Origin of the sequence: Ruminococcus sp. RTP21358st1_G6_RTP21358_211008 (assembly GCF_040908885.1) — a bacterium.
GTDB lineage: Bacteria > Bacillota > Clostridia > Lachnospirales > Lachnospiraceae > Blautia_A > Blautia_A faecis.
In genome coordinates this window covers 57,672-115,342 of the sequence record NZ_JBDGDM010000005.1, presented here as the reverse complement: position 1 = coordinate 115,342, position 57,671 = coordinate 57,672, and the positions used below count along the sequence as shown (strand labels likewise).

General features: G+C 43.0%; 48 protein-coding genes and 1 pseudogene (2 of these 49 cut by a window edge). 42 read left to right on the top strand and 7 right to left on the bottom strand.

Annotated elements, in window-relative coordinates; translation table 11 throughout:
* The 6 genes and pseudogenes from AB5Z12_RS03350 to AB5Z12_RS03325 all read left to right on the top strand — a co-directional run.
* Positions 1 to 743: the 3' portion of an SIS domain-containing protein gene (locus AB5Z12_RS03350; RefSeq protein WP_368356899.1), read on the top strand. The gene continues 250 nt to the left of window position 1, outside the view; only the last 743 of its 993 coding nucleotides appear in the window; the start codon falls outside the window, past its left edge; its stop codon occupies positions 741 to 743.
* Between the two features lie 38 nt (positions 744 to 781).
* Entirely contained in the window at positions 782 to 1,762 is a 981-nt protein-coding gene (locus AB5Z12_RS03345) for an SIS domain-containing protein (RefSeq protein WP_118577618.1), read from the top strand.
* Positions 1,763 to 1,941: 179 nt separating this feature from the next.
* A complete protein-coding gene (locus tag AB5Z12_RS03340; protein ID WP_368356898.1) occupies positions 1,942 to 2,694 on the top strand; it encodes a GntR family transcriptional regulator in 753 nt (250 codons plus the stop codon).
* A 61-nt stretch (positions 2,695 to 2,755) separates the two neighbouring features.
* Entirely contained in the window at positions 2,756 to 3,628 is an 873-nt protein-coding gene (locus tag AB5Z12_RS03335) for a YitT family protein (protein WP_227198683.1), read from the top strand.
* A gap of 175 nt (positions 3,629 to 3,803) precedes the next feature.
* A pseudogene (locus tag AB5Z12_RS03330) lies at positions 3,804 to 4,610 on the top strand (IS256 family transposase); the annotation flags it as partial.
* 53 nt (positions 4,611 to 4,663) lie between these two features.
* Positions 4,664 to 4,774 (top strand): HAD family hydrolase, encoded by a 111-nt coding sequence (locus AB5Z12_RS03325; RefSeq protein ID WP_368368556.1) that lies wholly within the window; start codon positions 4,664 to 4,666, stop codon positions 4,772 to 4,774.
* 6 nt (positions 4,775 to 4,780) lie between these two features.
* Here AB5Z12_RS03325 and AB5Z12_RS03320 read toward each other — a convergent pair whose 3' ends face one another.
* Both AB5Z12_RS03320 and AB5Z12_RS03315 read right to left on the bottom strand, forming a co-directional pair.
* Positions 4,781 to 4,864, bottom strand: a complete 84-nt coding sequence (locus tag AB5Z12_RS03320; protein ID WP_368072524.1) for a DUF6783 domain-containing protein — start codon at positions 4,862 to 4,864, stop codon at positions 4,781 to 4,783.
* Between the two features lie 21 nt (positions 4,865 to 4,885).
* The gene (locus AB5Z12_RS03315; protein WP_195380075.1) at positions 4,886 to 5,575 is read right to left on the bottom strand and encodes a FadR/GntR family transcriptional regulator; all 690 of its coding nucleotides are present in this window, start codon (positions 5,573 to 5,575) and stop codon (positions 4,886 to 4,888) included.
* Positions 5,576 to 5,854: 279 nt separating this feature from the next.
* Here AB5Z12_RS03315 and AB5Z12_RS03310 point away from each other — a divergent pair, with 279 nt between their 5' ends.
* The 11 genes from AB5Z12_RS03310 to AB5Z12_RS03260 all read left to right on the top strand — a co-directional run bounded on the left by AB5Z12_RS03310 (position 5,855) and on the right by AB5Z12_RS03260 (position 19,145).
* Positions 5,855 to 7,210 (top strand): GntP family permease, encoded by a 1,356-nt coding sequence (locus AB5Z12_RS03310; RefSeq protein WP_237963596.1) that lies wholly within the window; start codon positions 5,855 to 5,857, stop codon positions 7,208 to 7,210.
* A 13-nt stretch (positions 7,211 to 7,223) separates the two neighbouring features.
* Entirely contained in the window at positions 7,224 to 7,460 is a 237-nt protein-coding gene (locus AB5Z12_RS03305) for an HPr family phosphocarrier protein (protein WP_118577612.1), read from the top strand.
* An 18-nt stretch (positions 7,461 to 7,478) separates the two neighbouring features.
* Entirely contained in the window at positions 7,479 to 9,224 is a 1,746-nt protein-coding gene (gene ilvD / locus AB5Z12_RS03300) for a dihydroxy-acid dehydratase (RefSeq protein ID WP_187565239.1), read from the top strand.
* A gap of 2 nt (positions 9,225 to 9,226) precedes the next feature.
* Positions 9,227 to 10,279, top strand: a complete 1,053-nt coding sequence (locus tag AB5Z12_RS03295) for a sugar kinase (protein WP_368356897.1) — start codon at positions 9,227 to 9,229, stop codon at positions 10,277 to 10,279.
* Positions 10,280 to 10,294: 15 nt separating this feature from the next.
* On the top strand, positions 10,295 to 10,933 hold the full coding sequence (locus AB5Z12_RS03290) for a bifunctional 4-hydroxy-2-oxoglutarate aldolase/2-dehydro-3-deoxy-phosphogluconate aldolase (protein ID WP_173718054.1): 639 nt from the start codon (positions 10,295 to 10,297) through the stop codon (positions 10,931 to 10,933).
* Positions 10,934 to 11,134: 201 nt separating this feature from the next.
* Positions 11,135 to 12,667: a sugar ABC transporter ATP-binding protein gene (locus AB5Z12_RS03285; protein ID WP_148461522.1), complete on the top strand. Its 1,533-nt coding sequence runs from the start codon at positions 11,135 to 11,137 to the stop codon at positions 12,665 to 12,667.
* Complete coding sequence (locus AB5Z12_RS03280; protein WP_148461523.1) at positions 12,660 to 13,676, top strand: ABC transporter permease; 1,017 nt, start codon at positions 12,660 to 12,662, stop codon at positions 13,674 to 13,676. The genes AB5Z12_RS03285 and AB5Z12_RS03280 overlap by 8 nt, the downstream gene beginning before the upstream one ends.
* 138 nt (positions 13,677 to 13,814) lie before the next feature.
* On the top strand, positions 13,815 to 14,747 hold the full coding sequence (locus tag AB5Z12_RS03275) for an ABC transporter substrate-binding protein (RefSeq protein WP_148461524.1): 933 nt from the start codon (positions 13,815 to 13,817) through the stop codon (positions 14,745 to 14,747).
* Positions 14,748 to 14,960: 213 nt separating this feature from the next.
* Positions 14,961 to 16,607 (top strand): response regulator, encoded by a 1,647-nt coding sequence (locus AB5Z12_RS03270; protein ID WP_173715745.1) that lies wholly within the window; start codon positions 14,961 to 14,963, stop codon positions 16,605 to 16,607.
* A gap of 7 nt (positions 16,608 to 16,614) precedes the next feature.
* Positions 16,615 to 17,664 (top strand): sensor histidine kinase, encoded by a 1,050-nt coding sequence (locus AB5Z12_RS03265; protein ID WP_148461526.1) that lies wholly within the window; start codon positions 16,615 to 16,617, stop codon positions 17,662 to 17,664.
* Positions 17,661 to 19,145 carry an ATP-binding cassette domain-containing protein gene (locus AB5Z12_RS03260; protein ID WP_173769877.1) on the top strand — a complete coding sequence of 495 codons (1,485 nt, stop codon included), beginning with the start codon at positions 17,661 to 17,663 and terminating at the stop codon, positions 19,143 to 19,145. The genes AB5Z12_RS03265 and AB5Z12_RS03260 overlap by 4 nt, the downstream gene beginning before the upstream one ends.
* A 243-nt stretch (positions 19,146 to 19,388) precedes the next feature.
* Here AB5Z12_RS03260 and AB5Z12_RS03255 read toward each other — a convergent pair whose 3' ends face one another.
* Positions 19,389 to 21,800: a glycoside hydrolase family 3 N-terminal domain-containing protein gene (locus AB5Z12_RS03255; RefSeq protein ID WP_368356896.1), complete on the bottom strand. Its 2,412-nt coding sequence runs from the start codon at positions 21,798 to 21,800 to the stop codon at positions 19,389 to 19,391.
* A 306-nt stretch (positions 21,801 to 22,106) separates the two neighbouring features.
* On the opposite strand from AB5Z12_RS03255, the gene AB5Z12_RS03250 reads away from it, so the two are divergent.
* A complete protein-coding gene (locus AB5Z12_RS03250; protein WP_368356895.1) occupies positions 22,107 to 23,030 on the top strand; it encodes a helix-turn-helix domain-containing protein in 924 nt (307 codons plus the stop codon).
* Between the two features lie 103 nt (positions 23,031 to 23,133).
* On the opposite strand, the gene AB5Z12_RS03245 is transcribed toward AB5Z12_RS03250, so the two are convergent.
* Complete coding sequence (locus tag AB5Z12_RS03245; RefSeq protein ID WP_118577600.1) at positions 23,134 to 23,874, bottom strand: 1-acyl-sn-glycerol-3-phosphate acyltransferase; 741 nt, start codon at positions 23,872 to 23,874, stop codon at positions 23,134 to 23,136.
* A 202-nt stretch (positions 23,875 to 24,076) separates the two neighbouring features.
* Here AB5Z12_RS03245 and AB5Z12_RS03240 point away from each other — a divergent pair, with 202 nt between their 5' ends.
* The 13 genes from AB5Z12_RS03240 to AB5Z12_RS03180 all read left to right on the top strand — a co-directional run bounded on the left by AB5Z12_RS03240 (position 24,077) and on the right by AB5Z12_RS03180 (position 35,804).
* Positions 24,077 to 24,523 carry a protease complex subunit PrcB family protein gene (locus tag AB5Z12_RS03240; RefSeq protein ID WP_368356894.1) on the top strand — a complete coding sequence of 149 codons (447 nt, stop codon included), beginning with the start codon at positions 24,077 to 24,079 and terminating at the stop codon, positions 24,521 to 24,523.
* A 29-nt stretch (positions 24,524 to 24,552) separates the two neighbouring features.
* Positions 24,553 to 26,109, top strand: a complete 1,557-nt coding sequence (locus AB5Z12_RS03235) for an SPOCS domain-containing protein (RefSeq protein WP_368356893.1) — start codon at positions 24,553 to 24,555, stop codon at positions 26,107 to 26,109.
* A gap of 241 nt (positions 26,110 to 26,350) precedes the next feature.
* The gene (ispE, locus tag AB5Z12_RS03230; protein WP_368356892.1) at positions 26,351 to 27,205 is read left to right on the top strand and encodes a 4-(cytidine 5'-diphospho)-2-C-methyl-D-erythritol kinase; all 855 of its coding nucleotides are present in this window, start codon (positions 26,351 to 26,353) and stop codon (positions 27,203 to 27,205) included.
* Between the two features lie 15 nt (positions 27,206 to 27,220).
* Entirely contained in the window at positions 27,221 to 27,895 is a 675-nt protein-coding gene (locus tag AB5Z12_RS03225; RefSeq protein ID WP_148461534.1) for a GntR family transcriptional regulator, read from the top strand.
* Positions 27,896 to 28,189: 294 nt separating this feature from the next.
* Positions 28,190 to 29,704, top strand: coding sequence for a spore germination protein (locus tag AB5Z12_RS03220; RefSeq protein WP_368356891.1), 1,515 nt, complete (start codon positions 28,190 to 28,192; stop codon positions 29,702 to 29,704).
* Positions 29,705 to 29,713: 9 nt separating this feature from the next.
* Complete coding sequence (locus AB5Z12_RS03215) at positions 29,714 to 31,378, top strand: GerAB/ArcD/ProY family transporter (RefSeq protein WP_368356890.1); 1,665 nt, start codon at positions 29,714 to 29,716, stop codon at positions 31,376 to 31,378.
* Between the two features lie 17 nt (positions 31,379 to 31,395).
* The gene (locus AB5Z12_RS03210) at positions 31,396 to 31,509 is read left to right on the top strand and encodes a DUF6783 domain-containing protein (RefSeq protein WP_368356889.1); all 114 of its coding nucleotides are present in this window, start codon (positions 31,396 to 31,398) and stop codon (positions 31,507 to 31,509) included.
* Positions 31,510 to 31,571: 62 nt separating this feature from the next.
* Positions 31,572 to 31,829 (top strand): hypothetical protein, encoded by a 258-nt coding sequence (locus AB5Z12_RS03205; RefSeq protein WP_256144099.1) that lies wholly within the window; start codon positions 31,572 to 31,574, stop codon positions 31,827 to 31,829.
* 121 nt (positions 31,830 to 31,950) lie between these two features.
* Entirely contained in the window at positions 31,951 to 32,766 is an 816-nt protein-coding gene (gene murI / locus AB5Z12_RS03200; protein WP_368356903.1) for a glutamate racemase, read from the top strand.
* Between the two features lie 24 nt (positions 32,767 to 32,790).
* The gene (locus tag AB5Z12_RS03195; protein WP_215660657.1) at positions 32,791 to 33,237 is read left to right on the top strand and encodes a DUF1934 domain-containing protein; all 447 of its coding nucleotides are present in this window, start codon (positions 32,791 to 32,793) and stop codon (positions 33,235 to 33,237) included.
* A gap of 301 nt (positions 33,238 to 33,538) precedes the next feature.
* Positions 33,539 to 35,296, top strand: a complete 1,758-nt coding sequence (locus AB5Z12_RS03190; protein ID WP_368356888.1) for an amylo-alpha-1,6-glucosidase — start codon at positions 33,539 to 33,541, stop codon at positions 35,294 to 35,296.
* Positions 35,256 to 35,579 (top strand): hypothetical protein, encoded by a 324-nt coding sequence (locus tag AB5Z12_RS03185; protein WP_368356887.1) that lies wholly within the window; start codon positions 35,256 to 35,258, stop codon positions 35,577 to 35,579. Before AB5Z12_RS03190 ends, AB5Z12_RS03185 begins: the two co-directional genes overlap by 41 nt.
* Before the next feature lie 75 nt (positions 35,580 to 35,654).
* Positions 35,655 to 35,804, top strand: coding sequence for a hypothetical protein (locus tag AB5Z12_RS03180; RefSeq protein WP_173773201.1), 150 nt, complete (start codon positions 35,655 to 35,657; stop codon positions 35,802 to 35,804).
* A 24-nt stretch (positions 35,805 to 35,828) separates the two neighbouring features.
* Here AB5Z12_RS03180 and AB5Z12_RS03175 read toward each other — a convergent pair whose 3' ends face one another.
* On the bottom strand, positions 35,829 to 37,169 hold the full coding sequence (locus AB5Z12_RS03175; protein ID WP_173773200.1) for a sensor histidine kinase: 1,341 nt from the start codon (positions 37,167 to 37,169) through the stop codon (positions 35,829 to 35,831).
* Positions 37,162 to 37,875: a LytTR family DNA-binding domain-containing protein gene (locus AB5Z12_RS03170; protein WP_173770772.1), complete on the bottom strand. Its 714-nt coding sequence runs from the start codon at positions 37,873 to 37,875 to the stop codon at positions 37,162 to 37,164. Before AB5Z12_RS03170 ends, AB5Z12_RS03175 begins: the two co-directional genes overlap by 8 nt.
* Before the next feature lie 149 nt (positions 37,876 to 38,024).
* On the opposite strand from AB5Z12_RS03170, the gene AB5Z12_RS03165 reads away from it, so the two are divergent.
* The 6 genes from AB5Z12_RS03165 to AB5Z12_RS03140 all read left to right on the top strand — a co-directional run bounded on the left by AB5Z12_RS03165 (position 38,025) and on the right by AB5Z12_RS03140 (position 49,539).
* Positions 38,025 to 40,880, top strand: coding sequence for a glycoside hydrolase family 3 N-terminal domain-containing protein (locus AB5Z12_RS03165; RefSeq protein WP_368356886.1), 2,856 nt, complete (start codon positions 38,025 to 38,027; stop codon positions 40,878 to 40,880).
* A 272-nt stretch (positions 40,881 to 41,152) separates the two neighbouring features.
* On the top strand, positions 41,153 to 43,777 hold the full coding sequence (locus AB5Z12_RS03160; protein ID WP_243881911.1) for a glycoside hydrolase family 2 TIM barrel-domain containing protein: 2,625 nt from the start codon (positions 41,153 to 41,155) through the stop codon (positions 43,775 to 43,777).
* Positions 43,778 to 43,819: 42 nt separating this feature from the next.
* Entirely contained in the window at positions 43,820 to 44,860 is a 1,041-nt protein-coding gene (locus AB5Z12_RS03155) for an alpha/beta hydrolase (protein WP_173770770.1), read from the top strand.
* A gap of 328 nt (positions 44,861 to 45,188) precedes the next feature.
* Positions 45,189 to 48,566 (top strand): EAL domain-containing protein, encoded by a 3,378-nt coding sequence (locus tag AB5Z12_RS03150; RefSeq protein WP_368356885.1) that lies wholly within the window; start codon positions 45,189 to 45,191, stop codon positions 48,564 to 48,566.
* 288 nt (positions 48,567 to 48,854) lie between these two features.
* Positions 48,855 to 49,163 carry a nucleotidyltransferase family protein gene (locus tag AB5Z12_RS03145; protein ID WP_226814871.1) on the top strand — a complete coding sequence of 103 codons (309 nt, stop codon included), beginning with the start codon at positions 48,855 to 48,857 and terminating at the stop codon, positions 49,161 to 49,163.
* Positions 49,135 to 49,539, top strand: coding sequence for an HI0074 family nucleotidyltransferase substrate-binding subunit (locus AB5Z12_RS03140; RefSeq protein WP_118577587.1), 405 nt, complete (start codon positions 49,135 to 49,137; stop codon positions 49,537 to 49,539). The genes AB5Z12_RS03145 and AB5Z12_RS03140 overlap by 29 nt, the downstream gene beginning before the upstream one ends.
* Here AB5Z12_RS03140 and AB5Z12_RS03135 read toward each other — a convergent pair.
* A complete protein-coding gene (locus AB5Z12_RS03135; protein WP_319017793.1) occupies positions 49,505 to 49,726 on the bottom strand; it encodes a DUF6783 domain-containing protein in 222 nt (73 codons plus the stop codon). The genes AB5Z12_RS03140 and AB5Z12_RS03135 overlap by 35 nt on opposite strands.
* On the opposite strand from AB5Z12_RS03135, the gene AB5Z12_RS03130 reads away from it, so the two are divergent.
* The 5 genes from AB5Z12_RS03130 to AB5Z12_RS03110 all read left to right on the top strand — a co-directional run.
* Positions 49,625 to 50,092: a DUF6783 domain-containing protein gene (locus AB5Z12_RS03130; RefSeq protein ID WP_320054981.1), complete on the top strand. Its 468-nt coding sequence runs from the start codon at positions 49,625 to 49,627 to the stop codon at positions 50,090 to 50,092. The two genes, AB5Z12_RS03135 and AB5Z12_RS03130, sit on opposite strands and share 102 nt — an antisense overlap.
* Positions 50,044 to 50,361: a hypothetical protein gene (locus AB5Z12_RS03125; RefSeq protein WP_227198701.1), complete on the top strand. Its 318-nt coding sequence runs from the start codon at positions 50,044 to 50,046 to the stop codon at positions 50,359 to 50,361. The genes AB5Z12_RS03130 and AB5Z12_RS03125 overlap by 49 nt, the downstream gene beginning before the upstream one ends.
* A 559-nt stretch (positions 50,362 to 50,920) precedes the next feature.
* On the top strand, positions 50,921 to 52,222 hold the full coding sequence (locus tag AB5Z12_RS03120) for a hypothetical protein (RefSeq protein WP_368356884.1): 1,302 nt from the start codon (positions 50,921 to 50,923) through the stop codon (positions 52,220 to 52,222).
* 195 nt (positions 52,223 to 52,417) lie between these two features.
* Positions 52,418 to 54,913, top strand: coding sequence for a glycoside hydrolase family 2 TIM barrel-domain containing protein (locus AB5Z12_RS03115; protein ID WP_368356883.1), 2,496 nt, complete (start codon positions 52,418 to 52,420; stop codon positions 54,911 to 54,913).
* A 182-nt stretch (positions 54,914 to 55,095) separates the two neighbouring features.
* Positions 55,096 to 57,671: the 5' portion of a glycoside hydrolase family 3 C-terminal domain-containing protein gene (locus AB5Z12_RS03110; RefSeq protein WP_368356882.1), read on the top strand. Its footprint extends 553 nt past the window's final position; 2,576 of the gene's 3,129 nt are visible here — the first part of the coding sequence; its start codon is at positions 55,096 to 55,098; the stop codon falls past the right edge of the window.

The following is a 57,671-nucleotide window of genomic DNA, read 5'->3' as shown; positions in this document are numbered from 1 at the left end:
AGTCTGTTATGGTGATCACATCGGCTACAGGAAATACTCCGGAAATGACAGATGCTGTGCGTTATGGCAAGGAAAAAGGAGCTACGATTTTTGGATTTGTGGATGAAAAAGATTCTCCTCTGGCAAAAGAAACTGAAATTTTGTTTTCATGCAAAGGTGGAGCTTATCTGAAGCTGCTTGTGACTATGCTGGCGTTCATGAAAGAAAAGGGAGAATTCGAATTGTATGATCTCTTTTATCAGCAGGCAGAATCATTAGGGGATGCATTAATTAATGTGCAGAAAGAAGCGGATAAAAAAACAGAAGAATTTGCAGAAAAACATGGTGAGGACAGTATGCACTATGTTGTTGGCGGAGGAATGTTAAAAGGTGCAGCTTATAGCTATGCGATGTGCTACATGGAAGAGATGCTGTGGATGCGTACAAAATCTATTTCCTGTGCAGACTTTTTCCATGGTACACTTGAAATTATTGAAAAAGATACGAATGTAACTCTGTTTAAAGGGGAAGATCATGGCAGAGCTCAAGCAGAACGTGTAGAACGTTTCTTACCTAGAATCTGCGATAATATTACAGTATTTGATACAAAAGAATATCATACACCTGGAATAGATGACACATTCAGAGAAATTTTGACACCAATGATAATGGCTGCTATTTATGCACGTATTAATGTGCACCTGGAAAATGTAAGAAAGCATCCAATGGAAATCAGAAGATATTATCACAAACTGGATTATTGATGTGAAAGATAAAACAATAAAATTGAGGAGGTCATATTATGAAAATCGATTATAAAGCAGTCGTAAAAGAAATTCTGGATTCAAGAAAGGAAAATGGAGGTATTCATGCGATTTACTTCGCTGCCTGCGGTGGTTCTAAAGCAGGATTAACAACTGCTGACTTTTTCTTAAAGTGTGAGTCAGCAACAATAGATAGTCATGTGTATACTGCAAAAGAGTTTGTACTTTGTCCACCTAAGGCTTTTGACGAAAATTGTATTGTAGTTACCTTGTCTGCAAGCGGAACTACACCAGAGGCTGTTGCAGCTGCAAAAGCAGCAAAAGAAAAGGGAGCAGTGTCTATTACAATTGTAGGTAAGAAGGATTCTCCACTTGCAGAGCAGGGAGACTATGTATTCTTTAATGGTGATGAGCCGAAGTATCAGTACTCCACATGTTCTATGGCAGTAGCTCTGCGTTTTGCAGTAGAACTTTTACAGCAGGCGGAAGGATATGAGCACTATGATGACATGCAGCATGGTTTTGATATACTGGATGATGTGATCAAAAAAGCACGTGAATATGCAGAGCCAGGTGCTATCCGATTTGCAGAAGAACATAAAGATGATAAAGTGCTTCATGTTATGGCCACAGGCGCAAATTATAACGTAGCGTATACAACAACTACATGTATTTTAATGGAGTGCCAGTGGATTCACTCAAATCCAATTCATAGTGGAGAGTTCTTCCATGGACCATTTGAAGTTGTAGATAAGGAAGTTCCATTTCTTGTACTTGTGGGGGTAGGAAGAGAAAGAGAAATGGATGAAAGAGCTGTTGATTTCTTGAAAAAATATGGAAAACGCATCACAGTGTTGGATGGTAAAGAGTTTGGTATTGATATACTCGGCCCAACAGTTGCAGAGTATTTAAGCCCGCTGGTGTTTACCGGAGTACTGAGCAGATACAGCCACCGTCTTGCAGATGCTCGTAATCATTCCGTATATGTACGCCGATATATGTGGCATGTTCCTTATTGATTGGGAAAATGGCATAGAACTGGCTTGAAATACGATAGCCTAGATGAAGGTGAAATATCTAACGCTGGTAACTTTTAGAGGAATATACTTAGAAAGCTTGCTGGATCGGAAAAAAGATTATATAATATAAAATAAAAACGTATATGTTTAGAGACATATACAGATGAATGAGGTGCATTATGAACGAATTAGATCCGCAGAGTATTGTTCCGCTATATAAACAGTTGAAGGACTTGCTTCTTCAGGAAATTAAAGAGGGAATTTATAAAGCAAATCAGAAAATTCCGACAGAATTGGAATTAAGTGAAAAATATCAAATTAGTCGAATGACTGTTCGGAAAGCACTTGCTGAACTGGTGGAAGAGGGCGCTCTGGCGAAAAAGCAGGGAAAAGGAACATTTGTGCAGGAAGAAAAGATGACAGAGGATCTTTCAAGCCCAAATAGTTTTACCAATCTCTGTAAACGTAATGGCAAAGTTCCAGGAGGCAAGACGTTAAAATGCACACTTCAGGAGGCAAAAGACAGAGATCGGCAGCAGTTAAAATTAGAAAATGGTGAAATGGTTATTTTGGTAGAGCGTGTGCGAACAGCAGATGATGTACCTGTTATGCTGGAAAAGCTTTATTTTCCAGGACATTTGAAAAATATACTTGTAGAAGATTTGAATAATGCATCTTTGTATCAGATCCTTCTTGAAAAGTATGGACTGCAGTCTGGAAACTCAGTGATGGAAATTAGTGTGTGCGAGGCTACGCCAGAAGAAGCAGCGGAGTTGAAAGTAAAAACAGGGACACCTTGTTTATTGATGGAAGAAATTGTGTATGATCAATATGATAAGCCCTTCCATCGAACCAAGTCAGTGCTGCGAGGTGATAAATTTAAATATATCAGTCCGCGAATGAATGTGGTAAAGCATGTGAACAGTAATTAAACAAAAAGCCGGAAGCCTTGAATGTGGTTTCCGGCTCTTTTAGAATACGTGGAGGCTTGTAATGAAATTAGAGAAAAAGGTTAAAAAAAAATTAGAGGATCTGGGGATTTTTTTACTTTCTGGTTTTCTGATTGGTATTGCAACATATAATTTTGCATCGGCATTTTCTTTTCCTATGGTTGGGTTTACTGGGATAGGGTTGATAGGTTATCATTTATTTGGGATTCCTATAGGTATGACTGTGGTTTGCTTAAATATACCGATGGCTCTTATTTCATGGAAAATACTAGGACGGGAATTTTTGGAAAAGTCTATACTGTGTATTGCAAGTGTTGCTTTTTTTACAGATTATATTGCACCATTGTTTCCGAGATATACTGGAGAAACGCTTCTGGCAGTTTTGTGTACAGCGACTTTATCAGGAATTGGTTATGCTCTAATGTATACAAGAAATGCATCAAGCGGTGGGACTGATTTTATGATTATGCTTGTGCGAAAAAAATTTCCCCATCTTTCTTTAGGTTCATTAACATTGATTCTTGATTCGTCAGTTATTATTTTGGGAGTATGCCTAGTGTCAAAAAGTGCAGACAGTCTTTTGCTTGGAATTTTAATTACTTTCTTAATATCGGTAGTTATAGATAAAGTAATGAATGGATTTTCAGCAGGAAAAATGACGATGATTATTTCGCATTATCCAGAGCAAATTGCTCAGATGATTGCACAAAAAGTAGGAAGAGGGGCAACATTTCTTTGGGCGGAAGGCAGTTATACACATAATCATAAGAAAATAGTGCTTTGTGCTTGTAATAATAAAGAATTGTATATTATTCGAAAAAATGTATTGTTGATAGATCCTGAAGCTTTTGTTGTCATTATGGATTCAAATGAGGTACTGGGGGAGGGGTTTATTGAACCTGGTGTTGTTAATTAAGAATACAGTGTTATTTGGCAATGTTATGTCAGGAAAAGAATAATGTGAAGCTTCCAGAATGAGGAACTCTGAATAAAATGATGGATAATTCAGAAGCGATGTTGGAATATGATTTTAAAAAAGAGCTGTCGCACTAATCAAAGTCTCAGGTAGTGTAAAATAGTTTGTATTTTTTATGGCAGTTGCAAAAGAACAAATTCGACAGATCATCTCAGAAAACAACATTAATAGCGTTGCAGATATATACACGCTTCTGAAAGACCGTTTCAAGGATATCCTGCAGGAGCTGATGGAGGCAGAAATGGATGCAACTCTTGGCTACGAGAAAAACCATAAGGGAGATCTACAGACAGACAATAAAAGAAATGGTCATTCTACAAAAAACTTAAAGAGTCAATATGGTGAATTTCAAATCGACGTACCAAGATACCGTAATGGTGAGTTTGAACCAAAACTCATCCCTAAATACCAGAGAGATATTTCCAGGATTGAGGAAAAAGTGATATCTTTATATGCCCGTGGTATGAGTACACGTGACATCCACGACCAGCTCCAGGATCTTTATGGAATTGAGCTATTAGCTGAAATGGTCAGCAAGATCACAGACAAAATACTTCCTCAGGTTAAGGAATGGCAGTCCCGTCCTCTGAACCCGGTTTATCCGTTTGTCTTTATGGACTGTATTCATTATAAAGTACGTGAGGATGGCAGGATTCTGAGTCGTGCTGCGTATGTAGTTCTTGGCGTTACAGTGGAGGGATACAAAGATATCCTCGGCATCACAGTAGGCGCAAATGAAACCAGCAAGTTCTGGCTTGGGATGCTTAATGATCTTAAGAACCGCGGAGTAAAAGATGTCCTTTTCTTCTGCGTGGATGGTCTTCCGGGTTTTAAAGAAGCTATTCAGGCAGTTTATCCGCAGGCAGAGATTCAGAGATGTGTGATCCATATGCTACGCAATTCTTTCAAATATGTAAATTATAATGATCTGAGAACAATCTGGAAATGTTCGAACAGGTTCATATGGCAGTTGCAATGGGAAATGCGAAAGAAAGTGTAAAGCGTGCAGCAGATGAGATAACATCAGACTGCGATGAAGATGGTGCAGCTGTGTTTTTAGAGAGATATTGCCAGGTAGCCTTGTAATAAAGGCTACCTGGCAATATAAACGTGTAATCGCATCCGGGCGAATCGCCCACAAATTGTGACGCACATCTTGCAGAAAGCCTTTTTCAAACACGCTCTGGCTCTCTGGTTTCACTTTCCAATCATCTGAATTCTCTTACGGTTATAAACCAGATGCAGATACATGGCATCCTGTGCGCGGAGCGGGTCATGTGCGGCAATGGCATCCGCAATCTCACGGTGGGTCTCGATGGTTTCTTCCAGCAGTGTACCTCTGGTGGTCTCTACAAACAGAGGGATTGAGCTGTTAATCACAGGAACCAGTCTTGGAACCACAACGTTTTTGCTGCTCAAAGCAATGGCTGCATGAAAATCTATATCCTTTTGTGTATGGTCTTCATGTTTTTTTAATAAGTCTTCTACTTCATCGCAAAGCGCGGTGATTTTTTTTATGTCTTTTTTATCGGCGCGTGTGGCTGCCATTGCAGCAATAGGGGGTTCAAGGAGAAAGCGCACTTCCAGAAGGTCATTGATCAGCTTTTGCTTATTGCCGATAAAGGTAAAGCCTAGTGGGTCATCCACCATTCCGGGGGAAGAAGCAATATAGGTACCAGAGCCCTGTCGGATTGTAACAATATTTCGGGATGCGAGAAGCTTCATGGCTTCCCGGACAGAACTTCTTCCTGCATTCAGACGTTCTGAGAGAATGGTTTCATTCGGTAATTTATCTCCTGGTTGTAAGTTTTCTTCTAAAATAAGTGCAATAATGTCCTCTGATATTTTTTGAGGAAGACTTTTTTCTTCTGATAACAAATTCGTCATATGATTTACTCCATTTCTGATGTGATAATTCCTGTATCTTATGATAATGTTTTTTGAAATCAATGTCAAAATGCTAAATTGCACAAAAATAAATACAAAAATTTAGATAAAATTCCGTATTGCGTTTTTGGAGAATAGAATATATTATAAATACATCAGATGAATTCGAATAAAAAGACAGCAACTAAAGGAAAAATGACGTAAAAGCCACCTAAAAGGTCAGATGAATTCATAGGAAGATTGTAAAACATCAGATGAATCAAGGAGGTAAAAGGAAAAATGGAAGAAACAACTTTTGCGGCGGATCCAATGCGGCTGATGATCGCGGCGGCGGTGGGAATTGTGATTCTGCTGGTACTGATCATCAAATTTAAGCTTCATCCGGTTCTGTCAATGATGATTTCCGCAATCATCATTGGAGCGGGAGCAGGAATGCCGCTTACGATGATCTCGGACACGGTAGAAAAAGGTGTTGGAAAGACACTACAGGGAATTGCGCTTCTGGTAGGCCTGGGTTCCATGTTTGGCGGAATCCTGGAGGTAAGCGGAGGAGCCCAGAGAATCGCAGAGACATTGATCAGTAAATTTGGCCAGAAAAAAGCCGGCTGGGCACTTGGACTTACAGGACTTGTAATTGGTACCACCGTATTTTTTGAAGCTGGTGTTGTGGTATTGATCCCATTGGTGTTCAGCGTTGCGAAACAGACCAGAAAATCCACCCTGTATTATGCGATTCCCCTTCTTTCCGGTCTGGCAAGTGGCTATGCTTTTGTTCCGCCGTCTGCTGGCTCGGTACTTGTGGCAAATGCACTTGGCGTGAATCTGGGAACCATGATCATGGTAGGAGTTCCGACAGCGCTGATCTGTATGATGGTTTCCGGAATTTTCTGGGGAAGCTTTGTTGGCAATAAGATTTACACAGAGCTTCCGGCAAATGTGGAAGAGATTAAAGACGATGGAAAAGACCTTCCGCCCTTTGGACTGGTCTTAGGGGTGATACTGATTCCACTGGTTCTGATTCTTCTAAGCACGTTATCCAAGTATATGCCGCTTCCGGAAGGAGTAAAGGATGTTCTGGGATTCATAGGAAAACCATTCCTTGCATTAACCATTGCAACGCTGGCATCTATGTACTTCCTTGGAATCAAACGAGGATTTACAGGAGCCCAGTTAAAGAAAATCCTGGATCATTCACTCAGACCGGTAGGTATGATTCTTCTGGTCATTGCCAGCGGTGGAGTGATCCGATGGATGCTTCAGGATTCCGGCCTTGGAAATATTATCGGACCGGTGCTGGAGAAGAGTGGGCTTCCATTGATCTTGATCGCATTTCTCATTGCACTTCTGGTCAGAGCTTCTGTAGGAAGTTCAATTGTAGCGATGACAATGGCATCCGGAATTATGGCAACCATGCCGGCTGTAATGGGTACCAGCATGCTTTACAGAGCTGCTATGTGCTGTGCAATCTGTGGCGGCGCAACTGCACTGAGCCATGTGAATGATGCAGGCTTCTGGCTGGTAACCTCATTCCTTGAGATCGACGAAAAGACAACCCTGAAATCTTGGACGATCATGGAGACACTGATCGGTGTTACGGCACTTATTGTAAGCTTTATTGTTTCAATCTTTGCATAGGAGGCAGGACGCAATGATAAAGATACCGGTTTATTTAAGAGATATGTGTGATGCCAAGCATCTGGTGCAGGCTGCATCAGGATGTGAGAAAAATGTAGATCTGATCTGTGGAAGATATATTGTAGATGCGAAATCAATGCTGGGGGTGTTCAGTCTTCCCACATTTGATGATGTAGAACTTGGAGCAGAAGAAGAGGACGAAGAGAAACTCAGGAAAACACTGGAAAGTTTAAAGCTTATCAGAGAATAAAAAATGGAGGAAAAAATCATGCAGTTAAAAAGTCAGGAAATGAGAAAACTTGCACCGGAGCTTGATCCGCTGCGCATTGGAACAGGCTGGACAAAAGAAGATCTTGGAAAAGTCCAGGTTATGGTTGAAAGCACCTATGGTGACAGCCATCCGGGAAGCGGACATTTGAATATCCTTGTAGAAGAAGTCCGCAAAGGAATCGCAGAAGAAGGCGGTTTCGGAGCACGTTATAACTGTACCGATATCTGCGACGGTGAAAGCCAGGGAACAGATGGAATCAACTACAGTCTGGCCAGCCGTGAGATGATCGCCAATATGATCGAGATCCATGCAAATGCTACTCCTTTTGACGCAGGTGTATACCTTTCAAGCTGTGATAAAGGTGTTCCGGGAAATCTGATGGGACTTGCCAGAGTAAACATTCCTTCCGTATTTGTTCCAGGTGGAACCATGAATGCCGGACCAGAAATGCTGACACTGGAGCAGCTTGGAATGTACAGCGCAAAATTTGAGCGTGGTGAAATTGATGAAGAGAAGCTTGACTGGGCAAAATGCAATGCATGCCCAAGCTGTGGAGCATGTTCCTTTATCGGAACTGCCTCTACCATGCAGATCATGGCAGAGGCACTTGGACTTGCACTTCCAGGCACAGCCCTGATGCCAGCAACCAGCCCTGACCTTCTTGATTTTGCAAGAGAAGCTGGAAGACAGGCAGTGAGAATTGCTCAGATGGAAAACATGCGTCCTTCTGACATTGTGACTATGGACAGCTTTGAGAATGCAATCCTTGTCCATGCTGCAATTTCAGGAAGTACAAACTGCCTGCTTCATATTCCGGCAATCGCTCATGAATTTGGCATTGAGATCACTGGTGATACATTTGACAAGCTGCACAGAAATGCAAGATATCTTCTGGATGTACGTCCGGCAGGTCGCTGGCCTGCAGAGTGCTTCTATTATGCAGGTGGTGTACCGGCAATCATGGAAGAAATCAAAGAGCATCTTCACCTAGATGTCATGACTGTTACAGGAAAGACATTAGGAGAAAACCTGGAAGAACTGAAGAACAACGGATTCTATGAAAAATGTGATAAATGGCTTCAGGAGTTTAACAAACGTTACCATGTAAATGTTACGAAGGAAGACATCATCCGTCCATATGACAAAGCAATCGGAACAGATGGAAGCATTGCAGTCCTTCGTGGAAACCTTGCTCCGGAAGGTGCCGTGATCAAACACACTGCATGCCCGAAGGAAATGTTTAAATCTGTTCTCCGCGCAAGACCATTTGACAGCGAAGAAGAATGTCTGGATGCAGTCCTGAAGCATAAGGTTCAGAAGGGTGATGCAGTCTTCATCCGTTACGAGGGACCAAAGGGAAGCGGAATGCCGGAAATGTTCTACACTTCTGAGGCAATCAGCAGTGATAAGGAACTTGGAAAGAGCATTGCCCTGATCACAGACGGACGTTTCTCAGGAGCATCTACCGGCCCGGTTATTGGACACTGCAGCCCGGAGGCTGTTGACGGAGGTCCGATCGCTCTTGTGGAAGAGGGAGACCTTATCGAAATTGATGTTATGGAAAGGAAACTGAATATCATCGGAATCGCAGGAGAACGCAAGTCTATGGAGGAAATCGACCAGATTCTTGCAGAAAGACGTAAAAACTGGAAAACACGTGAAATGAAATACAAAAAAGGTGTCCTGAGACTTTTCAGCCAGCATGCTGCAAGTCCAATGAAGGGAGCTTATCTGGAGTATTGATTATGAAGCATAAATTTATTACCATCGGCGAGATCATGCTTCGGCTGACTCCGCCGGATTATGAAAAAATCAGAACAGCAACATCTTTTGAAGCGAGATATGGGGGAAGTGAGGCCAACGTGGCCCTTTCCCTTGCAAATCTTGGCGTAGATGCATCATTCTTTACAGTAGTTCCGGGAAACAGCCTTGGAAAAAGCGCTGTACGTATGCTGCGAAGCAATGACGTAAATTGTGACAGCGTAGTTTATTCAACAGAAGAAGAGACACCGACACATCGCCTTGGAACCTATTATCTGGAGACAGGTTACGGAATCCGTCCGAGTAAAGTGGTTTATGACAGAAAACACAGTGCTTTTTCAGAGTATGACTTCAGTAAAACAGATGTGAAGAAGCTTCTGGAAGGTTACACCTGGCTTCATCTGAGCGGAATCACTCCGGCACTTGGAAAAAGCTGCAGTGAACTAATCCTGACCTGCCTGAAAACAGCAAAGGAAAATGGCATGACCGTCAGCTTTGACGGAAATTTCAGAAGTACATTGTGGAGCTGGGAGGAAGCAAGAGATTTCTGTACCCTCTGTCTTCCATACGTAGATGTTCTCTTTGGAATCGAGCCTTACCACATCTGGAAAAATGAAGAAGATCATACAGCTGGTGATGTAAAGGATGGTGTTCCCTTCCAGCCGGACCGTGAACAGCAGGAAAAAGTCTTCAGGGCCTTTGTAGAGAGATATCCGAATATCAAATGCATTGCAAGACATGTGCGTTTTGCACACAGCTGCAGTGAGAACAGTCTTATGGCTTATCTCTGGTTAAACGGAAAGATTTATGAAAGCAAACGGCTTACCTTCCATATTCTTGATCGTGTTGGAGGTGGAGATGCATTCGTAAGCGGTATTATTTATGCCCTGATGAATGAATATACACCGGAGGATATTGTGAACTTTGGTGTTGCAGCCAGTGCAGTGAAGCATACCATTCATGGTGACGGAAATATTACAGATGATGTTTCTCTGATCAGACATGTAATGGAAATGAATTTTGATATAAAAAGATAACGAAAGGAAATTCAAATGATGGATATAGCAGAAAAGTTTCAGAAGCTTGGTGTTGTTCCGGTAGTTGTACTGGAAGATACAAAAGATGCAGTACCCCTTGCCAAGGCACTTGTTGAAGGTGGACTTCCATGTGCAGAGGTAACTTTCCGTACAGAGGCAGCAGAAGAATCAATCCGTCTGATGACAGAACAATTTCCGGAGATGCTTGTAGGAGCAGGAACTGTTCTTACCAGAGAGCAGGTGGATGCAGCTGTAGCAGCTGGTGCGAAGTTTATTGTAAGCCCTGGATTTGATCCGGAGATTGTAGATTACTGTCTGGAAAAAGAAATTCCTGTTTTCCCAGGCTGCATCACACCGTCTGAGGTTGCACAGGCAGTAAAAAGAGGCCTTAAGGTGGTAAAATTCTTCCCGGCAGAACCAGCAGGCGGAGTTTCCATGATCAAGGCTATGGCTGCACCTTATGTGGGAATTAAGTTTATGCCCACTGGCGGTATCAATGCAAAAAATCTGGAAGACTATCTTTCCTTTGACAAAATTATATGCTGCGGCGGAAGCTGGATGGTAAAAGGAGAGCTTGTAAATAACGGAGAATTTGACAAGATCAGAGAACTGACAGCAGAAGCACGAAAACTGGTTGATTCCATCCGAAAATAATCGGAGGTATTACACATATTCATATTCACAAAAAACAGGATCCTGCATGAAAACAGGGTCCTGTTTTTTACACACATACCCTTCATACAATAAAAAAACCCCTATAAACCCAAACTCTCCCCCTCTATCCCAACCCCATCGTATGAGTTAAGATAATATCAACAAAGGAAAACAAAAACAAATAAATAAGGAGGGAATGGAATGAATGAGGTCATTGTCTCCATGAACAATATCAGCAAAAGTTTCCCGGGTGTTAAGGCTCTGGATCATGTAAAATTTGAGCTGCGTTCTGGAGAAGTCATGGCGCTGCTGGGAGAAAATGGAGCCGGAAAATCGACCCTGATGAAAATCCTCAGCGGTGTATATACCAGAGACGAAGGAACGATGGAAATCTTCGGAAAATCCTATGACGACCTAACACCAAAGCAGGCCCAGGAAGCAGGAGTAGCCATTATCCATCAGGAATTGAACATGTGCAGGCACTTAACAGTAACGGAGAACATGTTCCTTGGAAGAGAAGTAAAAGGTGGTTTATCCTTAAATAATGCGAAGATGCGGAAAGAAGCCAAGAGGGTTCTGGACGATCTTCGAATCGACATCAGTCCGGATCAGATCGTAGGAGATCTGCCAGTATCCAAACAGCAGATGGTTGAAATTGCAAAAGCACTTTCCATCGATGCAAGGATCCTGATCATGGACGAGCCTACATCCTCTCTGACAGCAAAAGAAATTGATGATCTTTTCCGTATCATCCGAAAGCTGAGGGACGAAGGAAGAGGAATCGTATACATTTCACACAGACTGGAAGAACTGTCCCATATCGTGGACAGAGTTACCATCATGCGAGATGGACAATACATAACAGACGGTAATTTCAAAGACATGGACATGGACTACATTATCAAAAATATGGTAGGCCGTGAAATCAAAGAAAAATTCCCGAGAGTGGAATGCAGGAAAGGCAAGAAGATTTTTGAAGTGAAAAATCTCAATGCCGGAAAAATGGTCCGAGATATCAACTTCTCTTTATATGAAGGCGAGATCGTAGGATTTGCGGGACTGATGGGAGCCGGAAGAACGGAGACTACAAGAGCCATCTTCGGTGTTGATCCGAAAGACAGCGGAGAGTTTTATGTGGATGGTAAAAAAATCGAAGTCAACTGTCCAATGGATGCCATTCGAAACGGTGTTGTGCTTGCTCCTGAGGATCGTAAAAAAGACGGTCTCTGTACGAAACTGAGCATCCGTCAGAACCTGGCACTGCCAAATCTTGACCTTGTATGCAATAAGATGGGTGTGATAAACTCAGGAAAAGAAGATGCTCTTTGCGAAAAAGCAGTGAAGGATCTCCAGATTAAAACACCGAATGTGGAAATTGATTCCGGCAATCTTTCTGGTGGAAACCAGCAGAAAGTAGTTGTTGGAAAATGGCTCGCAAGAGATTCAAGGGTTGTTATCTTTGATGAGCCCACAAGAGGAATTGATGTTGGCGCAAAGGTAGAAATTTACAATCTGATGAATGAGCTGAAAAAACAGGGAATTGCAGTTATGTTTGTATCCTCTGAAATGCCGGAGGTCATGGGAATTGCAGACCGTATCATCGTAATGTGTGACGGACGTATCACCGGTGAGGTTTCAGCAAGGGAAGCCACCCAGGACGAGATCCTTACAATGGCAACATCCTTTGAAAACAAGAGTATTAAGGAAACTGAGGGAGGAAGTAAAAATGAATAGTAAACAGCAACGCCCTTTAAAGAAATTATTGGGAATCAGGGGAATGGGGGCAGCACTTACCGCATTCGTGGGGCTGATCATTATTTATATCGCATTTGGTATCATTAACCCGGCGGTTTTTTCAGGACAGAATATGTTGAACCTGCTGCGTTCCATGTCCAAGTACCTGTTGATCGGTATTGCACAAAGTTACGTACTGATCACTGGAAACATTGACCTGTCAATCGGATCCATGGTCGGAATGAGCGCCATGATCGCAGCTACCTTAATGACAACAGGAATGGTACCATTCCTTGCAATTGTGATCGCACTTATTGCCTGTCTGGTAGTTGGTGTGGTAAATGGATATCTGGTTGGAAAATTTAAACTCCCTCCATTTATTGCAACTCTGGGAACCATGTTCGTAGCACGAGGAATTGCCTACATGGTAAACGGAAACAGAAATACAGATGCCATTGCAACAGGTGTTGGAAAAGAAACGGCTGATGCATTCCAAAATTGTTTTTATTACGGTAAAACGCTTGGCATTTATAACACATTCTGGATCGCACTTGTTATTTTTGTTATATTTTTCTTTATCTTATCCAAGACACGTACAGGCCGTCATATTTACGCAATCGGTTCTAACGTGGACGCGGCAAAGCTTTCTGGTGTAAACGTAGTTTCCACCACAGTAAAGACTTATCTGGTAAGCTCCGTATGCTCCTGTGTAGTTGGTCTTATCCTTTGCGCACAGGCTGGTATGGGAAATATGGAAGCTGGAAACATGTACGAGATGTATGGCGTAGCAGCCGGCGTAATCGGTGGCGTTTCCCCACTTGGAGGAACTGGAATCCTTCTTGGAACCTTCGCAGGTGCAGCTGTCTGGCAGACTCTGGAAAATGGTCTGAACATGATCGGTGCACAAGTTGGTATCCAGCGAGTTGTAATCGGCGTGATCGTAGTTGCAGCCGTATTGCTGGATGTAGTTGTAAGAAACGGACAGTTTGGCAAACACAGAAAAAAATAACCGCAAGAAAACAGTATTTTTCACAGGAAAATGAAATCGACAACTGAATATGGGAGATGTAAAATAATTTCATGAAACTAAACCGCAAATGGAGAAGGCGGGTAGTTATAAAAAATAATTTTTAGGAGGATTTTTACAATGAAAAGAAAACTTTTAGCTATGGTATGTGCAGTATCTATGATCGCTTCCCTTGGAGCAGCTACTGTTTATGCATCAGATGATGTTAAGGCTACAGGCGATGAGAAAATTGCGCTGATCACAATGGACTCTATCGACCAGCACTGGATCACCCTGAACGAAGGCGCTCAGGAAGAAGCAAAAGAGCTTGGTGTAACAGTTGACTTCATGTCCCCGAATACAAAAGATGACGCTCAGCAGATCGAGTGTGTAAACAATGCAGTAGCAGGCGGTTATGATGCAATCATGGTTGCTGCAAACGGACCAGACGCTATTTCTTCCGCACTTCAGGAAGCAAAAGATCAGGGAATTAAGATCGTATATGTTGATTCCCCTGCAAATGTAGAGGCAGAAGCTACTTTCTCCACAGACAATGAGGCAGCTGGAACAACAGCAGGAGAAGAGATGAAGAAGGCGCTTGAGGATGCTGGTATTACATCTGGTAAAATCGGTATCATTAATGTAAACGCAGCTACTGATTCCTGCGTAAACCGTGAGGAAGGCTTCCGCGCAGCATTTGACGGCACAGACTTCGAGATCATGGAAACCCAGTACGGCGAAGGTGATGCTGCAAAATCCCAGAGTATCGCAGAGAACTACATTACACAGGGTGTTGTTGGTATCTTCGGATGTAATGAAGGCTCCACAACTGGTGCCGGAAATGCCATCAAAGCAGCTGGAAACGCTGACATCATCGGTGTTGGTTTTGATAAATCTGACGCGATTCTGAACCTGATCGACGACGGATATCTTCTTTGCACAATGGCTCAGAACCCAGATGTTATGGGATCTGAAGGCGTAAAAGCAGCTGTAAAAGCAATCAACGGCGAGGAACTCGGCGGAGAAGTTACAGATACAGGTGTATCTGTGATCACAAAGGATTCTGATAAATAATCTGAAATAAAAGGAATATTGTTCATGGAACGTCATGGATATGATGACGGCTGGGGCAGTAATTATAAGGAGCAAGAAACCGTCGGTTTTTCCGGCGGTTTTCTTGCTTAAAATGCTGAAATGGATTATTATTAGAAGTAAGAAAAAGTGGAGAGAGTTTCTAAAAAAATGGGGAAATTTCTTCACAGTAATCATGTAATGGGGACGGAGAACATGGAGATTTTAAAGGTAGTAATTGCAGATGATGAGGTGCGGATCTGCCAGCTGATCCAGGCACTGATCGACTGGGATTCTATGGGAATGAAGGTGGTGGGAATCGCCCACAACGGAGAGGAAGCCTGCGAAATGGTACGGCAGACACAGCCGGATATTCTGATCACAGATATCCGCATGCCAGGCTGCAGTGGCCTGGAGCTGGTAAAAAGGGTGAAGGAGCTGGATTCCGCTCTGGAAGTAATCATAATCAGCGGTTACGCCCATTTCGAGTATGCACAGCAGGCTATCAGTTACGGTGTGGGACATTATCTTCTGAAGCCGGTAAACAAGGGGGAACTGACTGCTACCCTGCAGAAATTGCAGAAAAAGATCGGGGAGCGCAAGGAGTCGGAACTGAATCATCAGGAGCTTGTAAATAAGGCGAAAAGGGATGATGACCATTTACGGGCAAATCTGATCGACCGGCTGCTGGATCAGCCGGATATGCCGGTTTCACAGGACACATTGACGAGCATTTATCATCTGAAAGCAAGACAGGGAGTGTACCAGGCGTTTTGTGTAAAAGTGGATTATGGAAGAAAGATCATTTCTGGCGGCAGAATGGATGGAACAACAGGTCTGGCTGGCGCACGAGAGATCAGCTCCACTTCCAGTGAAATCCTTATGGAAAAAGTACGTGAGGTCCTGGAACGAAATCTGAAAAAAGACAGCCGCGAATTAGTTCTTCTGATTCGTGATGACTATTGCTACGGTATTCTTAACTATCCGGAAAGTGAGAAGGAATCCATCCGCCGGAGCATGAAGAGCAGCCTTACCCAGATGGAAATCCAGAAAAATATGTTTCAGCATGTAAGCTTTTCCATGGCAGTTGGAGCTGCATACAAAGAGGCAGAGCATTTGGCTGACTCTATGCAGGAAGCCCGAAAACTGATCCAGGAAAGGCTGGTAAAAGGGGACGGACGGGTTCTTGACTGTCTGGGAAAAGCTTCAGAAATCCAGGAGAGCGAGTTGCTGAAAAAGTATCTTCGTGAGATTACTCATGCCGTAGAAATTTCCAGCATTCAGAATGCAGCAGAAGCAGTAGAGGATTTGCAGGATACGGTAAATAAGGCGAAAGAAATTCGTGGCAGCGAGATTTTTGAACTGGTGTATGCAGCAGCTGATATTTTTGCGGCAAGTATTCGGATTCCAGAGCGTACTGCTACTGTGGAGGAATTCCGTAAACAGTGTGATAAATGTGGAAAAATAGAGGAAATTTTTTCCTGTCTTGGGGATTTCCAGAAAAAATATATCCAGGAGCAGGCTGAACGCTATGAAACTGATACTATCCGCCCGGTTCGCAAGGCAAAGGAATATATCCAGAACCATTTCAGTGATCCGCTGACTTTAGAGGAAGTCAGCGAGATAGTGGGACTTAGCACTGCTTATTTCAGTGCCTTATTCAAGAAGACAGAAGGAGAAGGTTTTGCAAAATATCTGATCAACGTGAGAATGGAACAGGCCAAGCTACTCCTTCGGGAATCCAATCTTCCAGTAACAGAAATCTGCAGGAGGGTAGGATATAACGATCCGAAACATTTCACACATACCTTTGAGAAAGCGGCAGGGGTGAAACCCTCTACATATAGAAAATTGTATGGATAAATCAAAAATGAAATTTAAAGAAAAACTGAAATACATATCCAACCGGGCTCTTGTCCTGGGAACGGTAGTCTTCGGGAGTTTTATTATTCTGGCGGTAATTCAGCTGTTATTGGCATATAAAGGCGAAACACCCTGGTGGATGGCCATAATTATAACAATATTTGCAATTTTGTTTCCGATTGTATTCTGGCTGTGGATTCACCGCCCTTACATGCGCTGTGAAAAAATGACGGATCGTTTTCTGGATGGTTATATTTTTTCCGAAAAAGAAGATATGGAACTCTTGAACCTGACTCCAAGCATCCAGAAGCAGATGAAAATGGTAGACCGCATTGTGCGTTCTCCCCAGTATATGGATCTGAACAAAAGACAGGCTCAGTACCTGGCTTTGCAGAATCAGATCAATCCCCACTTTCTTTACAATACACTGGAAAGCATCCGTGGAGAAGCTATTATTGCAGGTCTGGACAGCGTTGCAGATATGACAGAAGCCCTGGCAAGATTTTTCCGTTACACCATTACCAAGGTGGAGAATCTGGTTTCTGTGGAGGAAGAACTGGATAACTGTGAGACTTATTTTGGAATTCAGAAATATCGTTTCGGGGACCGGCTGCAGCTTCATATTGATTATGATATTGCAGAGTATGAAAAGATCATGAACTGCAGAATCCCCAAACTGACGTTGCAGCCGATTCTGGAAAACAGCATTATCCATGGCGTGGAGCTGAAGGTTGGCGGTGGAAATCTTTATATCCGTTTTCAGTGTACAAAGGATCGCCTGCTCATCCGTATTTCAGACGATGGGGTGGGAATGGACGAGATGACTTTAGCAAAGCTGAACCAGAAGCTGGGCAAGTCAACCAAGGCCATTCACGACAATGAAGAAAAACAGGGCGGAATTGCTCTGGTGAATGTGAATAACAGAATCCATTTGATCTTTGGGGATGAATATGGCATGCATGTTTATTCTGTACCAGGAGAAGGAACAGATGTGGAGATCACCATCCCTATACTTACTGACGACAGACAGGTGAAAAACAGGAGCGTGTTGGTATGAGAAACGAAGTTCTCAGAATGGAGCGTGTGACGTATAAAGAGGATGAGGTTGTGAAGCTGGAGGACTTCAATCTTCAGATTTTTCAGGGAGAGATTATGGGATTTATGCCTGTTAACAGTCATGGAAAAACAGCTCTTCTGAAGCTTCTGGAACGGAATCTTCCCCTCTATGACGGTTATATTTATTATGGAGGGGAAAAGGTAAACACCTGGAAAGAGAATTACAAGGCAGCAAACAGGATCAGCATTATCCAGGAGAAAAGTTCTCTGGCAGGAAATCTGAACATTGCAGATAATATTTTTGTCCTGCGTCCGGGCTTTCGCCAGTGGGTGATCCGCACAAAGATCCTGAACCGGCAGATGGAACCTTTTTTAGAAGATATCGGAATGGACATTCCCCTTAATAAAGATGTGGAGAAGCTTTCTACTTTTGAACGGATCATTGTAGAATTGCTCCGGGCTGTGATTATGGGATATCATCTGATCGTGCTGGACGAAGTTGGAGCCCTTGTCAGTGATGATGAGTTGAAAAAGCTCCATGGAATTATCCGTCGTTATGTGAAAAAAGGGTTTTCTTTTCTTTATATCTGTTCTCATCTGGAAGAGATTTCCAGTATCTGTGACAGATGTGCGCTGTTTACCAATGGAAGAATCCAGAAGATTCTGGAAAGAGAGGAGCTGTTCAATGATCCGCCCGTAACTTACATGACGGAATATAACGACATGGTCCGTTATCATACGGAAAAAAGGGAAGGGCAGCAGGCTGCACCGGTTGTTTTTCAATGGAAGGGCTACGGAGAGGATGCAGCCTGCAATTTTTCCTTTGATGTGCATAAAGGAGAATGCCTGGCCGTACAGATTATGGATGCCAGGGGAATGGAGGAGCTACGGAAGATTCTGACCGGAGATATTTTACCGGAAAGTGGAGAAATCCTGTTGAATGGGAAGCAGACAGAGATTCCGGGAAATGGCAGGATTGCAGTAATCCAGGAACGTACTACAAAAACCATGATTTTTCCGAAACTGGATTATATGAATAATCTCTGTATTTGTCTGGCAGAAAAAGTTCCTTCAATCTGGCACAACAAACGTCTTCAGAAAAGTATTCGGAATGAATACAGTCCCATATTAGGGACAGATGTTTTTGAAATGCCGGTGGAGGAACTGAGTGAAAAGCAGAAGTATCAGCTGGTGTATACAAGAGTATTTTTGCAGAAACCGGAGATTCTGTTTTGTATTCAGCCTTTCTGCGGCGCTGATCTTGCTCACAGGATGTTTATCTGGAGTATGTTGGAAAAGTTCCTGGATAAGGGGATTTCGGTGGTGATCTTATCTTTGAATTTATCGGATTCCCTGGCTATGGCAGATCGCCTGTTGATTCTTGGGGAGAATGGGGAAAAGAGGGAAATTGCAAGAGAAAATTTTCATAAGATTACATCGCCGGTGCCCTGGCTGCACATGTATCTGTCAGAGAGAAAATAAAATATAATACTAATAATTCGGATTGTATTTTCAAACACGCTCCAGAGCCTAAATAAGAAGCCCATGGCAACAGAAATAAAATTGCCATGGGTTTCTTTATAACTAAAATTCAATTGTTTTACTTGTACTCGCGTCCACTTTCCTGTCTGCGGATAAGAAGTATCCTTCGCTTGCAAATTGGCCAACTGCAATTAATTATAAGTTGCAAAAATTTATTATTGTGAAATATGAGATTACACTTTATTAGTCAATCTTCAGAATCAGTTCCAGCACCCGTCTCGCGCAGTGCTCTAATTCCGGGCGGCCAAGCTGTCCCATTTCCATGGCCTTTTTCACACGCTCGGGGAAACCGGTTCCCATTTTTACGTCATTTCCGGCCTTGATTTCTTTGTAATGTTCAGCTCTTGTCCACCAGTCGGTTGTAACCATGCCCTTGAAGCCCCACTCGCCGCGGAGAACATCTTCCAGAAGCTCGCGATTCTCAGAAGCGCGGTGACCATTGATTGCATTGTAGGAGGACATGATGGTCCATGGCTGTGCCTCTTTTACAATGATCTCGAAACCTTTAAGATAGATCTCACGAAGTGCACGCTCGGAAACACGGGAATCGCTGTGCTTTCTGTTGGTCTCTTTGTTATTTGCTGCGAAATGCTTCACAGAAGCTGCAATGTGCTGGGACTGGATACCTTTTACCATAGCTGCGCCCATCTTTCCGGCAATCAGCGGATCCTCGGAATAGTACTCGAAGTTTCTTCCGCAAAGAGGATTTCTGTGGATATTTACTGCTGGGGTAAGCCATACAGCAAGATTGTTCTCCTTCACTTCTTCGGCACCAGCCTGTCCAACCTGCTGAACAAGAGCCGGGTTCCAGGTGCATGCAAGAAGTGTCGCGCAAGGCCATGCTGTTGTGTTCATGCTGCATTCCCCGCTGATACGAAGTCCGGCTGGACCGTCTGCTGTCATAATGGATGGAACGCCGTAATCCGGAAGATTTCCAAAACCGAAGGTATTGGAAACACCTACGTTTGGCTGTCCTCCAAGAAGATGAATCAGATCGTCATCGCTTAACTGTGCCATAAAATCATCCAGGGAAAGCCTGCCTTCTGCTACATCAATAAACTGCTTTCTGCCAAAGTTGTCGAAAAGTGTGCCACGTGCACAGCAGCGGACTGCAGGGGTAATACCTTCCTCAGTGCCCGGCTCCATTTTCTCAAATACGCATTCGTTCATGTCATTGCATGCAGACTGTGGAAGCTCCTCAAAACTGCCGTCAGAGAGCATACGCTCTTTCAGGCTGGTTGGAACAAGATGAGCTGTCAGCTGCTTTGTGATTACATTTTCAGCCAGTTCCATTGTCAGGATGCTCTCCTTGGTGTCGCGCACAGAAGTTCCAATATAGAACTTATAAGTACCTTTTTCCAGAATATATGCGGATTTCTTGATTTTTCCAAGGTCATCGTAGGAAGCCATGTCAGCCTTTGCAAAGGAAAGGCGGATCTGCTGTGTCTCGCCTGGCTGAAGAAGACGGGTTTTTGCAAAAGCGGCAAGCTGGCGGGCTGGTTTCTTCAGAAGTCCCTGTGGAGCTTCGAAATAAATCTGGACAACTTCTTTTCCAGCCAGGTTACCGGTGTTGGTCACCTGAACCTCAGCGAAAATCTGATCCTCTGTTTCCCACATAGCGATGGTGTCCAGGCCAAAGGTGGTGTAGGAAAGTCCATATCCAAATGGATAGATTACTTTTTCCTGTGCTCCTGGAAGAGTTTCAAAATAGCGGTAGCCTACATAAATATCTTCCGTATAGTTTACATAATCAAAAGACTCATGGAAGTTGGCAGTGGATGGATAATCATTTACGTCTGCGGCAAAAGTGTCAGCCAGCTTACCGGAAGGATTTCCTTTGCCGGTGAGAAGCTCCGCCATGGCAAGTCCGCCTTCCATGCCTCCTTGCCATCCAAGAAGAGCGGAGGAAATCCGGTCGTCATTTTTTACCCAGGAAAGATCCATGATTCCGCCGATGTTGAGAACTACCACGATATCATCGAAGCGTTCTTTTACCATGGAAAGCATTTCTTTCTCACGGGCAGTGAGATAGAAGTCGCCATCCGGGAAAATTTCGCCGGAAATTTTCGGCATGGTGGTTTCCGTATCCCATGGATTAAATTCGTTGTTGCATTCAATACTGGAACGGTCCCAGCCTTCACCGGAAAAACGGCTGATCACAACAACAGCAACGTCAGCAAATGCTTTTGCGCCGTCAGCAAGTTCTGGGGAAAGCTCTGGCTCTATCGTCATTCCTGGTGCGGCACCCTTTTCATACTGGTGCTGGATATCGGTGCGGTAAAATGCGGATAATGGCTCATAGATCTGAACGGCGCCTTCCTGCATTTTCAGCCCGTCGTAAAGGTTGTGTACATAAGAAACCATAACATCGCCGCTTCCGCCGCCTCCTTTTACATAATCGAAGCTGCCCTTGCCAAAAAGGGCGATGCGTGTGCCCTCAGCAAGAGGAAGCAGATAATTCTCATTTTTTAAAAGAACCATACCTTCCTTGGCGGCTTCTTTGGAAAGAAGGATATGTTCTTTGCTTGCGGTAACACGGCCGCTTTCCTTAAGGGGAAGGTTTGGCTGGAATTTAACTCTGGTCCATTTGTTCATTGTGGGATGTCCTCCTGTAGATAAATTTATAATTAGAAAGTTTTTTTCGTGTAGTTGCCTTGATATTGCTATTGTACTGGAAAAAGCGGTGGTGTACTAGATGGTTTATTGCTTCTTTTATAGGTCTTTCTTGATATTATAGATGAAATATTATATATTATCATAAAGAATAAATGGTATATTTTGATTTTAAACCTGTGGCATAAATGTTGTATTTTGATTTTAAACCTGCAGCATAAGTGTTGCGTATTTTTGATGAGGATGGAAGTCGGGAAATTTGAGTGAAAAAAGAAGATGAGGCATACTATGAGAGCAGAATATGAAAACGTGCTGGATGATCATTTGGGGAAAATTCATTTTACATATGTAAATACCTGGGATGAATTGTTACCGGCGCACTGGCATGAGCATTTGGAAATTATTTATGTGCTTGGCGGCGAGATTACAGCATCTATTAATGATGTGAGTTATGAGTTGGAAAAAGGGGATATTTTTCTGGTAAATTCCAATGATATCCATTATACCTACACGCATGAGGATGCCAGGTATTATCTTTTACAGATCCCGCCGGTTCATCTGGAAAGAATTTCTGCAAAGTGGAAGGGACTGAAATTTCAGGAGCTTATAAGGTCGAAATCAGCTGACGCATGTGTTCAGGGAGAACAACTGGAGAATGTGCAGGGAAAGGGACTTGTGGAGATGAGGGAGAATCGAAAGTCTACAAATCGGGCTGATGATCTGTATGATCAGTTGAGAGACGTATTTCGGAAAATTGCAGGCTTTTATGAAGAAAAAAAAGAAGGCTATCATCTTCTGGTGCTTTCTGCTGTTTACCGTTTACTTTATTTTCTTTATACAGAAGGAATCAGGAGTGAGGAAGATACAGAAAACGCTCACGGCACTTTGCGAGACTTGGAGCGGATGAAGTTATGCATGGAATTTGTCCGGGAACATTATGGGGAAAGAATTTCCCTTGCCGATGCTGCAGGGCTTTTGGCCATTACACCAGAGCATTTCTGTCGCCTTTTTCGCAAATATACAGGACAGACCTTCCTGGCTTATGTAAATCAGATCCGCATGGAGCATTTCCACACAGATCTTCTGGAGACAGATAAAAATATAACATTTCTTCTGGATAAAAACGGGATTACCAATTACAAAGGTTTTTTGCGAAAATTTAAGGAAGCTTATGGGGAATCGCCGAAGGAAGTAAGGAGAAGAAAAAACTGAAATATTAGAAATTCATGCTTTTAAACCCGTTGAAAATGAAAAAAGCAGGACAGCCTTAAATTCTTTATGTAAAGGTCTGTCCTGCCAGTTGGAAGCTGACGCATTATAACTGCGCTTTATTTTTTACCAGCATTTCATGAATGATATTCTGTGTATAAGCACCCAGATGTTTTTTGTCCTCTTTTTCCAGCTGGTCTATGTAGATTGGTTTGCCATATTCCAGGATAACGTGGGTTTTCTTAACTCTTGGAAAATGGTTTTCCCAGATATCAGCGGAGCCGCTGATCGCCATCGGGATGATCGGACAGTTTGTCTTTGCGGCAATTTTGAAGCTGCCCTCATGGAATGGAAGCATGTCCAGTTCATCTTCATTTTTGTTTCGTGTACCCTCTGGAAAAATGCAGATGGAAATGCCGGATTTCACTTTCTCAATAGCAGTGAGAATGGTTTTCAGTCCCTGCTTAAGGTCATTACGGTCAAGAAACAGGCAGTGAAGACGTTTCATCCAGGTAGAAAGCAGAGGAACCTTTTCCATCTCTTTTTTTGCGATATAGCCGGTACGGATGGGGCAGCGTGGATAAGTGATCGGTACATCAAAAAAGCTTCTGTGATTTCCGATATAAAGAACCGGCACATCAGTTGGTACATTTTCCTCTCCGATAACAGTCAGCTTCACACCGGATATCCACAGGATAAAACGAAATACTGCCTGAACGATCCGAAGAGAGCTGATTTCCTTTGCCATAGGATTGAATTTGCCGATGATCCATTCTACAAAGAGAATGGGAATGGATAAAATCAGGAATCCAACCACTACGATCACGCATAAAATAAAACGAATCATATGATTTTCCTTTCTTTGATCTGTGCCTCATGCGTAGGAAGCATGTTTTGGCATATTGTTTATGTCTATTATATGTAATTTGAAAAATTCTTGCAATAAATCTTTTTTATTCCTCATACAATAAAATAAATGGAGATTGCTGTTTGCTGTGTTTAAAGGCTGAGCATCAGATGAACAGCAACGAGACATCTGAGGTGGCAGAATGAAAAAAACAAAAGCAGTTCTTCTGGGAGTAATTTTGTGGTCACTGCTTTTGATCAGTGGATGCAATTTTATCCGCATTGAGGAAGAGCCGCGGAAGCCTCTGGAGTATTCCATTGTAAAAAATGAAGAGATACCGGCAGAACTGGCTGCCCTGATACAGGAGAAAAAGAAGAATGAATTTCAGCTGACCTATCAATGTGAAAAAGACTTGCTTCTTGTAAAAGGATACGGGGAGCAAATGAGCGGAGGTTACAGTATTTCCGTGGAAGAACTGGGGTGGACTTCCCAGGCTGTTTTTTTCCGGACAATGCTGCTGGGGCCATCAGACGAGAAAATAACGATCAGTCCGCCTTCCTATCCTTACATCGTGGTGAAGACGGAATACCGAAAAGAACCTGTGATTTTTGAACGCTTTACTGAAAAAAGCGAAAATGATGCAATATAGCAGTCTGGTGAAAAAAGGAGTGGAAAATCGTGGAATTAAGAAAAGAAAGTGTGCAGATGCTTCAGATAAAAAGCCGTGCAGCCAGCCAGGTAACGTTTGATACAGATTATAATGTACCAGATGCAAAGCCGGATGTGGGACGACTGATCCAGAGCAAGGGTGACATTTCCATGGATGAAGTGCGTCTCAGCGAGGGCAAGGCATTTATCAGCGGAAACTTGAATGTGGATATTCTCTATGTGGGGGAAGAAAACCAGAAGGTGAGCAGTCTGGGGGCAAAACTGTCTTTTGATGAGACATTGAACCTGGAAGGGATTGCAAGTGGGGATAAAATGTGCCTGAAGTGGGAGATTGAGGATCTCAGCGTGCACATGATTCATTCCCGAAAACTAAACATAAAAGCAATTGTTACCTTTTATGCAGTGGTAGATGAAATGGCAGGAATTCAGCTTCCGGTGGAAATCAGTGAGGAGGGAATTTCAGTAAAAAGGAAGAAAGTCCGTTTAATGAGTCTTATGGTACATAAAAAGGACACTATGCGGATTAAGGATGAAGTGACTTTAGTGTCCAATAAACCGAACATTGAACAGCTTTTGTGGTATACCATTGATGTCCGTGGAATGGATTTGCGTCCAGAGGATAATGTGGTGAAAGCAAGAGGAGAACTGTCAGTTTTTGTCCTTTATTCGGGAGAAGATGAGGAAAATCCGCTTCAGTGGGCAGAGTATGTGCTGCCGTTTAATACGGAAGTGGAGTGTACTGGTTGTATGGGAGAGATGATTCCAAATATTGGCTTTTCTGTTATGCATCAGAGCATTGAAGTAAAACCGGATTCCGATGGGGAAGAACGGGTAATGAGTGTAGACACGGTGCTGGAACTGGACATGAAGCTTTACCGCGAAGAAGAGCATGACCTGATTCTGGATGTGTACTCACCTTTGAAAGAATGCATTCCTCAGGGAAAAGAGATGTGTCTGGAAAGTCTCCTGGTACGGAATGACTCCAAATGCCGCGTATCTGACCGTATTGAACTGAAGGAAAGCCAGGGGAAAATCCTGCAGATCTGTCACAGCCAGGGACGTGTAAAGGTTGAGAAAACGAAAATTGTAGAAAATGGAATCCAGGCTGATGGAATTGTATTTATGAAAATTCTGTATATTACAGGAAATGATGAAATGCCATTCTATTCTGTTGATGGAATGATCCCTTTTTCCCATATAATTGAGGCAAACGGGATCAACGAGGACAGTATCTTTTTTCTGCAGGCAGATCTGGAACAGCTGTCAACGTCTATGATCGACAGCAATGAGATTGAGGTGAAGGCTGTGATCAGTCTCAATGTGCTGGTGCTTCAGTGTGAAAACCGGATGATCATAAGCAAAGTGGAGGAGCGTCCCCTTGATATGGAGAAAATCCAGGCAATGCCGGGAATCACGGTGTATGTGGTGAAAAATGGGGATTCTATGTGGGATATTGCGAAAAGATTTTATACTACAGTGGAGGAAATCTGTGAGCTGAATGAACTGGAAGAGGACAGAGTTGTGCCTGGAATGCCGCTGCTGTTGGTGAAGAAGGTGGAAGGGTAAGGCTGCTTTCTGTTTACTGCATATATTTGGAGAAAACCTTTTCAAACATGCTCTGGTCACGTTGTGGACAGTAACGATATATATAGAATGAGAAATTTCCTCGCATAAATGTATTGAAAAAAATACAAAAATATTTTACAATAAAAGCATTGATAAAATTGTATACAAAGTACAAAGAAACTGCTGCTCTTAGAGCCTGCCAGAGGTTTTATGTGAGCGGCAGCTACAAGCGGAGGAAATTATGCGTTTACGTGCACTTGCAAAGATAAATCTGGGACTTGACGTGGTTGGAAAACGTGATGACGGATATCACGAAGTCCGTATGATCATGCAGACCATACAGATGTATGACGTGCTTGAAATTGAGAAAAAAAAGGAGCCGGGAATTGTCCTTACCACGAACATTCCTTACGTTCCTACTGACGAGCGGAATCTTGTATATAAAGCGGCGAAAATGTTAATGGAAGAGTTTGATATAAAAGAGGGGCTTACCATGAACCTGGAGAAGTTTATCCCGGTAGCAGCTGGCATGGCTGGTGGAAGCTCTGATGCGGCAGCCGCTTTTGTTGGCGTGAACCGCCTGTTTGGACTGGGACTTTCTGAGGAGGAGCTGATGAAACGTGCTGTGAAGGTTGGAGCTGATGTTCCGTATTGTGTGATGCGCGGAACTGCTCTTGCAGAGGGAATCGGAGAGAAGCTGACCAGACTTCCCAGAGTACCTCACTGCTATGTGCTGGTGGGAAAACCAGGGGTAAATGTTTCAACCAAGACTGCTTATGAGAACCTGAAACTGGACGATCCTGCTGTGGTTCATCCGGATATCGACGGTATGGTGACAGCTGTCAGAAATGGTGATCTTGATGGAATGATTTCCAGAATGGGAAATGTATTTGAACCAGGAATTATCAGCAAATATCCTGTGATCCAGGAAATCAAAGATCTGATGGAGAGTAACGGAGCACGTAAGGCCATGATGAGCGGAAGTGGTCCTACTGTATTTGGCATTTTTGATGATAAGGAAAAAATGGAGCGGGCAGCAGCTGTTCTCAGGGAGAGCAGACTTGCGAAGACTGTTTTTGCCACAGATGTTTTTTAGCGGAGGGAAATACAAATGACAAGTGATTTTACGGTGCATATGGATGAGTATCTTCCACTTAGGGAGGTTGTTTTTAATACATTGCGTCAGGCAATACTGAAGGGAGAACTGAAGCCGGGTGAAAGACTTATGGAGATTGCCCTTGCGGAGAAGCTTGGGGTGAGCAGAACTCCTATCCGGGAAGCCATGCGTAAGCTGGAACTGGAAGGGCTGGTTGTGATGGTCCCGAGACGTGGAGCCCAGGTTGCCAATATTACAGAGAAAGATCTGAATGATGTTCTGGAGGTCAGGATCACTCTGGAAAATATGGCTATTGAGAAGGCCTGTGCCAATATGACAGATGCGGATATCCGGAAACTGGAGCAGGCGGCTGAGGTTTTCCAGACCAGTACTGCGGAAGGAGACCTGGTAAAGATGGCTGAGGCGGATGTGAATTTCCATGAGGTAATTTATGAAGCTGCTGATAATAAAAGACTGATGCAGGTTCTGAATAATCTTCGCGAGCAGATCTACAGATATCGTGTAGAATATCTGAAAGAGGATGAGTCCAGAAACCGTCTGGTGAAAGAGCATGAGAAAATTACCAGGGCGCTTAAGGAACGGGACGTGAAAGCGGCACAGGAGCTGTCTTTTGAACATCTGGAGAATCAGCGGATGGGAATTATTCAGGCGATTCGGGCAGAAGAGTAAACTGAGTGGTTTTCTGGGAGCGGAGCGGGCACATCCTGCCCGCGTTCCTCCTTCTGGAAAGTTGAGAGAAAATGAATATAATTGTTTTTATGGGAGATACTGGGAGAGATAACCAGTGTCTTTTTTTGTGTAATAGGAAATTCCGTTGGAATTCCCTATTACACAAAAAGCCCTACCGGGCAGGATCGCACTGCGGCGAAATGAAAGATGTCGTCCGAAGCGACCCGCCGCAGGCGGAGAATCCTGCAAGCAGGATTTTCTTTTGTTGCCTGAAAATGGAAAAGAGGAACAGTGTTGGATAAAAATGATAATATTGTTATGATTTCAAAGGATATTCGAGCAAATGAACGGTATATAAGAGAACTCCTGGCAGATTGTGGAGATATTCAGATCCGGAAGATGCGGCTGGGGGATGAGCGGAAGGTTGACTGTCTGATGGTCTATATTGAGGTAGCGACTTCCAATATGATGCTGGAGGACTCTGCCATTGGAAAAATGGTGGGGCATTTCTGGGAGATTTCGCCTGGGGAGATGCAGGAATTTGTGGAGTATAACAGTCTGGGAATTGCGGATGTAAAGAAGCTGACTGACATGGAGCAGGTGTTCGCAGGGCTGCTTGCCGGAAATGCGGTTTTCTTTATGGACGGATTTGACCAGGCCATGAAAATTTCCAGTGTCGGTTATCCAAGCATGGGGGTAACAGAAGTGGAGATGGAGAAGGTTCTGCGAGGTTCCAGGGAAGGCTTCTCTGATTCTGTGAAAATAAATTCTGCACTGATCCGGAAGCGGCTTCGGGATACCAGATTAAAGGTAGTGGAATTCTATATTGGGGAGAGATCACATACACTGGTTCAGATGGTATACATGGAAGATCTGGTGCAGGAGGAATTTCTGGAGAAAGTGAAAGAGCGGCTGGGAGAGTTTCGAATTGATGGAATCCTGGACAGCGGAATGCTGGAACAGCTGACGGAGGATTCCTGGTTTTCCCCTTTTCCGCAGTATCAGACTACGGAAAGACCGGATCGTGCAGCGCAGGAAATTTTAAATGGAAAAGCAGTGCTTCTCTGTGATAATTCTCCGTCAGCGCTTATTTTGCCAGGTGTTTTTCACAGCTTTATGGAAAGCAGCGAGGACTGGTATAACCGATTTGAAATGGCATCATTTCTTCGAATACTGCGCTATGTGGCACTGGCAGCTGCTACGTTGCTGCCGGGACTTTATCTTGCAGTGATCCGGTTTCACACACAGATTCTTCCTACGAATATGCTTCTGTCCTTTGCCCAGGCAAGAGAAGGCGTGCCATTTTCCAGCATTGCGGAGCTTGTTCTGCTGGAGTTATCCTTTGAACTGATTCGGGAGGCTGGTGTACGGATTCCGGGAGCGCTGGGAAATGCTATGGGAATTGTGGGAGGACTGATCGTGGGATCTGCTGCTGTGGAAGCGAATCTTGTAAGCCCGATTGTGGTCATGGTTGTGGCGATTACGGCGCTTGGTTCTCTTGCAATTCCAAATGAAGAATTTGCCTCGGCATTTCGGATGCTTAAATATTTCTTTTTGTTTTTGGGAGGATATCTGGGAATTTTTGGAATTGTGACAGGAGTATATCTGACAGTATCACATCTGGCAGGACTTCTCAGCTTTGGAGTTCCATACCTGTCGCCCTTTGTCAAACAAAGTACGGATAATGGGACTGGAAGCAAAATTGTGAGAGTGCCATTTAAAAAGAGATGGAGGCGCCCTCCATATGCCAGAAAAAATGAGCGAGTGAGACTGCAAAAAATCCGCAATAAGAACAGGAAGGAAAGGTAACCGAAGTAAATGAAATTTGCAGAAAATAATCGAATCTCCCAACGGCAGCTCTACAGGCAGATCGTGATTTCGTTTATTGCACCATTAATATTATGCCTTTTCGAAAACAGAAAAACGCTGGGGCTTGGCGGGCTGGCAGGGACTGCAGCGGCCCTTGCAGCTGTGCTGTTTTATGTGATTTTTCTCATCCGTCTTCGTTATGCTTTTGCCAGGCCCTGCAAAACAGCCGGTGTGGTGTGGGGACGGCTGGCAGCGTTGTTTTTTCTTATATACTGCATTCTTGGAGCTGCGTTTCTTTTGAATCTTCTGGGAGAAATTGTTGCAGTTAGTCTGGGAACAGGTATAGGAAAAAAATGGCTATGTCTGATCACATTGCTGGTTTGCAGTCTGGGCACGCAAAAGGGGATTCAGAGACGAGGCAGAATGGGAGAAGTGTCAGGAGGCGTGGTACTTGCAGCGGTTATGCTTATGTTAGTCCTGGCTGTGGGACAGGGAAAATGGGAGTATTTTCAGGAAATGGTATGGAATTCCTCTTTCTCAGGAAGAAAAATTATGGAAAGTGGATACGATGTGATATGTGCATTTTCCGGATTGGGGCTGCTTCCCTTTGCATTGGACAGTGTAGGAAACAGTAAAGATACAGGGAAAACTGTAAGTTTTGCCGTTTTTACCCTGGGAATTTTGCTTATTCTGACGGAATTGCTGCTTCCTTCAGTATTTGGATGGGGGCGCCTGAAATATGAAAGCTGCCCGATTTTGCCGCTTCTGGCAGGTGCGGAGCTTCCAGGGAATGTATTGGCAAGATTTGATGTCCTCTGGATGGGATTTCTTTTATACAGCCTTTTATTTTCTATTGGAAGTTTTCTGCATTATGGTCATTTAATTGTGGAAAAAGCAGATATGGGAACTGGAAAGCTGTGGATATCCACTCTGGTTTTTGCCGGAGCTGTGTGGAATATTGAAAGATGGGGAATCCGGAATAGTTTTCCATTATATTTGAAATATATTTTTGTGCCCGGAATGCTGGTGTTTCAGATTATTTTTTTTATGACAGGCAAAAAGAAGTGGAAAAAGAAGCTTGCCGCAGCGTGTGTCAGTGCATTGTTTCTGTTAGCCGGCTGTGGTGGTGTGGAACCGGAGAAACGCATGTATCCGCTTGCACTTGGAGCTGATATTACAGATGGGAAATTTCAGCTGACTTACGGAATTCCGGATCTCCCAAAGTCTACAGGACAGGAAAAAGACGGGGAAGACCAGGGCAATGCTGCACCATCGATTCAGGGAGAAACCTTCCGTGAGATTGAAAATATATACAGCCGGACACAGGAAAAATATCTGGATATGGGACATCTGGAAATTCTGGTTCTTGGCGAGAGTCTGTTGGATGGAGGGCGTTGGGAGCAGGTTCTTGAGTATCTGAAGCAGGAGCCGACTATAGGTGAAAATGTTTATGTGTTTCGCTGCGATGCGGCATCTGAAGCGGTAGCCTGGGTAAGCTCTCAGGACGTTTCTCTGGGGGAGTATCTTTTGGGGCTTCTGGAAAATAATCCAAATGGAAGCCCGGGACAGGCAGTAACTCTTCGTGAGGTTTATCATGAGTTTTATGAACGTGGTGCTTTGTCTGAATTGCCAGAACTGGAAATTGACGGAAAGGAACTGGAAGTGAAATTTTAGCCGAATCAAGTTAGAGCGTGTTTGAAAAATCATTCCCGCAATCTCCCGCAAATTGTGACGCACATCTTGCAGAAAGCCTTTTTCAGACACGCTCCAGGGAAGCTGCGAAAAGCAATAAGCAGTGGGAATAAATGTGATTATTCCGGGCCGGGACAGGGAATACTTTTGATAGAAAAATATGGGAGGCACATTTATGTTCTGTTTAAGAAAAAACAAATATCATATAGCGGCAGCACTTCTGACAGCTGTATTACTTTGTCCGGGCAGTGAAAATTTTAATAAAAATTCCAACCTTCTTGCATGGTGGGGAACCATTTATCCTCAGTTCTGTTTTATGGAAGCACCGAGGACGGAGGAAGGTCAGAAAGCAGAGCCAAGATTTCATTTCTGGATTGTGGAGACGTTACTGTTCACAAAAAACACCTCGCGGAATGTTACCGGTGAACCGTAACGTGGAGACACTTAACGCTTTGATGTAGTACAAGCACTTGCACCGCCGCTTCTTTGGTGTTAAAATGAAATATAAATTGCGAATATCGCTTGACTATGAATTTGGAGATAGATGAATGAAAATAGACAGAGATGCGCCTGTTGGTGTGTTTGATTCCGGTATTGGAGGACTTACCGTGGCAAGGGAGATCATGCGGAATCTTCCAGCAGAGAAAATCGTGTATTTCGGTGATACTGCCAGAGTTCCATACGGAAGTAAATCCAAGGAAACGATTATAGGATATTCACGTCAGATTATCCGTTTCCTGAAAGAACAGAAGGTGAAGGCGATTGTGGTGGCCTGTAATACAGCCAGCGCGTTTGCCCTGGAGGCAGTTCAGGAAGAATTTGACATTCCCATTCTTGGAGTGATTGAAGCCGGTGCCAAGGTAGCTGCGCAGGTTACCAGAAATAAACGGGTGGGAATCATCGGTACAGAAGGTACTGTTGGAAGTGGGATCCACGCGGAGGTTCTGAAAAAGATCGATCCGGAGATTACAGTGATCGGAAAGCCATGTCCCTTATTTGTACCGTTGGTAGAGGAAGGCTGGACTCATGATCCGGTGACAGTGGAAGTTGCAAGCAGATATCTGAGGGAACTACAGGAAAAAGATATTGATACACTGATCCTTGGCTGTACCCATTATCCACTGCTACGTTCTACCATCGGACAGATCATGGGAGAGGGTGTTACTTTGGTGAACCCGGCGTACGAGACGGCACTGGAACTTGGCAGACTTCTGAAAGGGCAGGATATGCAGAGCACCGGACAGGGACAGTCTGATTTCCCATATCGTTTCTATGTGAGCGATCTGGCAGAGAAATTCAAGGGCTTTGCCAATTCGATTCTGCCATTTGATGTGGAGAAAACGCAGAAGATTGATATTGAGAAATATTGAAAAAGAGAAAGAAATGGAAAAACAATGGAAAAAGAAGTTTTAATTCACGTAAAAGGTTTACATATGATGGACACACCAGAAGGTGATGAGCCAATCGAGATTGTGGTTCCGGGAGAGTATTATTTCCGCAACGGTAGTCATTATCTTCGCTATGAAGAAATGCTGGACGAGCAGGGAAATCCTACTGTAAATTATATCAAGATATCCTCCAGGGGAATGGAAGTCCGAAAAAAAGGACAGGTAAATACACATATGGTTTTCGAGCAGGGAAAGCGTAATATGGCATTTTATACTACCCCGTTCGGAACTCTTGAAATGGGAATTTCAGCGACGAATCTGGAATTGGAAGAAAGTGACGGTCAAATTGCCATGAAAGTGAATTATTCTCTGGACCTGAATCAGGAGCATGTGGCAGATTGCTGTCTGGATATTCAGGCGCAGGGGAAGAATACAGCTGGGTTTACCTTGTAAAGTTATAATTGTTTTCGCAGCTATTGCGGAAATCAACGAATCAGATGCAGTGAGAAATTATGTCGGGAGCGGGCAGATTTCTGACTGCATTTTTGTTTGCGAAAATCAGACCATGTGAAAGCTCTGTTTTCTGGTGTGCAAACGTGATCTGTAAGGTTTTGAACGTGAGATGCTGTGGATTCCCGAGGCGTTTCATTTTATACTATAAACAGTAAATGCCAGAGGCTGAAAAGGGGAAAATATCAGACTTTTGGTGATGCTTTGTGAAGATACATCCATATCGATCAGGAGGAAAATAACCATGGAACATACATTTTGGATCTGGTATCCGGGAGATTTTGAATTATATCATGCAATGAAGCAGAATTTCAGCCGTGTGGAGCGTGGATTTGGCTGGCCGGCATTTTGGAAAAGCGAGGGCTTCCGCAACCGCGTTGCTTTTCGCCGCACCTATGAGCTGGAGCAGGAGACAAGCTTTACCGTATTTTCAAATGCAATCGGTCATGTGCTGGTAACCTGGGAAAATGGGGAGAAGAAATATCCCTTTGGAAAAAAGATTACAGCAGGTCCGGGAAAAGTAAAGGTTTCCATTCATGCAGGATGTGTGGAGGCTTTTCCATGTGCTTATGTGCAGGGGAAGGTGATCCATTCTGACAAGACCTGGATGGCAGAGGATTATTCCCAACCGCTGGTACCGGTTGGCGTGTGCAAGTATTTTACAAAGCCAGAGCAGAAGCCAACTGTTTGGGAGTATACGGAAAAAGAGTGCAAGCCGGTGAAGATCAGTGAGGTAAATGGCGGTGTGCTGGCTGAGTTTGAGACGGAGCTGACAGCGGCTGTTTCTGTAAAGGATAAAAGAAAAACTGCACTGGAAAAAGAAAAAAGGAAAGTTGTCAAAAACATAGAAAACGGTTATGAAGGAAATGCAGAAGAAATTAGTGATGCCGGGAATTGTAGAAAAGAAAGCGATTCCGGGGACAGCTGCGATGTATTAGAGGTTTTCTGCGGTGAGTCCGAGGACGAAGCTCTTGATCTGGAGCATTGCTACTATAGCTGGCAGCCGGATCCTGTAACAAACAGATGTCCTTGCTGTGCAGTCCGTTTTGCATTTATTCCAAACTGCAAAGCCGAAGATGTGGAGATTACAGCCTTTTATCAGTATGTAGATTTCCCGAAACGCGCCTCTTTTAAATGCAGTGACCAGAAGCTGAATAAGATCTGGGAGGTGGCAGAGCATACCTTCCGTCTTTGCAGCGGTATCTTTTTCCTGGATGGTGTGAAACGTGACAAATGGATCTGGTCCGGGGATGCTTACCAGAGCTTTTTCGTAAACCAGTATCTGCTGGCAGATCCTGATATTGACCAGAGAACTCTTCTGGCACTTCGTGGAAATAATCCTATGACAAGACATATTAACACCATTATGGACTATTCCCTGTTCTGGATCCTGGGCGTGCTTTATCATTATGAGGCATACGGTGACCTGGAATTTGTCCGCCAGGTTTACCCGAAAATGTGCTCCCTTATGGAGTTCTGTGAGGGACAGCTGGATGAGAACGGATTTCTTGTAGGTCGTGAAAACGACTGGATCTACATTGATTGGGCTGACATGGATAAGACAGGGGCACTTTGCGCAGAGCAGATGCTGTTCGCTGCATGCTGGCAGACCATGGCGAAAGTCAGTGCGGCTCTTGGAGAAGAAAATCCGGAATATATGGAGAAATATGAGAAACTGATCGGGCAGATCCGTAAATTTTACTGGGATCAGGAAAAAGGCGCATTTATTGATTCCTTTGAATCCGGTAAGAGAAATGTGACCCGTCATGCCAATATTTTCGCAATCCTTTTTCACATTGCAACACAAGAAGAGCAGGAGAAAATACTGACAAATGTAATCAAAAATGATGAAATTCCGGCAATCACAACGCCATATTTTAACTTCTTCGAACTGGATATGCTTTGCCAGACAGGGGAACTGGAACTGGTATTTAATAAGATCCGTGATTACTGGGGGGGGAATGTTGGACCGTGGCGCAGTAACCTTCTGGGAAGAGTTTGACCCAGAGGCACCAGTAGAAACCCAGTACGACATGTACGGCGACCGCTTCGGAAAGAGCCTCTGCCATGCCTGGGCTGCCAGCCCGATCTATTTCCTTGCAAAGTATTTCATGGGGCTGAAATTTACCGGAGTTGGCGGAAAAGAATTTGTGGTAGAGCCGCATACTGAGTTTTTCGACAGCTTTGATTGTACATTGCCTGTTGCAGAAGGAAAGGTTCATATTGTGTGGGATGGAAAAGAACTGAAGGTGGAGAAGACAACACGCTCTAAAACGAGTTCATAAAAATTTGAAAGCAGATAAGCATTCCCACGCTTCAAGTGCGCGGAGGATGAAGAAGGAAATCCTGTTGCACTTGAAGTGACAGCTTCTGGAGAAAATCAGGAAACAGCAACATTTACAGTTCCAGAAGATGCAAAATCAGGCGACACCATCCACATCATCATGGAAGGTGTAGACGGCGGAACCAATCCTGTGGCTTATCAGAGAGTGATCGTGACAGTTAAATAAATCATAATAGTATGTGGAAAAAATTTATACTGGCTGGTTAAACGGCAGCATTACACTGGCAGTAAAATATCCTTTTTCACATTCAAAATTCAACAATCCGTTCTGACTTTCCACAGCAGAGCGGATTATTTTTATACCTAATCCGTGGTTGGAGGCATCTGCTTTGCTAGTGGCAAGACTGGGATTTTCTGAGAGAATATTACTGCTTACTTTGTTGCTTATTTTGCAGAGCAGATAATTTTGCACACATTTGATGATAATCTGGATGTCTGGAGTATCCTCCTGTTTGCTGGATTCGATTGCGTTGTCAAGAAGATTCAGGAGAATGGTGCATAGGACTTCCTCATTGATAGAAAGCTGGCCTGGAATAATAATTTCTGTATAAGTTTTGATGTGGAACTTTTGAGCTTCCTGAATTTTTCGGTTGAGGAGGTAGTCGATTAAAGTATTTCCTGTCTGAATGTCCGTAAGTTTGCTCATTTTTTCCCCAATTGCCTGGGAAATATAGGTGTCCAGTTGATCGTATTTTTTATCTGCAAGGAGAGTCTGGATATAAAAATAGTTATTTTTCAGCTCATGGCGCTCTTTTTTTACCTGCTCCTGAACTTCCAGGGAATAGCGGTAACGGGCAAGCTGAGTGCGTGTCTGGGTAAGAGCATCGTCCAGTTTGCGCTGATCTTCGTAGGAATGGATGATGGTAGCAAAAAAATAATAAATTATAGGCAGATTAGTGAGCAAAATGCCGGAAAGAATGGCAATCTGGTTTACGGAGTAAATTTGTGTACTTGAGGATATTCCGAAAAAAATCAAAAAACCAATAGGAAAATAAAGGATAAGAACGCCCTTAAAATAAGATATGGAAAAAGGTGTAGATAATTTTATCTTCCGGAAAAGTTTTGATAAAAGGAAAAGCAATATGTATAAAACCAGGGTTGTAAGCATATCAAGTGTGCGGTAAATCTGCGGCTGCATAGAAAATTCCTGACTGTAAAGAGGAGAACATACCATTTTATAAAGCTGGGTGAAGGTCATAAAATATAAGACATATACCAGTTTAGTGAAAAGTGTACCCGCCAGGGCAATATGAGCGCAAAGCACAGAAACAGGGATCGTGCATACGAAATAAAACCAGTAAGGAGTTTGGGCAGCTCCTGTAAGCTTCAGACAAATGGAAGAAAGTTCCAGACGGAGAATTAGATACACTATTATTGTGAATAACAGGTATAAGGATGAACCTACAGCAATGGAGCGCCCCACAGTATGATTCTTTTTAAGGCCACAGAGAATCAGCAGGGTATAGGAAAGAAATGAAAAAATAATAACGGAGTCAAGTGTCTGGTAAAGATGATAAATAAAATTAAACATAAAACCTCCTGAATCCCTCCTTTACCTCGTCTACTTTACCTCGGCTTATAGGTAGCTCTTGACCGCTTGTAAGCTGGAGGGAAGATTTTCCTATATAAAAAATATGTCTGCAATTTACAAGATAGCTACGGTGGATTTTAATAAATCCATGAGGAACAAGATATTCTTCCATATCAGAAATTTTGCATTGAACAATGCTGTTGCCCACGGTTGTCACAATGAGACAGTTTTTACGCTGAGCCTCAACATAAAAAATATTGCGGATATCAAAGGAAAAAATATTTCCGGAACCTGGTTCTGTAATAAAAATCAAGTGTTTTGTCTGTTCTTCCAACTTTTGTGATATGGCATCCACGAGAGCGGGGAGAAGTTTCTGATATTCGCTTTTTCGGATAAAACGGAAAGGCTGTACCTCGAATGTCTGGAAGACCAGCTCTTCTTTGTTGGATATAAAAATAACAAGGGAGTCAGGTGCCTGTGCCCGTATGTGGCGGCAGACCTGGATTCCGTCAATTTCTGGCATTTCGATATCAAGAAAAATAACATCATAATGATAATTCTCATTAAAAGTTCGCAGGAAATTTTTTCCAGAGGAAAAACTGTCGAATTCTATGGCAACATGACGGTTATTGAAGGAATCAATTAGAGTATTTTTTAGATATGAAAGAATTTCAGCTTCATCTTCTACAATAGCGGCCTGGAACATGTCTCTCCTCCTTAAGTCTTTTTTATTATACCAGAGTATAGCACATTTTTTCTGCAATTGGTACCGTATTTCTGCAACTGGTACCAAAATCATGAAAACAGAATTTTTTGTGATAAGATTCAGCTATCTCAAAGGAGGAGGAAAACAAAATGATCAAGTTAAACATGAGTGACGTGATCAGCGTACTCAACATGTGCAAACCTTACCTCATTGCGATTGCCGTAATTCTGGTAGTTGGTATTGTGGCTGCGGTTATGTGCAAAAAAATGGAAAATCCAAAAAGAAAACTTGTCAGAGGAAATGCGATTCTGGCAATGGTTCTTGGCGTTGTGATCGTAGCAAACCTGATTTGCGCAGGTCCAATGTCTACTCTGCTTACGTTAAGTACACAGGCTGCAGAAACTGTTTCTGACGAGACAACAGAGCAGTCCAATGAAGACTGCCGGACTATTGCAGCAGAGGGAACAGTTCTTTTGGAAAATGATGGTATTCTGCCATTAAAGGATACAAAAAACATCAATGTCTTTGGCTGGGCAAGTGTAAATCCTATTTATGGCGGTTCCGGAGCTGGTGCTTTAAATGATCTTTATGACCGCGTTACTATGCTGGAAGGTCTTGAAGATGCCGGGTTCAAGTTAAACGGTGAATTAACAGATCTGTACACCAATTATGGAAAAGAACGTGCAGACTATGGTTCAGACTGGTCTTTACCGGAGGTCCCGGCAGAAAATTATTCAGATGAACTGATTGAAAACGCAAAGGAATTTTCTGATACTGCGATTGTAACAATTGCCAGATGGGGTGGAGAGGGAAGCGATCTTCCCACTGATATGTCCAGCGTTTCCTATACAAATAATTCTGACTCTTACAATGATTTTGAAGCAGGTCAGCATTATCTGGAACTGAGCCAGACTGAGAAAAATATGATCAATCTGGTATGCGAAAACTTTGAGCATGTAATCCTGGTTTATGATGGTCTATCTACTTTTGAACTTGGATTTGTGGAAGATTATCCGCAGATTGAAGGCGTTCTCTGGTGTGCAGGTCCTGGACAGACTGGATTTGACAGCCTTGGAAAAATCATAAGCGGAGAAGTAAATCCATCTGGAAAAACTTCCGATACTTTCTTATATGATTTAACAGAAACACCTACATGGAATAATTTTGGAGACTTCAAATATGACAATATGGAAGAGTTTAAAATTGATGAAAGTGATCCATATGTCGGCGGAAGCGTTCCTACATTTGTAAACTATGTAGAAGGAATTTATGTAGGATATCGTTTCTATGAAACTGCTGCACAGGAAGGATTCCTGGATTATGATAAGGTTGTAAAATATCCATTTGGATATGGTCTCAGCTACACTGATTTTACCCAGGAACTGGAATCTTCCAGCATGGAAAATGGAAAAATTACTCTTGATGTGAAGGTAACAAATACTGGAGACATAGCTGGAAAAGATGTTGTGGAAGTTTATTATAACCCGCCATATACCAATGGAGGAATTGAGAAATCAACGGCAAATCTTATTGGATATGAGAAAACAAATGAACTGAAACCAGGTGAATCACAGACGGTAACAATTTCTTTTACAGCTGAGGACATGGCTTCTTATGATTACCTGGAAAATGGATGCTACGTGCTGGAAGCAGGAGATTATGAGATCAGTATCAACAGCGATTCTCATAATGTGATCGATTCTGTTACTTATACAGTAGATGAAGATATTGTTTATGATGAGGCAAATCCACGTTCGACAGATTTGACTGCTGCTGTAAATCAATTCGGTTATGCAGACGGACATCTTACTTATTTATCACGTAAAGATGGCTTCAAGAATTATGATGAAACAACAGCTGCACCTGCGAGCATGTCTATGCCGGAGGATTTAAAAGAAGGATTTACTGTAACCTCCAACTATGAAATGCCGGAAATTCCGGATGCTGAAATGCCTGTGACTGGCGCTGATAATGGAATGAAACTGGCGGAACTTCGCGGTGCAGATTATGATGATGAGCGTTGGGAAACACTTCTGGATCAGCTTACAATTGATGAGATGCAGAATATGATCGCCCATGCCGGATTCCAGACCGCAGAGGCAAAAAGTGTAGAAAAGGTTGCTACTGTTGATTGTGATGGACCGTCCGCTGTAAGCAATAACTTTACAGGTGCAGGTTCTGTAGGATTTCCTTCAAATGTTATGATAGCCTGCACATGGAATAAGGATTTAGCTCATACATATGGATATGATATGGGAAAAATGGCTACAGAACTTGGCTGCTCTGGATGGTATGCACCATCTATGAACCTTCATAGAAGTGCATTTGGTGGGCGTACATATGAGTATCCGTCAGAGGATCCAATCCTTGCAGGAACTATGTCTGCACAGGCTGTAAATGGTGCTGCTGAGAATGGTGTTTATGCATATATGAAACATTTTGCAATGAACGAGCAGGAGACAAACCGTTGGATTATGATCTGCACTTGGTCAAATGAACAGGCAATGCGTGAACTGTATTTGAAACCATTCGAAATCTGTGTAAAAAACAGCAATGTTACAGCTGCAATGTCATCCTTTAACTACATTGGAAATGTGTGGGCTGGCGGAAATTACGAATTGCAGACAACGCTTCTCCGTGATGAATGGGGATTCAAAGGCTTTGTAGAAACCGACTATTTTGCTGGTGCATTTAACATGAATGCAGATCAGGTAATCGCAACTGGCGGTTCCTGCTGCTTGTCTACATTTGATGTAGGAACAAACTTTGTTACAGATACATCTGACCCATCCACAGTTCAGTATATGAGAACTGCCTGCAAGAACATTATGTATACTGTTGTGAATAGTAATGCATATGCTGATGAAACATCTTTAACACTGGCATTGTGGATGAAAATCATGGTTGGTGTGGACGTGGCAGTAGCTGTTATCCTGATTCTTCTGGAAGTAGTTCTGGTGAAGAAATATAAGAAGAGAAAAAGTGTGTTAATTGTTGTTGAGTAATAGATCGTGATGAATTCATGAAGATTAATCTGCCGCATCAAACCGTAGGGAATGATGCGGCAGTTGCTTTGTAGAAAAGGTAAATTTTATATATTATAAGTCAGGCTGTGGTCATTAGCGTTAAAAAAAAGACTGTTCGCGTTAATCTTTCCACAAAGGGGGAAAAATACGGTAAACTATTGCTAGATTGAGAATGTAGAGTTATAGGCTAGAGAATGCTGAAAAAACAGTTGGTTTAAGGACAGAGATTTCAGAAAGGAGCAGTTTACTGTATGCAGAAAATTGATTTTAATAAGGATTGGATGTGCAGGTGTCTTACCCGAGATGAGGCTGCTTATCCGGTGACTTTGCCACATGATGCAATGCTGAGCGAGCCGCGTACTCAGGAGAGTACCGGCGAGGGGAATATTGGATGGTATATTGGTGGAGATTACGAATATACCAGAAATTTCTTTGTGCCAGAGACGTATAAAGATAAGAAAGTCCTCATTGAATTTGAGGGTATTTACCACAATGGTGAAGTTTACATAAATGGAAAAAAAGCGGCTTACCGTCCTTATGGTTATACCAATTTTTATGTGGATACAGAGGGCTTTTTTCAGTATGGAAAAGAGAATGAGATCAAAGTCATTGCGCGCAATGCAGACCAGCCAAACAGCCGCTGGTATCCGGGAACCGGTATTTACCGTCCGGCTTATCTGCATGTTGGGGAAGAGAAACATATTCCGGTAAACGGTGTGAAAATCCGTACTTTAAGCTATGATCCTGCGAGAATTGAGGTTGTTGTGAAAACTTCTGAGCCGGGAGAGGTCTCCCTGAAGATTGAGTTTGAGGGCTCTAAAGTACTTAGAGTAATTGGTGAAAGTACAAAAATAGGAAATGTAAACAATGACAAAATAATATCATCAGATAATAAAAACATGCAGCCAAATGAATCAGTACAGACTGGAAAAAATGGTCAGAAGAGTGAATTGGCGCAGGTGGAAGCGGAAAAAAATAATCAGGCAGCAGCATACCAGGCCATCTTTCAACTGGATGTTCCAAACGCAAAACTCTGGGATACAGAGCACCCGAATCTCTATACCTGTAAAGCAGTTTTCGGCGAAGACGAAGTAACCGAAACCTTCGGAATCCGTGAGCTGATCTGGAATCCGCAGGTAGGAATGACTATTAACGGAGAGCGTGTGATCCTTCGCGGAGCCTGCTTCCATCATGACAATGGTGTGCTTGGAGCATGTACTTATCCGGAAGCAGAAGAACGTAAAATGCGCATTTTTAAGGAGAATGGATACAATGCAGTCCGTTCCGCACACTATCCATGTTCCAAGGCTCTCCTGGATGCCTGTGACCGTGTGGGAATGCTGATGATGGATGAATATGTAGATGTGTGGTACATTCATAAGACTAAATATGATTATGCTGGACAGCTTACGGACTGGTGGAAACAGGATTTAAAAGACATGGTTGATAAGGATTACAACCATCCAAGTGTGATCATGTACTCCACCGGAAATGAGGTTGCAGAGACAGCCCAGAAGAAGGGAATTGCCCTCACCGGCGATATGACAAACTATCTTCACAGCCTGGACTCCACCCGTCCTGTTACCTGCGGAATCAATATTTTCTTCAACTTCTTAAGCTCCATAGGACTTGGCGTTTACAGTGATGATAAGGCAGAAAAGAGCGCTGGAAATGCAGAGAAAAATGCCGCTCAGGCAGCTGGAAAGAATGAGAAAAAGGTAGTTAAAAGTGGTGAAAAGACAGTAAATAAAGCCACAGAAAATGGAAAAAAAGGATTAGGCAGCACCAAGCCTGAAAAGAAGAAAAAGCCGGTAGGAAGTGAGTTCTATAATACTCTTGCCTGTCTGGTTGGAGACTACTTTATGAAGTGCGGTGCCACCCTTTATCCATGCGATTTAAGGACGAAGGATGCCTACGCAAATATGGATATCGCAGGATATAATTACGGCATTTTCCGCTACAAACATGACCTGAAAAAGTACCCGAACCGTCTGATTCTGGGAAGTGAAACCTTCTGTAAGGATGCGTATAGTTTCTGGGAAATTGCCAAAAAAAATAAACGGATTATCGGTGATTTTGTGTGGGCAGGATGGGATTATATTGGAGAAGTCGGGGATGGTGCAGCAGAGTATTCTGACTATAAATTTGAAGATCCAGCCACGAGAATGACAGGTGGAAACGGGCGAATTGACCTGAATGGAAAGCCGCGTGCAGAGGCTGCATATACCCGAGTTGCTTTTGAAAGAGAGACAGGTCCGTTTATTGCAGTTGATCCTGTTTACCAGAAGGAAAAGCTTCGTCTTACCGGCTGGCAGCTGACAAAGGCTCTGGAAAGCTGGGCATGGGATGGCTGTAACGGAGAACCGGCGAAGGTAGAAGTTTATGCAAGGGCTGCACAGGTTGAGCTGTTTATCAATGGCAAAAGTGCTGGTAAAAAGAAAGTGAAAAAATGCCGTGCAAACTTTAATATCACCTATCAGAATGGGGAGATAACGGCGGTTTCTTACGATGAAAACGGAAGAGAAATCAACCGTTATTCATTACATACAGCAGGAAAAGAAACGGTTCTTCAGGTGCGTCCAGAGGAGAAAACCGTGAAGCCGGAGGGCCTTGCATTTATTCAACTGCAATACACAGATAGCAAGGGAATCTGGAAACCAATGGAGAAACATAACATAAAAGTAACAGTAGAAAATGGTGTCCTGAAGGGACTCGGAAGCCCGGCTCCTTATGTAAAAGGGAATTATACTGACCATACTGTGGCGACTTATTATGGTGAGGCAATGGCAGTTGTACAGGCAGATGGAAACGGACCGGTGAAGGTTACCGTGGCAGATGAAGAACGGTTTTATGTGGTGGAAATTCCATGTGAATGAAGTGAAAGACTTATGATTTAAGGTGGAAAAGAGGTTGAAAAAATGAAGAAAAAAGGTTTTATCATAGGTGGAATCTGTCTTGCTGCTATAGTTGGCATTCTCAGTTACAATCATGAAGCAGTTCGTGTAGTTTTTCATAATGTATACTCTCCATCAGTGAAATTGGATGATTCTTCCAAATGGAATGGTGGAAAAGCTTATGAGAAGCTGCCATATTCTGAGGCTTCTGAAAATGATTATCTGGATCTGTATGTGCCGGACAGTGAAAAACCTATGCCGTTGATCATATTGGTACATGGGGGCGGCTTCGTATACAATGACAGCCAGTCCCGTCAGGCGCAACTGATGTACCGCTATTTCCGCGATCATGGATATGCATGTGCATCCGTTAACTATCGTCTTGCCCAGGAAGCAGCCTTTCCGGCAGGCGTGGAAGATGTGAAATCAGCGATCCGTTTTCTTCGTGCAAATGCAGAGAAATATGGATACGATCCGGAGCGTTTTGCAATCTGGGGAGAGTCAGCTGGGGGGTATTTATCAGTGATCTGTGGCGCTTCCAATGATGAGGAATTTAATCGTGTTCCATTTATCGGAGAAGATGAGAACCATCCTGTTTCCAGTGAAGTTCAGGTGATTCTGGACTATTACGGCTGTATGGAATTCGGAACTATGGAAGATGATTACAGGGAGCTGAGGATTCCCAAAATTGTCCGCTGGGCGGCCAGCCTGTGGCTTCAGGAGGCAATTAAAGATACCGGCTACGAGGATGTGGAATCTTATTGGATGCGCAAGGATGTAAAAACTCTTACTGAGGATGAGAAAAACAATTACAGTCCATTATATTATATTGAGAAAAATCTTACGAAGGAAAACAGCCCGGATATATTGATCTGGCATGGTGATGCGGATTTAGATGTTCCGTATCTGCAGTCTGAGAGACTGAAGGCGCTGCTTACGAGAACGGTTGGAGCAGATAAGGTGGAATTTAAGCTTTTTCATAATTATAAGCATGCGGCAGATCAGCTGTACAGTGATGAAAATCTGGGAATCCTGAAAGAATACCTGGATGAGAAATTTGCATAAGGAAAGTCGCATACACTAATATGAGCGTGATTACCGGAGAATCGGCAGACACATAAGCTGACAGAAACGAAGAAAATATCTGGCACAGGGCAGAATTGCCCCGTCAGATATTTTTTTTGCCCTCAAATAAAAAGGTTTTAACAAAATCTGTCAAAACCTTGAAAAAGCTAAATGGGTTTGATATGCTGTCTATGTATATCTTTTGATGAGTTGTAAGTCATTGTTTACAGGTAATATTCTGTGCGGGTAAATTTTGCACAGAATTGCAGCACAAGGTGATCATTGTGCACTTAGTGAACAGTGCTATTTTATATAGTAGGGAGAAACTATGAAAATAGAAAAGAAACTATGGATTACCATGTTCGCATTTGGAATATTTGCCATTTGTTTTTCAAGCTGGATCTTTAGTCGGAGTACGGTCAGGGAAAAACTGTTCTGGGATAATACAATCAAGTGCGAAACAAAAGAACTGACAGATGGAGAAATCAAATCAGAGAATATTGCTCTGCCTGAAGACTTTAATGTTCCCAAATCAATCATGTTTAAAACCACACACACCATTGCAGAAGTGTGGCTGGACGGAGAAAAAATATACGAATACGGAAATGAAAAGGATGCTCCCAGCTTTATGAAGTCACCGGGAAGCTGCTGGCACATTGTGGATATTCCGGAAGATAGCGCAGGCAAAAGTCTGGAGGTCAGAATTATTCCGGTATATGACGACTATTATGGAAATGAAGTCAGCATTGCATACGGAACACGAGGCGACTGCATTCTGAAAATCTTAACGGACAGCTTTGAAACCCTGATGCTCAGCTGCGGGATCCTGTTTGCAAGTATCATCTGCCTGGTTCTCTATTTGGGGGCAGTGCGAAGAAAAAGAAGAGACAAGACAGAAGCGAAGATAGAGATCTTTTTAAACCTTGGATTTTTCTCATTGCTGATCGCAATATGGACACTGGCACAATGTAGTTTTTTGCAGTTTTTGATTCCGGATGGAAGAACCCTGTACTTTGTGGAATATTTTTCATTCTTTCTTTTCCCGATACCATTTAATTTCCTGTTATATGATATCTGCAAAAGCAGATACCACAAAGGTGTATTGATTTTTTCCATTCTTTATCTTGTAAATATGGCAGTCGATGTTCTGCTTCAGTGTACAGGAGTTATTGATATATTCCGGCTGCTTCCCGCAACCCATGTTATCATGGCTGCCAATGCAGTTTACACAATTGCCCTTATTCTTTACGAGGCCAGAAAAGAAGGCAACGATGAAGCTAAGAAATTCCAGTATCCTATGTGCGCGATTATAGTATTCGGAATGGCGGAAATGTTCCTTTATTATTTAAGAAAATTCCAACAGACATCCATTATGCTTCCCATAGGAACTCTGCTGTTTATCATTATGCTGATCTGGATCCAGGTTTCCCAATATTACGATCAATACATCCAGAAACAAAAGGTGATCTATCTGCAGAAAATAGCCAACATGGATATGCTCACAGAGGCTATGAACCGAAACGCTTATGAGGACATGGTGAAATATCTGGAGGAAGGTGATATTAAACTGCGTACAACAGGTGTGGTTTTGTTCGATCTGGATAATCTGAAAGTGATCAATGACAATTTTGGACATGAAAAGGGAGACGAGGCGCTGAAGCTGTGTTATCAGTGTATCAGTCAGGCATTTCAGAACGTAAAGAACTGTTTTCGGATTGGCGGCGATGAGTTTGCGTATGTATATCATAGCGATGAGAAGGATATGATTCCGGAACGGCTGAAGGCGCTGGAGCTGATTTTGAAAAAAACAGCGGAAACGAACAAGCTGGAGTATCCATTCAGCATGTCAGCCGGATATGCTTATTATCAGCCTGATATAGACTTTGACTTTAAAGATATTGTAAGACGAAGTGATACCATGCTGTACCGTCAGAAGCGCAGGAAGAAGGTGGCACGGTCAGCAGGTCTGGACAATCTGCTCTCCCGTATGAGTAAGCAGCCGACAGAGGAGATCACAGATGAGGTGATCCTGCAGGAGAAAAAGTTTCAGAGCATGTCTGTGGATGAGCTTTGCAGTGTGATCGATCTTCTGAGCCCAACTACAGATAATTACCCATATGTGGTTGACTTTCGGTCAGATTTTTATTACATAGCAAATCAGGCGCTTGAACGTTTCTGTATTCCGAAAAATGGTTTTCATAATGTAATTTCGAAGCATAAGGAATTTGTATATGCACCGGATTATGAAAAACTGAAAGCGGAATTTGATGATCTTCTAGAAACAGACCGCTGCATCCATAGCATGGAATATCGCTGGCTGGATCTGAAAAAAAAGCCGATCTGGATTCATTGCAAAGGGTATCTGGTCCGTGACGATAACATGAAACCTCTTTACATGATTGGTTGTGTGAATGAAATTGGAGAGAGACAGAAGGCAGATAATGTAAGCGGACTATTGGGAGAGTCTGGTTTCCGGGAGTATATGAACCAGCTGGATACTCCTTTGGATACAGGATATCTGCTTCGTATAGGAATCGATCATTTTAAGGAAATCAATGATAACTTCGGACAGGAGTACGGTGACTTTGTACTTAAGAAAACGGCGGAGTGTATTTCCGGCTGCACATCAGAAGGACAAAAGGTGTACAAGCTTGTGGCAGATGAATTTCTGATCCTGGATGTTTCTTCTGCTGAGGTGAAGGATGCGGATAAGCTTTATGATAAAGTGAGAGAGGCAATAGACAGATTTATTGAAACCAATGAATTTAAAGTCATGTATACGGTTTCAGGAGGAATTGTGCCATTTGCGGCATTAAAAGGAAATCAGTACGCAGAAGCATTGAAGCTGACTGATTTTGCTTTGAATGAGGCGAAGAAGCTGGGAAGAAACCGTTGCTATATATTTAACGGGGAAACCTACAGAAAATTTCTTCGGAAAAGAGAGATCACCCAGGAACTGCGGGAAGCTGTGATCAATGGATTCCAGGGCTTTACAGCTTTTTACCAGCCTGTATTTGCTGAAAATAAAAAAGTGCCTTATGGAGCAGAAGCTTTAATGCGTTTTACCTCTGAAAAATTCGGAATGATTTCACCGGCAGAGTTTATTCCAATTCTGGAAGAAACAGGTCTTATTATTCCTGCTGGCCGCTGGATGATGAAAGAGGCTATGGAAAAATGCAGTGAGATCCGGAAGATACTTCCAGGGTTCCGGATGAGTATTAATATTTCCCAGGTACAGGCTTCCAAGTCTGATGTGCTCCAGGATATCAGTGCAGAAATGAAAAGGGCAGGGCTGCCGCGGGAAGCGGTGATCGTGGAATTGACAGAGAGCGATCTTCTGGAACAAAATATAAATGAGAAGCATTTTCTCACAGAACTGAAGCGAATGGGAATCAGTCTGGCGCTGGATGACTTTGGAACCGGATACTCGAACTTCCATTATCTCAGTGAGCTGAAACCAGAGATTATTAAGGTTGACCGCTCTTTCACTGCGAAAGCATTTGCAGATGAACAGGAATATTATCTTCTGAATCAGTTTTGTACCATGATTCATAATCTGGATATGCAGATTTGCATCGAAGGTGTAGAAATCGCCCAGGAATGGCTCAAAATCCGAAAGCTGTGCCCGGAATTTACCCAGGGATATTTCTGGGGAAAGCCTTGCGGGTATGAAGAGTTTGTGAGAAAATTTGTACAAGAGAAATAAGAGAAATTCGGTACAAAGTGTATAAAAATACTTTGTGCCGGATTCTTTTTTTATGTGTGCATAAAATAATCTGCTACAGCACATAAAATTAAAAAAATGTAAAATACAAACGTTTTTTAAATACATTTTAAAAACTTGAAAAAATATCAGTGATAGCAGTCAGGAAATGAGTGAGAAAATGGAAAAAAATGATAAGGATAATTTGATACTGGATATTGATGGAAATAAATTAGATAGATTTTGCAAATTGACGTTGCGTGGGATTTAACCTATAATGAAATTAGTTTTATGAGTGAAATGGGGGAAACTATGCGCGTTGATGAGGTCATGACAGAAATTATACAACGGTGCAGATTGTATGGAGCACAGAAGATAATTCTGTATGGATCCCGGGCAAAGGGAACTGCGACAGAGCGGAGCGATATTGACATTGCAGTGTCTGGAGTCGCTTCACACGAAATTCTTGATTTGCAGGAGAATTTAGAAGAGATTCCAACATTGTACACAATTGATCTGGTTGATCTTGATACTTGTCAGAATCAGCTGTTGTTGGAGGATATAAAACAATATGGACGAGAAATTTATAAGAAGATTTGAGTCGTTTAGAAATTCACTGGACTCTCTGGCGGAGGCGAAACAGCGTGATTTGTCAGATTCTTTTGTACTTAGTGGAACCAGTGCTAAATTCAGTATTACATTTGACTTGGCGTGGAAGGTTATGAAAGATATTCTGGTACAGTATTATGCAATAACTGGATTTGTCACTGGCTCACCAAGAGAAGTTCTCAGAGAATCATTTCAGGCGAATCTGATTACTGGTGATGAGTGGATGGATATGCTGAAAGTAAGAAATCAGCTTGCACACGACTATGATGGAGTGATTGTGAAAGAACATTGCGGGACAATTGTTCATGTGTATATTGATAAATTATATGATTTCAAAAAGGCTGTTGAAAAATTGCTGAAAGAATAATACATCGACCGGGGCATGCCCGGTCGGTTGTTTTTAGGGAGTTTGGGTTATGGCTAGAGCGTGTTTGGAAAAGGCTTTCTGCAAGATGTGCGTCACAATTTGTGGGAGATTTTGTCCGGATGAGGGCGTCGTAGCGGGCTACGACAACCGAATTCGGGCAAAATCTCCCGCAAAGTGGGGCGTACAGATTGCGGGAATGCTTTTTCAAACACGCTCTAGGGTGTATTTTGTGAGGGAAGAGATTAGTATAGAGGTTCCGGTGGGAATCAGCGTGCTGGAGGCAGAGATTCGGGCGGGGCTTGCGCCGGATGCGCCTTGTGGGGGGCAGGGAACCTGCGGGAAATGTCTGGTGAAGGTAGATGGAAAGCCGGTGCTGGCGTGTCAGACGAAAGTGGAAAAGGACTGTCAGGTGGAGATTCCTGGGAAGAAAAAAAGAGGTAAAATTTTGAGCGAAGGATTTTTCAGAAAGGTGAATTTCCAGCCAGAATTGCAGGTGAAAACAGTGTGGCTGGAGAAGCCGGAGACTGGGGAAAAAAGTCAGAGTGGCAAGTAGCCTATACAGATGAAGAAATCCTTGATTTAAGACCAATTGTTGGCGTCCATGAAGATTCTGTCCATGGAGTGAATAGTAGTGTTGAAAAAGGTGATTGTATTTTTACTGCGGCAATCGACCTTGGAACGACTACAATTGTGGGGTATCTTCTGGATGGTAGAACTGGGGAAAACTTGGCAGTAGAAAGTAGAATGAATCCCCAGATGCAGTATGGCGGAGACGTAATTCAAAGAGCCAATTATGCGCTGGAACATGGCACGAAACGCTGAGCAAGTGCGTGCAGAAGACAATAAATAAAATACTGGAAAGTCTTATTGTAAAAACTCAAAAAGCCCCAAAATAGCAAGTGGAAGGAAAAAAGTGAATGATCAAACTGTCAATGGCAAGACGAAAAAAGCTGAATGGATGCCAGGAGTGGAAGATATCTATTAGGTAAGTCTTGTTGGAAACACCTATTGTACTTACCTGTATTCCGGTTGTGATCGTGTATATGATTGGACAGAAATATATTGTGGGCGGCATGACCTCCGGTGCGGTGAAAGAGTGATCTGGGGCGCGCAGCGAGGCTGCAAATTATAATTGAAATTCCTTCTAAACCGGGAATGGTTCTTTGATGTTAGGATTTGAAGAGCTGTTTCCGGTATTTTTTTGCCTAAAAGGTGACGACATTTGCCAGAATGCTGAAAAATAAAAAGAAATCTGTTATTTTTATCTGTGAAGAATTTTATTGTATGCAGTCTGCGGTTTCTGAGCTGCAAATTGCGGATTTTTTAGGAAATGCTCAATGAAATATGGTAAAGTATCTGGAGAAAATGTAGGAGTGGGAAAATGATGAAACAGAAAATTGAGAAGACAGCAGATGAAAAAATGTGGAACCGGATCAGCCAGATTCCCGTAGTTATTCTGGTGCTACTTTCCGGAATTGATATTGTCCGGTTTGCAATTTTGGGAGATAAGACAGCATTTATTACATTCAGTATGATCGCGGTGGTTTTTATGCTGGTGGCGTATATGGCATGGAAAAGCAAAATGCCTTTTCTGTATCTGGTGATTGCAGCGGCAGCTTTTGTTTTGTATTTTAATACTAATTTTTCTACCAGCACTTATTACTTTAACTGGTTGTTTCTGGTAGAGAGTATTATTGCGGCGCTGGGAGGAATCCTGGGAATCGCAGTAATGATCGGGAAAAAAATCCCTGTGGGGCGTGTGGCAGTTTTGCCGCTTTTGGCAGCTGTTTTAATTCTGGCAGGTTTCCTAGGATTTTGGAAAGTAAGGTATGAGGCAGGGCATGAGGCGCAGGGACAGGCCCGGGATGAGCTGTGGGCAGTTCCGGCGAAATATGATGCGGAAGAATCAGAACAGGCGGGAACTGTGGAAGAAGTAGTGTACGATACCAAGGCATATGCTACTGATGAGCGGGACGTGAAAAAGACAGCTTATGTATATCTGCCTTATGGCTACAGCGAGGAGAAAGAGTACAATATTCTGTATCTGATGCATGGAACAGGTGATGATGAAAAATACTGGCTGAAAACAAATCCGTATAACAAAACTATGCTGGATAATATGATTGCAGATGGAGATATTGAGCCTTTGATTGTGGTGACACCGACTTTTTATGTGGAAGATGACTGTGCAGATGATCTGGATCAGCTGACCTATTCTTTTGCAAAGGAGCTGCGAAATGATCTGATGCCTGAGATTGAATCCGTTTATTCTACATATGCAAAATCGGCAGATGATGAGGGATTCGCAGAGAGCCGGGATCACAGAGCATTTGCCGGTTTGTCAAGAGGGGCGGTAACGATGTATCATTCTGCGTTGTGTCAGAGTCTGGATTATTTTTCATGGTTCGGGGCATTCAGCGGAAGCAGGACAGACAGGACTGCATTTGAAGATACCATTCAGACAGGCGATTTTGCAGAACTGCCAATTCATTATCTGTATGTGGCAAGCGGCAACTTTGATTTTGCCCTGCCGGGACAGGTACAGGATTACCAGGCACTGCTGGATATAGAACCCAGATTGCGGTCTGGTGTAAATACCTGTTTTGATGTATTTCCAATGCGGTATCATTCTATGGGAAACTGGCATCTGGCGTTGTATAATTTTTTACAGAAGATTTTTTAGCGGGAAACACGTTGCTGTGAATTGGGAGAACAGCAATCCGCTTTTTTCACAGTTTACGTGTGTTTTCGGGCAGGTTGCGATTAAAATATGGCAGCCTGCTTTTTATTTGGTAAAATACGGGTAGAAAATAGCGACTGAGATATAGTTGGGAATTTTAAATTAAACGAAAATTATAGAAAATTTCAGGAGGAAATCATGAAGCAGTCATTTAACGAAAACTGGGTATGCTACAGAACCGGAGAGAAAGAAAAGGCATTTGCAGTGACTCTTCCGCATGATGCCATGCAGCTGGATGAGAGAAGCGAGACAAGTGCCGGCGGTGTGAATATAGGATGGTATGAGGCGCAGGATTACACTTACGAGAAAACATTTATCCTTCCAGAGAAAGCGAAGGACGAGAAAGTGATCCTGGAATTTGAGGGCGTTTACCGTAAGGCAACTGTATATCTCAACGGCGAAAAAGTGGCTTATCATTCTTATGGATATATCGGATTCTATGTAGATGCCACCAAGTATGTAAAATTCGGGGAAGAGAATGTGATCCGCGTGGAAGTGATCAACCACGATCAGCCAAACAGCCGCTGGTATTCCGGTACCGGAATTTACCGTCCGGTGTGGCTGTATACAGTGCCGAAAAACCATCTGAGATTTGACAGTGTGAAGATCACTACACTGGATTATAAGGAGCCGAAGATCCGCGTGGAGGCATGGCCGAATGCTGCCGGCGAGGTGAAAGTGGAGATTCTGGAGAAACAGATTGTTACCAGAAAAGCTGTGGCTGGCGAAAGTGCAGGCCAGACAGACGAGACCATAGAGCCGTGTATTGACGAAAATGCAGTACAACCAACTGTTCAAAATTCTGACAAAGCATCAGATAAGATCATCGCCTTGGAAATTCTCCAGGCAGATGGTAAATTTTCCAGAGAAATTGCTCTTCCGGGAGCAAACCTTTGGAGCCCGGAAGCACCGAATCTTTACACCTGCCGCGTAACCTTCGGCGAGGATATTCAGGAAGAAACCTTTGGAATCCGTGTAGTAAGCTGTACTCCGGAAGAGGGCTTCTGTATCAACGGAAAACGTGTCCTGTTAAAAGGTGGCTGTATCCATCACGATAGCGGTCTTCTTGGTGCATGTGCGTATGAATTTGCAGAACGCCGTAAAATCCGCATTCTTCTGGACGCTGGCTATAATGCAATCCGTTCTGCACATAACCCATGCTCCAAAGCACTTCTTCGTGCCTGTGACGAAATGGGAATGCTTGTAATGGACGAATATATTGATGGCTGGTATATCCATAAAACAAAGTATGACTATGCAGATGAGATTCTGGAAAACTACAGAAAAGACTTAAAAGATATGGTGGATAAGGACTATAATCATCCATCTGTGATCATGTATTCTACAGGAAATGAAGTGTCTGAGACTGCGCAGAAAAAGGGAATTTCCCTTACAAAATCCCTTACAGACAGACTTCATGAGCTGGATTCCACCCGTCCTGTAAGCTGCGGAATCAATATCTTTTTTAACTTCTTAAGCTCTATGGGATTTGGTGTTTACAGCGATAAAAAAGCAGACGAAGCTACTGAGAATGCCAAGAAGAAAAAGGCTGTGGGAAGTGAATTTTATAACACGGTAGCCGGAATTTTTGGTGCCGGATTTATGAAAACAGGAGCAACTCTTTATCCATGTGATGTGAAAACAAGAGATGCATATGCCAATATGGATGTTGCAGGATATAACTATGGAATCAAGCGTTACCATCATGATTTAAAGAAGTATCCCAAGCGAATTATTCTTGGAAGTGAAACCTTCTGTGCAGATGCGTACAGATTTATGCAGGAAGCAAAACGTGATAAGCGTATCATTGGTGATTTCGTCTGGGCTGCTCAGGATTATCTGGGTGAGGTTGGAATCGGCGCATGGGAATATAAGGATTATGCACCTCGTTTTGATGGCGGCTGTGGCTGGGTAAGTGCCGGATCAGGCCGGATTGATCTCACAGGAAAGCCTCTTGGCGAGATGGCATATACCAGAGTTGCCTTTGAACTGGAGGATCTGGCAATTGCAGTTATGCCGGTTGATCACACAAAGGATGCCCATTCCCCATCTGCATGGAAAATGACCAATGCCATGGAAAGCTGGTCCTGGGAGGGCTGTGACGGGAATGCTGCAAAAGTAGAAGTTTACACCCGTGCAGATCATGTGAAGCTGTATATAAACGGTAAGTGTGTAGGCACTAAGAAGCCGAAAAATGACTGCAAGGTATTCTTTGATACAACCTATCAGAATGGAGAAATCAAGGCTGTTGCCTATGATGCAAATGACAATATAATTGCAGAAAGGACACTGACAACAGCTGGAAAAGAGACGATTCTTGTAGCAGAACCAGAGCTTACCCGCGTGAATGCAGACACCGATCTTTGCTATGTGAGAATGCGCTATACAGACGAAAATGGTCAGACAAAACCGCTGGTAAGAGGTCGAATCCAGCTTACAGTAGAAGGTGGCGAGCTTCTGGCATTTGGAAGCGCTTGCCCATATTATCCGGAAAGCTACCAGAGCAATGAGACAGATACTTATTATGGAGAAGCGCTGGCGATTATCCGTCCACAGGCTGGAGCTGGTAAAGTAGTTGTGAAAGCTGAATCTGAGCTTGGAAATGCAGAGAAAGAGATTGAAATATTAGATTGATTTAAAGTTCATATGCTTACCAGTTTTGCCAGAAACGGTTCCAAATTTGCCGAATTTTTCACAAATCCCATTCCTTTTGCTATAGTAAATCCAGCGGTTCAAACAGAACTGAAAGGACAGAGTAACTATCTGAAAAGTATGTGTTTATCTGTCAAAGGAAATTTATTAGGAGGAAAGGAAATATGAAAAAGCATACCGGGAAAATCTGGCGTGGTTTGGCAACAACTACAGCCTCACTTCTCACAATCACACTGGGCGGAAGCTCAATTGCAAATGCAAGAGTGGATTTCATTAATGCGACACTTGGAACCTCAAGCTACAAAATCGAGCAGGGAGATTCTGACTCTGATGGCATTTATTATGAATCTGAATTTGATAATGTAGAGGAGCTGGTAAAGGCTAAAGAACAGCTGGCTGCTGAAATTTCTTCAGAAGGTTCCGTTTTATTCAAAAATACAGATCAGACCCTTCCACTTGACAAATCCAAAGAAGCTGTTACCCTCTGGGGCTTAAACAGCCATCTTCCGGGAACCGGCGGATTAATTGGTTCCTCTGTTGTGGCTGATTCAGAGAATGGTCAGATCGCTTATGGTATTGAAGAAGCTATGGATGAAAGAGGCTTCACAGTAAATGAAACCATGAAAGGCTTTTATGCAAGTGAAACCTGCGCACCATATTACAGAAAAGCTTCTTTCTTTGGAAATGAAGTTCCGGGCCATAGCCTTGTACCTGCTTTTTCCGCTTCTTATAATGAAGCAGATACATATACAGTAGGTGAGGCACCTGCTGAACTTTACACAGATGATATTCTGGAATCTGCTAAGGATACAACAGCAATTGTTGTTCTTTCCAGAGACAGTTCAGAGGCGTCTGACTACAGCACAAATATGAAGGATCCTAATGGGGACAGCTTCGACACCCCGATGTCTATCTCAGCTTACGAAAAAGAGATGATCCAGCTTGCAAAGGAAAATAGCAATGGCAAGGTGATCGTTTTGATCAACTCTGACGTTCCTATGGAAATCCAGGAACTGAAGGATGATCCGGAGATTGGAGCAATTCTTTGGACTGGACTTCCGGGAATGAATGGATTCCTTGGAGTATGTGATGTACTTTCTGGCGATGTGAATCCATCCGGTCATATTTCTGATACTTATGCCACAAGTTCTGTTTCTGCTCCGGCAATGACCAACTTTGGTCTTTATACTTATACTAATGCTTCCAATGCAGAATCTGGTGCAGAACTTACAGAAGCAGACAAGGGTGACTGGTATGTAGTAGAAACAGAAGGTATCTATATTGGTTATAAATATTATGAAACCCGTTACGAGGATACTGTTCTGGATCAGGGAAATGCAGCCACCACAGAAGGCTCTTCTACTGGCAAAGCATGGAACTATGTAGATGAAGTAACTTATCCGTTTGGATATGGTTTATCTTATACAACCTTTACTCAGGAGCTGGAAAGTGTAGATGTAATATCTGGGGAAAAGGGACTTGCAAAAGTGAAGGTAACCAATACCGGTGACGTTGCCGGAAAAGATGTTGTCCAGCTTTATGTACAGACACCATATATAGAGGGCGGACTGGAGAAAGCTTCTATTCAGCTTCTTGATTTTGGAAAAACAGAGGTTCTTGAGCCTGGCGAATCACAGACTCTGGAAATTGAGTTCGCTCCGGAATATATGGCAAGCTATGATGAAAAAGCTGTAAAAGAAGATGGAACAGAGGGCGCATGGGTGCTGGATTCCGGTGATTATTATTTCACAATCGGAAACGGTGCGCATGAAGCATTAAACAATGTCTTGGCGGTAAAAACAGATTCCACAGACGATCTGATCACAATTACAGACGATGAAACAATTGAGCCGGAAAATGTAGTGACAGTTTCTCTTGGTGAAGATAAAGAGACTTATTCTGAAAACGTAGAGAATGCATTCCAGGATTGCGATATTAACAATCTGATCCCGGATACTGCTGAATACACTACACGTTCTGACTGGAGCAAGGGTTGGAAAGAAGTGGAAAGCATTACTCCAATAGAGGAAATGATGAAAGGTCTTACAAACTCCACTTATGAACTTACTGAGAATAGTGACGAAGAAGTTGTCTGGGGAGCTGACAACGGATTAAGCACCGTTGATTTCCTCCAGTTTAATGAGGATGGAACTTTCGCAGGTGCACTTCCTCTGTCTGATGAAAAATGGGATCAGCTTATGGATCAGCTGACTTTGGAAGAGGCTGCCAACTTTATTGAGAAAGCAGGAGATAAAAACTTTGAGAAGCTGGATTCTATTTTCCTGCCAGAAGCAATCTGGTATGACGGACCGATCGGTTACAGCTACGACCAGATTGCAGGATATGCAACCCGCTGGAATGAATCCAACTCTTCCGAGCCGACTTATGTTTCTTCAGACAACGAATATGCTTCCTACTCTATGAGCTCCATGCCTACAGAACCTGTAGTTGCAGCAACATTCAATAAAGAACTTGTAGAGAGAGAAGGAGAGCTCTTTGGTGAAGATGGATTGTGGTCCAATGCCAACTCCATTGCAGCACCTGGTCTTAACATTCACCGTGCACCTTACTGCTCCAGAAATCATGAATATTATTCAGAAGATGCCATGCTTACCAACCTGTTGGGACAGGCTGTCTGCAAAGGCGGAAAATCCAAAGGTCTTATGATGATGCCGAAACACTATATCATGAATCATCAGGAGTTAAACCGTTCCGGTGTTTCCACATTCTTCACAGAGCA

Excerpts from the sequence above, each read along its gene's own strand:
- AB5Z12_RS03345 (WP_118577618.1), top strand. The coding sequence starts at position 782 with ATGAAAATCGATTATAAAGCAGTCGTAAAAGAAATTCTGGATTCAAGA.
- AB5Z12_RS03340 (WP_368356898.1), top strand. The coding sequence starts at position 1,942 with ATGAACGAATTAGATCCGCAGAGTATTGTTCCGCTATATAAACAGTTG.
- AB5Z12_RS03335 (WP_227198683.1), top strand. The coding sequence starts at position 2,756 with ATGAAATTAGAGAAAAAGGTTAAAAAAAAATTAGAGGATCTGGGGATT.
- AB5Z12_RS03325 (WP_368368556.1), top strand. The coding sequence starts at position 4,664 with ATGGGAAATGCGAAAGAAAGTGTAAAGCGTGCAGCAGATGAGATAACA.
- AB5Z12_RS03315 (WP_195380075.1), bottom strand. The coding sequence starts at position 5,575 with ATGACGAATTTGTTATCAGAAGAAAAAAGTCTTCCTCAAAAAATATCA.
- AB5Z12_RS03310 (WP_237963596.1), top strand. The coding sequence starts at position 5,855 with ATGGAAGAAACAACTTTTGCGGCGGATCCAATGCGGCTGATGATCGCG.
- AB5Z12_RS03305 (WP_118577612.1), top strand. The coding sequence starts at position 7,224 with ATGATAAAGATACCGGTTTATTTAAGAGATATGTGTGATGCCAAGCAT.
- ilvD (WP_187565239.1), top strand. The coding sequence starts at position 7,479 with ATGCAGTTAAAAAGTCAGGAAATGAGAAAACTTGCACCGGAGCTTGAT.
- AB5Z12_RS03295 (WP_368356897.1), top strand. The coding sequence starts at position 9,227 with ATGAAGCATAAATTTATTACCATCGGCGAGATCATGCTTCGGCTGACT.
- AB5Z12_RS03290 (WP_173718054.1), top strand. The coding sequence starts at position 10,295 with ATGATGGATATAGCAGAAAAGTTTCAGAAGCTTGGTGTTGTTCCGGTA.
- AB5Z12_RS03285 (WP_148461522.1), top strand. The coding sequence starts at position 11,135 with ATGAATGAGGTCATTGTCTCCATGAACAATATCAGCAAAAGTTTCCCG.
- AB5Z12_RS03280 (WP_148461523.1), top strand. The coding sequence starts at position 12,660 with ATGAATAGTAAACAGCAACGCCCTTTAAAGAAATTATTGGGAATCAGG.
- AB5Z12_RS03275 (WP_148461524.1), top strand. The coding sequence starts at position 13,815 with ATGAAAAGAAAACTTTTAGCTATGGTATGTGCAGTATCTATGATCGCT.
- AB5Z12_RS03270 (WP_173715745.1), top strand. The coding sequence starts at position 14,961 with ATGGAGATTTTAAAGGTAGTAATTGCAGATGATGAGGTGCGGATCTGC.
- AB5Z12_RS03265 (WP_148461526.1), top strand. The coding sequence starts at position 16,615 with ATGAAATTTAAAGAAAAACTGAAATACATATCCAACCGGGCTCTTGTC.
- AB5Z12_RS03260 (WP_173769877.1), top strand. The coding sequence starts at position 17,661 with ATGAGAAACGAAGTTCTCAGAATGGAGCGTGTGACGTATAAAGAGGAT.
- AB5Z12_RS03255 (WP_368356896.1), bottom strand. The coding sequence starts at position 21,800 with ATGAACAAATGGACCAGAGTTAAATTCCAGCCAAACCTTCCCCTTAAG.
- AB5Z12_RS03250 (WP_368356895.1), top strand. The coding sequence starts at position 22,107 with ATGAGAGCAGAATATGAAAACGTGCTGGATGATCATTTGGGGAAAATT.
- AB5Z12_RS03245 (WP_118577600.1), bottom strand. The coding sequence starts at position 23,874 with ATGATTCGTTTTATTTTATGCGTGATCGTAGTGGTTGGATTCCTGATT.
- AB5Z12_RS03240 (WP_368356894.1), top strand. The coding sequence starts at position 24,077 with ATGAAAAAAACAAAAGCAGTTCTTCTGGGAGTAATTTTGTGGTCACTG.
- ispE (WP_368356892.1), top strand. The coding sequence starts at position 26,351 with ATGCGTTTACGTGCACTTGCAAAGATAAATCTGGGACTTGACGTGGTT.
- AB5Z12_RS03225 (WP_148461534.1), top strand. The coding sequence starts at position 27,221 with ATGACAAGTGATTTTACGGTGCATATGGATGAGTATCTTCCACTTAGG.
- AB5Z12_RS03215 (WP_368356890.1), top strand. The coding sequence starts at position 29,714 with ATGAAATTTGCAGAAAATAATCGAATCTCCCAACGGCAGCTCTACAGG.
- AB5Z12_RS03205 (WP_256144099.1), top strand. The coding sequence starts at position 31,572 with ATGTTCTGTTTAAGAAAAAACAAATATCATATAGCGGCAGCACTTCTG.
- AB5Z12_RS03195 (WP_215660657.1), top strand. The coding sequence starts at position 32,791 with ATGGAAAAAGAAGTTTTAATTCACGTAAAAGGTTTACATATGATGGAC.
- AB5Z12_RS03190 (WP_368356888.1), top strand. The coding sequence starts at position 33,539 with ATGGAACATACATTTTGGATCTGGTATCCGGGAGATTTTGAATTATAT.
- AB5Z12_RS03185 (WP_368356887.1), top strand. The coding sequence starts at position 35,256 with ATGTTGGACCGTGGCGCAGTAACCTTCTGGGAAGAGTTTGACCCAGAG.
- AB5Z12_RS03175 (WP_173773200.1), bottom strand. The coding sequence starts at position 37,169 with ATGTTTAATTTTATTTATCATCTTTACCAGACACTTGACTCCGTTATT.
- AB5Z12_RS03170 (WP_173770772.1), bottom strand. The coding sequence starts at position 37,875 with ATGTTCCAGGCCGCTATTGTAGAAGATGAAGCTGAAATTCTTTCATAT.
- AB5Z12_RS03165 (WP_368356886.1), top strand. The coding sequence starts at position 38,025 with ATGATCAAGTTAAACATGAGTGACGTGATCAGCGTACTCAACATGTGC.
- AB5Z12_RS03160 (WP_243881911.1), top strand. The coding sequence starts at position 41,153 with ATGCAGAAAATTGATTTTAATAAGGATTGGATGTGCAGGTGTCTTACC.
- AB5Z12_RS03155 (WP_173770770.1), top strand. The coding sequence starts at position 43,820 with ATGAAGAAAAAAGGTTTTATCATAGGTGGAATCTGTCTTGCTGCTATA.
- AB5Z12_RS03150 (WP_368356885.1), top strand. The coding sequence starts at position 45,189 with ATGAAAATAGAAAAGAAACTATGGATTACCATGTTCGCATTTGGAATA.
- AB5Z12_RS03145 (WP_226814871.1), top strand. The coding sequence starts at position 48,855 with ATGAGTGAAATGGGGGAAACTATGCGCGTTGATGAGGTCATGACAGAA.
- AB5Z12_RS03140 (WP_118577587.1), top strand. The coding sequence starts at position 49,135 with ATGGACGAGAAATTTATAAGAAGATTTGAGTCGTTTAGAAATTCACTG.
- AB5Z12_RS03130 (WP_320054981.1), top strand. The coding sequence starts at position 49,625 with ATGTGCGTCACAATTTGTGGGAGATTTTGTCCGGATGAGGGCGTCGTA.
- AB5Z12_RS03120 (WP_368356884.1), top strand. The coding sequence starts at position 50,921 with ATGATGAAACAGAAAATTGAGAAGACAGCAGATGAAAAAATGTGGAAC.
- AB5Z12_RS03115 (WP_368356883.1), top strand. The coding sequence starts at position 52,418 with ATGAAGCAGTCATTTAACGAAAACTGGGTATGCTACAGAACCGGAGAG.